At 73.1% G+C, this 54,288-nt stretch carries 57 protein-coding genes and 1 pseudogene (2 of these 58 only partly in view); 26 read left to right on the top strand and 32 right to left on the bottom strand.

Features of this window, described 5'->3' with window-relative positions; genetic code table 11:
• Together Q9250_RS04595 and Q9250_RS04600 are read right to left on the bottom strand one after the other, a co-directional pair.
• Positions 1 to 9, bottom strand: the start of a protein-coding gene (locus Q9250_RS04595) for an alpha/beta fold hydrolase (RefSeq protein WP_306233415.1). 768 nt of this gene lie to the left of the window's left edge; the window shows 9 of its 777 coding nt (coding positions 1–9); it begins with the start codon at positions 7 to 9; its stop codon lies off the left edge, out of view.
• 10 nt (positions 10 to 19) lie between these two features.
• Positions 20 to 439, bottom strand: coding sequence for a GNAT family N-acetyltransferase (locus tag Q9250_RS04600; RefSeq protein WP_306233416.1), 420 nt, complete (start codon positions 437 to 439; stop codon positions 20 to 22).
• 97 nt (positions 440 to 536) lie between these two features.
• Here Q9250_RS04600 and Q9250_RS04605 point away from each other — a divergent pair, with 97 nt between their 5' ends.
• The 5 genes from Q9250_RS04605 (at position 537) to Q9250_RS04625 (ending at position 4,627) form a co-directional block, all read left to right on the top strand.
• Entirely contained in the window at positions 537 to 1,016 is a 480-nt protein-coding gene (locus tag Q9250_RS04605; protein WP_306233417.1) for a pyridoxamine 5'-phosphate oxidase family protein, read from the top strand.
• Positions 1,017 to 1,024: 8 nt separating this feature from the next.
• On the top strand, positions 1,025 to 1,552 hold the full coding sequence (locus Q9250_RS04610) for an RES family NAD+ phosphorylase (RefSeq protein ID WP_306233418.1): 528 nt from the start codon (positions 1,025 to 1,027) through the stop codon (positions 1,550 to 1,552).
• Positions 1,545 to 2,069 carry a hypothetical protein gene (locus Q9250_RS04615; RefSeq protein ID WP_306233419.1) on the top strand — a complete coding sequence of 175 codons (525 nt, stop codon included), beginning with the start codon at positions 1,545 to 1,547 and terminating at the stop codon, positions 2,067 to 2,069. The genes Q9250_RS04610 and Q9250_RS04615 overlap by 8 nt, the downstream gene beginning before the upstream one ends.
• Positions 2,070 to 2,144: 75 nt before the next feature.
• Positions 2,145 to 2,945, top strand: a complete 801-nt coding sequence (locus Q9250_RS04620; protein ID WP_306233420.1) for a thioesterase family protein — start codon at positions 2,145 to 2,147, stop codon at positions 2,943 to 2,945.
• 149 nt (positions 2,946 to 3,094) lie between these two features.
• Complete coding sequence (locus Q9250_RS04625) at positions 3,095 to 4,627, top strand: alanine/glycine:cation symporter family protein (protein ID WP_479688793.1); 1,533 nt, start codon at positions 3,095 to 3,097, stop codon at positions 4,625 to 4,627.
• Between the two features lie 21 nt (positions 4,628 to 4,648).
• Here Q9250_RS04625 and Q9250_RS04630 read toward each other — a convergent pair whose 3' ends face one another.
• Both Q9250_RS04630 and Q9250_RS04635 read right to left on the bottom strand, forming a co-directional pair.
• Complete coding sequence (locus tag Q9250_RS04630; RefSeq protein WP_306233422.1) at positions 4,649 to 5,551, bottom strand: hypothetical protein; 903 nt, start codon at positions 5,549 to 5,551, stop codon at positions 4,649 to 4,651.
• Between the two features lie 90 nt (positions 5,552 to 5,641).
• Positions 5,642 to 6,304 carry a DsbA family protein gene (locus Q9250_RS04635; RefSeq protein ID WP_306233423.1) on the bottom strand — a complete coding sequence of 221 codons (663 nt, stop codon included), beginning with the start codon at positions 6,302 to 6,304 and terminating at the stop codon, positions 5,642 to 5,644.
• A gap of 74 nt (positions 6,305 to 6,378) precedes the next feature.
• On the opposite strand from Q9250_RS04635, the gene Q9250_RS04640 reads away from it, so the two are divergent.
• From Q9250_RS04640 to Q9250_RS04650, 3 genes are all read left to right on the top strand, one after another.
• On the top strand, positions 6,379 to 6,666 hold the full coding sequence (locus Q9250_RS04640) for a DUF1905 domain-containing protein (RefSeq protein ID WP_306233424.1): 288 nt from the start codon (positions 6,379 to 6,381) through the stop codon (positions 6,664 to 6,666).
• A 74-nt stretch (positions 6,667 to 6,740) separates the two neighbouring features.
• The gene (locus Q9250_RS04645; protein ID WP_306233425.1) at positions 6,741 to 7,658 is read left to right on the top strand and encodes an SGNH/GDSL hydrolase family protein; all 918 of its coding nucleotides are present in this window, start codon (positions 6,741 to 6,743) and stop codon (positions 7,656 to 7,658) included.
• Between the two features lie 70 nt (positions 7,659 to 7,728).
• Positions 7,729 to 9,480, top strand: coding sequence for an HNH endonuclease signature motif containing protein (locus Q9250_RS04650; RefSeq protein ID WP_306233426.1), 1,752 nt, complete (start codon positions 7,729 to 7,731; stop codon positions 9,478 to 9,480).
• A 240-nt stretch (positions 9,481 to 9,720) separates the two neighbouring features.
• On the opposite strand, the gene Q9250_RS04655 is transcribed toward Q9250_RS04650, so the two are convergent.
• From Q9250_RS04655 to Q9250_RS04665, 3 genes are read right to left on the bottom strand one after another with little or no spacing between them, the layout of a single operon-like run.
• Positions 9,721 to 10,566 (bottom strand): transglutaminase family protein, encoded by an 846-nt coding sequence (locus tag Q9250_RS04655; RefSeq protein WP_306233427.1) that lies wholly within the window; start codon positions 10,564 to 10,566, stop codon positions 9,721 to 9,723.
• Complete coding sequence (locus Q9250_RS04660; RefSeq protein WP_306233906.1) at positions 10,563 to 11,492, bottom strand: alpha-E domain-containing protein; 930 nt, start codon at positions 11,490 to 11,492, stop codon at positions 10,563 to 10,565. The genes Q9250_RS04655 and Q9250_RS04660 overlap by 4 nt, the downstream gene beginning before the upstream one ends.
• A complete protein-coding gene (locus Q9250_RS04665) occupies positions 11,492 to 13,207 on the bottom strand; it encodes a circularly permuted type 2 ATP-grasp protein (RefSeq protein WP_306233428.1) in 1,716 nt (571 codons plus the stop codon). Before Q9250_RS04665 ends, Q9250_RS04660 begins: the two co-directional genes overlap by 1 nt.
• Positions 13,208 to 13,343: 136 nt before the next feature.
• On the opposite strand from Q9250_RS04665, the gene Q9250_RS04670 reads away from it, so the two are divergent.
• Entirely contained in the window at positions 13,344 to 13,868 is a 525-nt protein-coding gene (locus tag Q9250_RS04670; RefSeq protein ID WP_306233429.1) for an adenine phosphoribosyltransferase, read from the top strand.
• A 16-nt stretch (positions 13,869 to 13,884) separates the two neighbouring features.
• Entirely contained in the window at positions 13,885 to 14,808 is a 924-nt protein-coding gene (locus tag Q9250_RS04675; protein ID WP_306233430.1) for a ribokinase, read from the top strand.
• A gap of 6 nt (positions 14,809 to 14,814) precedes the next feature.
• Here the strand turns inward: Q9250_RS04675 and Q9250_RS04680 are convergent, their stop codons facing one another.
• A complete protein-coding gene (locus Q9250_RS04680) occupies positions 14,815 to 16,404 on the bottom strand; it encodes a stealth family protein (protein ID WP_306233908.1) in 1,590 nt (529 codons plus the stop codon).
• 285 nt (positions 16,405 to 16,689) lie between these two features.
• Between Q9250_RS04680 and Q9250_RS04685 the strand changes: the two genes are divergently transcribed.
• On the top strand, positions 16,690 to 17,589 hold the full coding sequence (locus tag Q9250_RS04685) for a metallophosphoesterase (RefSeq protein ID WP_306233431.1): 900 nt from the start codon (positions 16,690 to 16,692) through the stop codon (positions 17,587 to 17,589).
• A 58-nt stretch (positions 17,590 to 17,647) separates the two neighbouring features.
• On the opposite strand, the gene Q9250_RS04690 is transcribed toward Q9250_RS04685, so the two are convergent.
• Both Q9250_RS04690 and Q9250_RS04695 read right to left on the bottom strand, forming a co-directional pair.
• A complete protein-coding gene (locus Q9250_RS04690; protein WP_306233432.1) occupies positions 17,648 to 18,487 on the bottom strand; it encodes a hypothetical protein in 840 nt (279 codons plus the stop codon).
• Between the two features lie 113 nt (positions 18,488 to 18,600).
• Positions 18,601 to 19,047 (bottom strand): SRPBCC family protein, encoded by a 447-nt coding sequence (locus tag Q9250_RS04695; protein ID WP_306233433.1) that lies wholly within the window; start codon positions 19,045 to 19,047, stop codon positions 18,601 to 18,603.
• 106 nt (positions 19,048 to 19,153) lie between these two features.
• On the opposite strand from Q9250_RS04695, the gene Q9250_RS04700 reads away from it, so the two are divergent.
• Positions 19,154 to 19,654: a VOC family protein gene (locus Q9250_RS04700; protein ID WP_306233434.1), complete on the top strand. Its 501-nt coding sequence runs from the start codon at positions 19,154 to 19,156 to the stop codon at positions 19,652 to 19,654.
• A 50-nt stretch (positions 19,655 to 19,704) separates the two neighbouring features.
• Here Q9250_RS04700 and rocD read toward each other — a convergent pair whose 3' ends face one another.
• A complete protein-coding gene (gene rocD / locus Q9250_RS04705) occupies positions 19,705 to 20,934 on the bottom strand; it encodes an ornithine--oxo-acid transaminase (protein ID WP_422665090.1) in 1,230 nt (409 codons plus the stop codon).
• An 80-nt stretch (positions 20,935 to 21,014) separates the two neighbouring features.
• Positions 21,015 to 21,860 (bottom strand): dimethylargininase, encoded by an 846-nt coding sequence (gene ddaH, locus Q9250_RS04710; RefSeq protein ID WP_422665077.1) that lies wholly within the window; start codon positions 21,858 to 21,860, stop codon positions 21,015 to 21,017.
• Positions 21,861 to 21,951: 91 nt separating this feature from the next.
• On the opposite strand from ddaH, the gene Q9250_RS04715 reads away from it, so the two are divergent.
• Entirely contained in the window at positions 21,952 to 22,389 is a 438-nt protein-coding gene (locus tag Q9250_RS04715; protein ID WP_306233436.1) for an Lrp/AsnC family transcriptional regulator, read from the top strand.
• A 55-nt stretch (positions 22,390 to 22,444) separates the two neighbouring features.
• On the opposite strand, the gene Q9250_RS04720 is transcribed toward Q9250_RS04715, so the two are convergent.
• The 6 genes from Q9250_RS04720 to Q9250_RS04745 all read right to left on the bottom strand — a co-directional run bounded on the left by Q9250_RS04720 (position 22,445) and on the right by Q9250_RS04745 (position 26,080).
• Positions 22,445 to 23,041 carry a hypothetical protein gene (locus Q9250_RS04720; RefSeq protein ID WP_306233437.1) on the bottom strand — a complete coding sequence of 199 codons (597 nt, stop codon included), beginning with the start codon at positions 23,039 to 23,041 and terminating at the stop codon, positions 22,445 to 22,447.
• Positions 23,032 to 23,637 carry a hypothetical protein gene (locus Q9250_RS04725; RefSeq protein ID WP_306233438.1) on the bottom strand — a complete coding sequence of 202 codons (606 nt, stop codon included), beginning with the start codon at positions 23,635 to 23,637 and terminating at the stop codon, positions 23,032 to 23,034. The genes Q9250_RS04720 and Q9250_RS04725 overlap by 10 nt, the downstream gene beginning before the upstream one ends.
• Entirely contained in the window at positions 23,634 to 24,098 is a 465-nt protein-coding gene (locus Q9250_RS04730) for a hypothetical protein (protein WP_306233439.1), read from the bottom strand. Before Q9250_RS04730 ends, Q9250_RS04725 begins: the two co-directional genes overlap by 4 nt.
• The gene (locus Q9250_RS04735) at positions 24,095 to 25,408 is read right to left on the bottom strand and encodes a hypothetical protein (RefSeq protein WP_306233440.1); all 1,314 of its coding nucleotides are present in this window, start codon (positions 25,406 to 25,408) and stop codon (positions 24,095 to 24,097) included. Before Q9250_RS04735 ends, Q9250_RS04730 begins: the two co-directional genes overlap by 4 nt.
• Before the next feature lie 4 nt (positions 25,409 to 25,412).
• Complete coding sequence (locus Q9250_RS04740) at positions 25,413 to 25,718, bottom strand: hypothetical protein (RefSeq protein ID WP_306233441.1); 306 nt, start codon at positions 25,716 to 25,718, stop codon at positions 25,413 to 25,415.
• Positions 25,719 to 25,792: 74 nt separating this feature from the next.
• On the bottom strand, positions 25,793 to 26,080 hold the full coding sequence (locus tag Q9250_RS04745; RefSeq protein WP_306232994.1) for a WXG100 family type VII secretion target: 288 nt from the start codon (positions 26,078 to 26,080) through the stop codon (positions 25,793 to 25,795).
• 121 nt (positions 26,081 to 26,201) lie between these two features.
• Between Q9250_RS04745 and Q9250_RS04750 the strand changes: the two genes are divergently transcribed.
• A complete protein-coding gene (locus tag Q9250_RS04750; RefSeq protein WP_306233442.1) occupies positions 26,202 to 26,699 on the top strand; it encodes a DUF2087 domain-containing protein in 498 nt (165 codons plus the stop codon).
• A 37-nt stretch (positions 26,700 to 26,736) separates the two neighbouring features.
• Entirely contained in the window at positions 26,737 to 27,552 is an 816-nt protein-coding gene (locus Q9250_RS04755; RefSeq protein ID WP_306233443.1) for an NUDIX hydrolase, read from the top strand.
• 149 nt (positions 27,553 to 27,701) lie between these two features.
• Here the strand turns inward: Q9250_RS04755 and Q9250_RS04760 are convergent, their stop codons facing one another.
• From Q9250_RS04760 to Q9250_RS04770, 3 genes are all read right to left on the bottom strand, one after another.
• Positions 27,702 to 28,388 (bottom strand): hypothetical protein, encoded by a 687-nt coding sequence (locus tag Q9250_RS04760; protein ID WP_306233444.1) that lies wholly within the window; start codon positions 28,386 to 28,388, stop codon positions 27,702 to 27,704.
• Positions 28,389 to 28,506: 118 nt separating this feature from the next.
• Entirely contained in the window at positions 28,507 to 29,823 is a 1,317-nt protein-coding gene (locus tag Q9250_RS04765; RefSeq protein ID WP_306233445.1) for an FAD-dependent monooxygenase, read from the bottom strand.
• A gap of 47 nt (positions 29,824 to 29,870) precedes the next feature.
• Positions 29,871 to 30,221, bottom strand: a complete 351-nt coding sequence (locus Q9250_RS04770; protein ID WP_306233446.1) for a nucleoside triphosphate pyrophosphohydrolase family protein — start codon at positions 30,219 to 30,221, stop codon at positions 29,871 to 29,873.
• Positions 30,222 to 30,258: 37 nt separating this feature from the next.
• Here Q9250_RS04770 and Q9250_RS04775 point away from each other — a divergent pair, with 37 nt between their 5' ends.
• Together Q9250_RS04775 and Q9250_RS04780 are read left to right on the top strand one after the other, a co-directional pair.
• Positions 30,259 to 30,756 carry a beta-class carbonic anhydrase gene (locus Q9250_RS04775; RefSeq protein WP_306233447.1) on the top strand — a complete coding sequence of 166 codons (498 nt, stop codon included), beginning with the start codon at positions 30,259 to 30,261 and terminating at the stop codon, positions 30,754 to 30,756.
• A gap of 36 nt (positions 30,757 to 30,792) precedes the next feature.
• On the top strand, positions 30,793 to 31,980 hold the full coding sequence (locus Q9250_RS04780) for a MalY/PatB family protein (RefSeq protein WP_306233448.1): 1,188 nt from the start codon (positions 30,793 to 30,795) through the stop codon (positions 31,978 to 31,980).
• 12 nt (positions 31,981 to 31,992) lie between these two features.
• On the opposite strand, the gene Q9250_RS04785 is transcribed toward Q9250_RS04780, so the two are convergent.
• Positions 31,993 to 32,940: a nucleoside hydrolase gene (locus Q9250_RS04785; protein WP_306233449.1), complete on the bottom strand. Its 948-nt coding sequence runs from the start codon at positions 32,938 to 32,940 to the stop codon at positions 31,993 to 31,995.
• 78 nt (positions 32,941 to 33,018) lie between these two features.
• On the opposite strand from Q9250_RS04785, the gene Q9250_RS04790 reads away from it, so the two are divergent.
• Positions 33,019 to 33,720 carry a GNAT family N-acetyltransferase gene (locus Q9250_RS04790; RefSeq protein ID WP_306233450.1) on the top strand — a complete coding sequence of 234 codons (702 nt, stop codon included), beginning with the start codon at positions 33,019 to 33,021 and terminating at the stop codon, positions 33,718 to 33,720.
• A 79-nt stretch (positions 33,721 to 33,799) separates the two neighbouring features.
• Here the strand turns inward: Q9250_RS04790 and Q9250_RS04795 are convergent, their stop codons facing one another.
• Together Q9250_RS04795 and Q9250_RS04800 are read right to left on the bottom strand one after the other, a co-directional pair.
• Complete coding sequence (locus tag Q9250_RS04795; RefSeq protein ID WP_306233451.1) at positions 33,800 to 34,168, bottom strand: VOC family protein; 369 nt, start codon at positions 34,166 to 34,168, stop codon at positions 33,800 to 33,802.
• Positions 34,169 to 34,244: 76 nt separating this feature from the next.
• Complete coding sequence (locus Q9250_RS04800; RefSeq protein ID WP_422665091.1) at positions 34,245 to 35,072, bottom strand: CPBP family glutamic-type intramembrane protease; 828 nt, start codon at positions 35,070 to 35,072, stop codon at positions 34,245 to 34,247.
• A gap of 188 nt (positions 35,073 to 35,260) precedes the next feature.
• Between Q9250_RS04800 and Q9250_RS04805 the strand changes: the two genes are divergently transcribed.
• Together Q9250_RS04805 and Q9250_RS04810 are read left to right on the top strand one after the other, a co-directional pair.
• Entirely contained in the window at positions 35,261 to 36,157 is an 897-nt protein-coding gene (locus Q9250_RS04805) for an ABC transporter ATP-binding protein (RefSeq protein WP_306233453.1), read from the top strand.
• Complete coding sequence (locus Q9250_RS04810) at positions 36,154 to 37,461, top strand: FtsX-like permease family protein (RefSeq protein WP_306233454.1); 1,308 nt, start codon at positions 36,154 to 36,156, stop codon at positions 37,459 to 37,461. The genes Q9250_RS04805 and Q9250_RS04810 overlap by 4 nt, the downstream gene beginning before the upstream one ends.
• A gap of 28 nt (positions 37,462 to 37,489) precedes the next feature.
• On the opposite strand, the gene fgd is transcribed toward Q9250_RS04810, so the two are convergent.
• Positions 37,490 to 38,482: a glucose-6-phosphate dehydrogenase (coenzyme-F420) gene (fgd, locus tag Q9250_RS04815; RefSeq protein WP_306233455.1), complete on the bottom strand. Its 993-nt coding sequence runs from the start codon at positions 38,480 to 38,482 to the stop codon at positions 37,490 to 37,492.
• A gap of 48 nt (positions 38,483 to 38,530) precedes the next feature.
• Positions 38,531 to 42,085: a bifunctional proline dehydrogenase/L-glutamate gamma-semialdehyde dehydrogenase gene (locus tag Q9250_RS04820; RefSeq protein ID WP_422665092.1), complete on the bottom strand. Its 3,555-nt coding sequence runs from the start codon at positions 42,083 to 42,085 to the stop codon at positions 38,531 to 38,533.
• 1,570 nt (positions 42,086 to 43,655) lie between these two features.
• Here Q9250_RS04820 and Q9250_RS04825 point away from each other — a divergent pair.
• Entirely contained in the window at positions 43,656 to 45,248 is a 1,593-nt protein-coding gene (locus tag Q9250_RS04825) for a phytoene desaturase family protein (RefSeq protein ID WP_306233458.1), read from the top strand.
• A gap of 89 nt (positions 45,249 to 45,337) precedes the next feature.
• Positions 45,338 to 45,514 (top strand): annotated as a pseudogene (locus Q9250_RS14170) (carboxymuconolactone decarboxylase family protein); the annotation flags it as partial.
• Between the two features lie 79 nt (positions 45,515 to 45,593).
• Here Q9250_RS14170 and Q9250_RS04830 read toward each other — a convergent pair.
• A complete protein-coding gene (locus tag Q9250_RS04830) occupies positions 45,594 to 46,163 on the bottom strand; it encodes a thioesterase family protein (RefSeq protein ID WP_306233911.1) in 570 nt (189 codons plus the stop codon).
• A 64-nt stretch (positions 46,164 to 46,227) separates the two neighbouring features.
• Here Q9250_RS04830 and trhO point away from each other — a divergent pair, with 64 nt between their 5' ends.
• Both trhO and Q9250_RS04840 read left to right on the top strand, forming a co-directional pair.
• Positions 46,228 to 47,097: an oxygen-dependent tRNA uridine(34) hydroxylase TrhO gene (gene trhO, locus Q9250_RS04835; RefSeq protein WP_306233459.1), complete on the top strand. Its 870-nt coding sequence runs from the start codon at positions 46,228 to 46,230 to the stop codon at positions 47,095 to 47,097.
• Between the two features lie 41 nt (positions 47,098 to 47,138).
• A complete protein-coding gene (locus tag Q9250_RS04840) occupies positions 47,139 to 47,639 on the top strand; it encodes a GNAT family N-acetyltransferase (protein WP_306233460.1) in 501 nt (166 codons plus the stop codon).
• 22 nt (positions 47,640 to 47,661) lie between these two features.
• Here the strand turns inward: Q9250_RS04840 and Q9250_RS04845 are convergent, their stop codons facing one another.
• The 5 genes from Q9250_RS04845 to yczE form a co-directional block, all read right to left on the bottom strand.
• Positions 47,662 to 48,057 (bottom strand): PPOX class F420-dependent oxidoreductase, encoded by a 396-nt coding sequence (locus Q9250_RS04845; RefSeq protein ID WP_306233461.1) that lies wholly within the window; start codon positions 48,055 to 48,057, stop codon positions 47,662 to 47,664.
• Positions 48,058 to 48,069: 12 nt separating this feature from the next.
• Positions 48,070 to 48,828, bottom strand: coding sequence for a histidine phosphatase family protein (locus Q9250_RS04850; protein ID WP_306233462.1), 759 nt, complete (start codon positions 48,826 to 48,828; stop codon positions 48,070 to 48,072).
• Entirely contained in the window at positions 48,825 to 50,852 is a 2,028-nt protein-coding gene (locus Q9250_RS04855) for a bifunctional copper resistance protein CopD/cytochrome c oxidase assembly protein (RefSeq protein WP_306233463.1), read from the bottom strand. The genes Q9250_RS04850 and Q9250_RS04855 overlap by 4 nt, the downstream gene beginning before the upstream one ends.
• Before the next feature lie 143 nt (positions 50,853 to 50,995).
• On the bottom strand, positions 50,996 to 51,280 hold the full coding sequence (locus Q9250_RS04860; RefSeq protein ID WP_306233464.1) for an HU family DNA-binding protein: 285 nt from the start codon (positions 51,278 to 51,280) through the stop codon (positions 50,996 to 50,998).
• A gap of 194 nt (positions 51,281 to 51,474) precedes the next feature.
• A complete protein-coding gene (gene yczE / locus Q9250_RS04865; RefSeq protein ID WP_306233465.1) occupies positions 51,475 to 52,182 on the bottom strand; it encodes a membrane protein YczE in 708 nt (235 codons plus the stop codon).
• A 95-nt stretch (positions 52,183 to 52,277) separates the two neighbouring features.
• Between yczE and yczR the strand changes: the two genes are divergently transcribed.
• Both yczR and Q9250_RS04875 read left to right on the top strand, forming a co-directional pair.
• Positions 52,278 to 53,693, top strand: a complete 1,416-nt coding sequence (gene yczR / locus Q9250_RS04870; protein ID WP_306233466.1) for a MocR-like transcription factor YczR — start codon at positions 52,278 to 52,280, stop codon at positions 53,691 to 53,693.
• A gap of 59 nt (positions 53,694 to 53,752) precedes the next feature.
• A protein-coding gene (locus Q9250_RS04875; RefSeq protein ID WP_306233467.1) for a TIGR03885 family FMN-dependent LLM class oxidoreductase crosses the window boundary here: on the top strand, positions 53,753 to 54,288 show its 5' portion. 439 nt of this gene lie beyond the right edge of the window; the window shows 536 of its 975 coding nt (coding positions 1–536); it begins with the start codon at positions 53,753 to 53,755; the stop codon falls past the right edge of the window.

Raw genomic sequence — 54,288 nt, forward strand, 5'->3', positions numbered from 1 at the left:
GTGACTCACGGGTGCCGCGTCACTGGCGCCCGGCCTCGAGGTCGAGCGTCATCCCGAGCGGGTCGCCATCGGCGGCCGCGAAGCCGAGCTGCTCGTACACGCCCACCGCCTCGGGGCTCGCGAAGAGGCCCACGACGGCCTCGGCCGGCGCCTGCGCGCGCACCCAGGCGAGCAGCCGTTCGACGATCTGCGAGGCGATGCCCTGCTCGCTCGCCTCGGGACGCACCATCACGTCCTGCACGTAGAAGTAGCGCACGCCGTCGCCGACGAGCCTCCCCACGCCCACGGCACGACCGTCGTCGAGGGCGACCACGCCGTGCAGCGAGCGCACGAGCGAGGCGGCGATGGTGTCCCAGTCGAAGTGGTCGCCCCATCCCACCGACGCCGCCACGGCGCGCTGCTCGTCACGGGTGGGCACGCGCTCCTCGAAGGTCAGCATGCGCAGACTCTAACGACCGGCCGCTGGGACGCCGGCGAGCGGCACGCGCCTCACCTCGCCCAGGATGCGCACAGGCCGCGCTGGCACCGTCTCGGGCATGACCTACGACCAGCAGCTGCAGACCGTCACCGACATCATGCGCTCGACTTCGATCGCATCGCTCGCCTACATCTCGGTCGAGGGCGATCTCGTCTCGACCCCGATGGGCACGCAGGACTTCACCGAGCCGGGCACCGTCTGGTTCATCTCCCAGCGCGGCACCGACAAGGCGATCGCGCTCGAGCGCGACGCGCGCGTCAACGTGCACTACGCCGGCAAGGAGGGGTGGGTGTCGCTCGCCGGCACCGCGCGCTTCAGCGACGACCGGGCGAAGCTGCGCGAGCTGTGGGATGCCTCGGCCGACGCCTTCATGGAGGGCGGCGTCGACGACCCGGGCACGGGCCTCATCGAGGTGACCGCGACCTCCGCCGAGTACTGGGACTCCCCCGGCAAGGTCGCGATGGCGGTGCAGTTCGTCAAGGGGCTGGTGAGCGACGAGGAGACCGACCTCGGCGACAGCGGCGTCGTGGCGCTCTGATCCCCCACATGGCGGGCGAGCCGCAGGTCATGAAGCTCGACCGACTGACGTCGCGGGTGGTCGGCCGCTGCTTCCGAGCGGTCGACCCCGCGCACCGGGCGACGGCGCTCGAGGGCTCGCGCACGGCCGGCCGCTACTCTCGCGCGGGCGCGCCGACGCTCTACCTCAGCTCGTCGCCCGAGGGCGTCGCCGCGGCCATGATCGCCCACACCGATGCGCGCAGGGCCGCGCTCGACGTCGTCGAGGTCGACGTGGATGCGCACGGCATCGTCGACCTCCGGGATCGCGCGGCGCTCGAGGCCGTCGGCATCGATGCGGATGACGCGGCAGCGCCCTGGCAGGAGGCGGTCGCGGCGGGCGCCGAGCCGCCCTCGTGGCGGGTGCGCGACCGGCTCGTCGCACTCGGCGCGCACGGGCTGATCGATCCCTCGCGCAAGCGCCCGGGGCTCTGGCACCTGACCCTGTTCCGCTGGAACGCGCCCGGCGCGCCGCGCGCCGAGCTGGTGGGCGGCGCGCTGGTTGGCGGCGATGGCTGACGGCGCCGCAGACGCCGCGGCCGTCGAGCACGCCCGTGCGCTGCTGGCGGCGACCGCCGAGCGCCTCGCCGCCGCAGGCGCGCGCGACGAGGCGCTCGCCCGGTACGAGGAGCCGAAGGCGCTGCTCGGAGTCGTGCCGCGACGGCCGACGATGCGCGCGCTGGGGCGTGCATGGCGGATGGGCGCCCTGCTGCTGGCGCGCGACGGCTCGGTCTGGCAGACGGGAGTGTCGACCCGCGTCACCGAGCCCGGCCGCCCGCAGCACCACACCGCATCAGTCGAGGAGCGTCGTGCATATCGCGCGGCCGCCATCCAGGGCGGCTTCCCGATGGGCGAGACCGTCAACCACGCCATCGTGCCGATCGCGATCGACGAGGCGCTCGTGGGCGGGCCCGGCCCGCTCTTCGTGCGCGACGGCGCGGCCTGGGTGCGCTGGGGCTCCGACGCGCCGGTGCCGCTCGAGCGCTACCTCGACGACCTCGCCGACCTGCTGCTGCATCCGCCGCAGGGCGCGTAGCGCCCAGCCGGCGCCACCGCGCGACCTCGCGCGTCGAGGGCGCCCGAGCGCCGTCTGCGGCACTACGGTCGACGCATGCGTGCCTCCGACCCCACCGCCTACTTCGTCGCGCTCGGCGACGGCCGCTATCGACCGACCGAGCTCGCCAGCGGCGCCTGGCAGCCGGGCGAGCTGCACTTCGCGCCGCTCGGCGGACTGCTGACGCACGCGATCGAGGCGCACCGCGAGGCCGCAGGCGGCGCGCCGCTGCTGCTCAGCCGGCAGTCGTTCGACATCCTCGGCTTCCTGGCGCTCGCCGAGATCGCGGTGCGGGTCGAGACCCGCCGCCCGGGCCGCACCATCGAGCTCACCGAGGCCACCGCATCCATCGCCGGTCGCGACGTCGCGGTCGCCCGCGCGTGGCACAGCGTCGCGGTCGACACGGCGGCGGTCGCCGGCGGCGCCGATGCGGCGCTGCCCCACCCCGAGACGCTGCCGGCCGCCGAGTTCGGGCTCGGCTGGAGCGGCGGCTACGTGCAGTCGGTCGAGATGCGCGCGGCCGGGCCGAGCGAGCCGGGCCGCAACCGCGTCTGGCAGCGCACGACGCACGCGCTCGTCGAGGGCGAGCCCGCGGGCGCGCTCGCGCGCTGGATCGGGCTCATCGACGGCGCCAACGGCATCGCCGTGCGCGAGCGGCCCGACGAGTGGATGTTCCCGAACCTCGACCTCACGATCCACCTGCACCGGCAGCCGGTCGGCGAATGGGTCGGCTACGACACCACCGTCTCGTTCGGGCCGTCCGGGCAGGGCATCACGAGCACGCGGCTGCACGACGTGCAGGGCCATGTCGGCGAGGCGGCGCAGACCCTCACGGTGCGGCCGAGCCCGACGCGCTGAGCGCGATCCATCACGCCGACGATCGTGCCATGCGCGCGAGCAGGTAATCTGACACCCTGCCGCGCGCCGTCCCCTCCATGGGGGCGCGTCCGCGGCGGACGAGGACCGATCGACGACGACCCCGACGCGCAACCGGAGAGACCTTGGACCTGACGCCCCTGAACGACGTGCTCGATGCCATCAGCGGCGTGATCTGGGGGCCGTGGCTGCTGATCCCGCTGCTGGTCGGCACCGGCCTGTATCTCACGATCCGGCTCGGCGGGCTGCAGTTCCTGAAGCTCGGCGCCGGCCTGCGCCTCGGGCTCGGCAAGGATCGCGACCAGGGCGCCGAGGGCGACATCTCGCAGTTCCAGGCGCTCACCACCGCGCTCGCCGCGACCGTCGGCACCGGCAACATCGTCGGCGTCGCGACCGCCATCGGCATCGGCGGGCCCGGCGCGCTGTTCTGGATGTGGGTGACGGGCCTCGTGGGCATGGCCTCGAAGTACTCCGAGGCGTTCCTGGCCGTGCGCTTCCGCACCACCGACGAGGCCGGCGAGAAGTCGGGCGGCCCGCAGATCTACCTGCAGCGCGGCATCAAGGGTCCGCTCGGCAAGGGCCTCGCGCTCGCCTTCGCGGTCTTCACCGTGATCGCGTGCTTCGGCATCGGCAACATGACGCAGGGCAACTCGATCGCCTCGAACGTCGAGCACAGCTGGGGTGTGCCCACCTGGGTGACCGGCATCATCCTCACCGTCCTCACGCTCGTCGTGCTGGTCGGCGGCATCAAGTCGATCGGCAAGGTCACGGCCGGCTTCGTGCCGATCATGATCGTCTTCTACGTGCTGGCAGGGCTCTTCATCCTGGGCGCGAACGTCGGCGAGCTGCCGGCCGCGCTCGCGCAGATCTTCACCCAGGCGTTCACCGGCACCGCCGCGGTCGGCGGCTTCGCCGGCTCGGTGCTCATCATCGCAGTGCAGATGGGCGTCGCCCGCGGCCTGTTCTCGAACGAGTCCGGGCTCGGCTCCGCGGCGATCGCGGCCGCCGCCGCCAAGACGACGCACCCCGTGCGCCAGGGCCTCGTGTCGATGACGCAGACGTTCATCGACACGCTCATCGTCGTCAGCATCACCGGGCTCACGATCGTGGTCACCGGCGTCTGGGACGACGTCGACGCCGAGACCGGCGAGCAGATCAGCCCGGCGCTGATGACCGGCGAGGCCTTCTCCAACGGCCTCCCCGGCGAGTGGGGCCACTGGGTCGTCACCCTCGGGCTGCTGATGTTCGCCTTCTCGACGATCCTCGGCTGGTCGTACTACGGCGAGCGCAACGTCGAGCGCCTGTTCGGCCGGCGCCTGGTGATGCCGTTCCGGGTGCTGTTCGCGCTCGTCGTCTACGTCGGCTGCACCATCTCGCTCGACACGGTGTGGAAGTTCTCCGACATCGCGAACGGCCTGATGGCGCTGCCCAACCTCATCGGCCTCCTGCTGCTGTCGGGGCTGGTGGCGCGCGAGACGCGGCACTACCTCAAGCACGACCCGAAGCTCGAGGCGACCCGCGACGAGGTCGAGGCGTTCATGGCCGACCAACCCGGCTGGGCCGACTGGAAGGCCGGCGACGAGATCGGCACCTCGCGCATCGACCTGACGGCGGTGCAGCAGCGGCGCGACCCGGCCGTGGCCGACGAGGCGTCGCGCAGCTAGTTGTTCTTCTGCGCAGCGCCGCTACGGCAGCGCAGCGCAGCGCGCCACCGCCCAGTCGAGCAGCGCCTTCCGCTGCGCCTCGGGGCTCGGCAGCAGCAGGTCGACGCGCTCGCCGCCCTGCGTGGCGCGCACGCGGAAGATGGTGCCCTGCTTGTCCTCCGCGACCGCGTGCAGGTCGCAGCGCCCGGGGGTGAGCGGCACGTCGACCACGGTCGCGGGCGTTCCGGTCGCGATCGCGAGGCCGACCGGCAGGGCCTCGATGCGGGCGGCGGATGCGTCCAGCGGCGCGAGCAGGACGGTCGCCGCGACCTCGTCGATCGTGCCCACCGCCGCGCCGCCGCCGGCCACCGGCGACACCCGCAGGCGCAGGATCGCCGGACCCGACCCATCCGCCGGGATCTCGGGATCGAGCCACTCGACCGCCGCCACCTCGCTCGCGAAGGCGCGCAGGTCGCACACCGCGTCGTCGAGCGCGTCGAGCTGGCCGAACGGGTCGGCGGGCACGCCCTCGACCCGCGTGCCGTCGGCGAGCTCGAGCGTCGCGAGGTGCTCGAGCGGCGCGGCGTCGCAGGTGGGCTCGGGCAGCTGCAGCTGCAGGTTGCGCCGGGCGCCGGGCGGGATGCGGGCCTCGTCGACGCGCTCCATCGGCGCGCTCCAGCGGCTCGACGCGTAGGCCGCGCGCTCGATGACCAGCTCGTCGTCGCCCTCGTTGGTGACGCGCAGCTCGACCATGGCGCCGGCGACGTCGCCGCGCAGCTGCACGAGCTCGAGCAGCACGCCGGCGTCGGCGGCGGTCGTGGCCGTCGCAGGCGTGGGCGTCGCCGAGGTCGTGTCAGCGCCAGGCTCCGACCCCGCGCAGCCGCTCAGCAGCCCGATCGCGCACGCCGCGATCGCCGCCCTGCCGCCGCCTCGTCGCCACCGCACGGCGTCATCCTGCCACGCGGTGCCCGCCCGCCGGCGAAGCCGCTGCTCGCCCGCCGGCGACGCCGCTGCCCGGCACCGGCGAAGCGCGGGCTACTCCCCCAGCGCCGCCTGGATCGCCGTCTCGACGTCGTCGAAGTCCTCGAGATCGACCTGCTCGCCGTCGACGTAGAACGTGGGCGTCGACTGCACGCCGAGCGCGATGCCGGCGTTCGCGTCGAACGCGACCCGGTCGAGCGTGTCGGGGTCGGCGACGGCGGCGTCGAACGCGGCCATGTCGAGCCCGAGCTCCTCGGCGTAGCCGCGGAACGTCGCGGTGGCGTCGCTGCCCCTCCACTCCTGCTGGCGGTCGAAGAGCATCGTGTGCATCTCGGCGAACGCGTCCTGCTGGGCCGCGGCCTCGGCTGCGACGGCGGCAGGCAGGGCGTTCGAGTGGCTGGGGAGCGGGAAGTAGCGCACCGCGAAGGTGACCTGTGCCCCGTAGCGGTCGACGAGGTCCTCGACGACCGGCTGGAACGAGCCGCAGCCCGGGCACTCGTAGTCGAAGAACTCGACGACGACCGGGGCGTCGGGCCCCGCGTCGGTGAGCAGGTGCGTCGTCTCGTCGACTAGCTCGGGGGCGGCAGCACCGCTGGCCGCGGGGGCCTGAGCGGCGGGCGCCGACTCCCACGGACGCACGACGAGCAGCGCCACCGCGACGATCAGGACGAGGGCGCCGACGACGGTCGCGATGGAGACTGCAGCGCTTCGGTTCACGCCTCCAGGTTACCGCCATGACGCCCATTACCCCTCCCGTGAGCGTGCGCGGGCGCGGGAGTAGCGTCTCGACCATGGAGCTCGCGTTCACGGCCGTCACCGTCGAGTGGCGCGGCCCGGCGCCCTACGTCTTCGCGCCCGTGCCGCCCGACGAGGCCGAGATCATCCGCGACTGCGCGCGCGAGCTGACCTACGGCTGGGGCGTCATCCCCGTGACTGCCACCATCGGGGGCACCGACTTCACCACCTCCCTGTTCCCCCGCGACGGCGGCTACCTGCTGCCCGTCAAGGTGGCGGTGCAGCGCGCCGAGGGCGTGGGCATCGGCGACGCGGTCGAGGTGCGGATGCGGCTGGGCCGGTAGGCGGGCGGGCCCGGGTTCGCGAGTCAGCGGCTCCGGGTAGCATCGGGGCCCACGCGAACGCGAAGGGGGCCGCCATGGAGCTCGCCGCACGACTCGGTGCCGGATTCGGTGCCGCCGCTGCTGATGTCGGCCGCCGCACGGAGCGCGCCATCCACCGGCTCGCGAGGCCCACCGCCTACGCGCTCGCGCCGGTGCTGCTGCGCCAGGCGCGCCGCGCCCAGGAGTCGCTGATCGGGCTGCCGGAGCCGCGCGACGAGCGGCACGGTCAGGTCGGCGAGCAGCACGACGGCGAGCCGCTGCGGCTGCTGCTCGTGGGCGACTCGACCGCGACGGGCGTCGGCGCCGAGCGGCTCGAGGAGGCCCTGGCCGTGCAGACGGCGCTGCTGCTGGCCGGGCGGCGCCAGCGGCCGGTCGCCTGGCGCATCATCGGTCAGGAGGGCTCCAACGCGGCCGACGTGCTGCGCCGCGACCTGCCGCAGGTCGACGGCCCCGACCGCGATGCGATCGTGCTCCTCGTGGGCGCGAACGACGCGATGCAGCTGGTGTCGCGGCGCGCGTTCGCACGCTCGGTCGGACTGCTGGTCGACGGCCTCGCCGAGCACCTCGCGCCGGGCGGCGTGATCGCGGTCGCCGGCGCTCCGCAGATCGACACCTTCGCCTGGCTGCCGCAGCCGATGCGATCGCTGCTGGGCGGCCACGCCCGCAGCCTCGACGACGCGCTGCAGCGCATCGCCGCCGCCGACCCGCGTGTGATCCACCTGCCCACGCCGGCGATCCTCGAGCCCGCGTGGCACGCATCCGACGGCTTCCACCCCTCTGCCGCGGGCTACGCCATGTGGGCGCAGCTCATCGCGCCGCAGCTCGACGCGGCGCTCGCCGAGCGGCGCGACCGGGCCTGGGCGGGCTCAGCGCCCGCCGCGGCCGGCGACGCGCCGCACGCGGCCACACGGCCGACGAGCGTTACCAGTATCAACGTGGGTGGCCCCACCTAGGTTGGTCGCAACAGCGACAGACCATGTGGGTGGCCCCACCTAGGTTGGTCGCAACGTGAAGGAGTCGACGATGACGATGGTGCAGCAGGCAGCGACAGCGGTCGAAGCCGCGCGCGCCGTGCTCGCCGATCTCGATTCGCTCTCGCGTGCACCGCTCGACGAGGTGGTCGACCTGCTCTCGCAGACGGCTGCGCTCGCACGCATCGTCGAAGCCCAGCAGGTGCGGCTCGCGGGAGAGATCGCCGAACGGTCCCGCGTGCCCGACGACACCTCGATCTGCCGTCGGCTCGGGCATCGCAGCCCGAAGGAAGCGGTGGCGTCGGCGTTCGGCATCCGGGCGCGCGAGGCTTCGAGCCTGCTCACGCTCGCTGCTGCCACGCGGCCGGCGATGGGCATCACCGGCGCCGACATCCCGATCAGGTACCCGCAGGTCGCGGCGGCGCTCGACGCGGGCGACATCTCATTCGCGCAGGCGCAGGCGATCGTCGAGCAGCTGGAGCCGGCCGCTCCGCGCGCCGAGGTCGAGCAGCTCGCGTGGGCCGAGACGCAGCTGGTCGCCGCCGCCACCGACCCGGAGGCACCGCTGGTGCCCGAGCTGCTGGTCACCCAGGCGCGCGTCTACGTCGCCGTCCTCGACCCCGACGGGGTGCTGCCCAACGCCGAGCGGCAGCGCGCCATGCGAAGCCTGCGCTTGTCGCAGCGACCTGACGGGGTCTGGTGCATGACGATGCTGAGCCCGCCCGAAGACGGCTCTGCCCTCAAGGCGCTCCTCGACTCCTACACGAGCCCGCGGGTGAAGGTGGCGTTCCGCGATGCCGATGCCGATGCCGATGCCGCTGGCGCCGGCGACGCTGGCCTCGACGGCGACGCGGGTCGCCAGGTCGACCCCGATGGCATGCCCAGCGCAGACGGCATCGGCATCGTCGACGACCGCACGCCCGAGCAGAAGCGGCACGACGTGCTGGTCGCACTGGTGCGGGCGCACGCCGCCTCCGGCGATGCGCCGGTCGCCGGAGGCGAGCCGCCGGTGCTCGTGTTCACCGGCACCATCGAGGCGTACGACGCATACCGCCGCGGCATCGACTCGCCCGATCGCGCCCTGACCATCGAGCACACCGGCAACATCGTGCCCATCGAGACGGTCGACAGGCTCGCGTGCGATGCGAGCATCCACCACGCGATCGTCAACGGCGCCGGGCACGTGCTCTCGCTCGGCAGCGCCGAGCGCCTGTTCAACCGCGCGCAGCGACGAGCGCTCGCGGCTCGCGACAAGGGCTGCCGGGTGCCGGGCTGCGGCATGCCCGTCGCCTGGTGCGAAGCCCACCACGTCGTGCCCTGGCAGCTCGGTGGCCCCACCGACGTCGACAACGGCATCCTGCTCTGCAACTACCACCACCACGAGGTGCACGCCGGTCGGCTCACGATCGAGCGAGCCGGGCCCGAGGTGGGCCGCTGGCGGGTCGTGCCCGCGTTGCGCCCTGCAGACCGATTCGGACGCAACCGCCGGCTCGCCACGGCGCTCCCGGGCGGTGATGCGCTGGTCGACAGCCGCGGCGCTCACGTCCGTGCCGCCGACGCGGGGCCGGCGCTGGCCGTGCTGCTGCCTGATCCGCCCTCGACGAGCACCGGAGCATCCAGCCAAGCGCACCCAAGGCCCGCATCGGCGACGCCCGCGGCGCCTGCGACTCGGCCGCCTCGGCGCGGCGCCAGAACGGTCGAAGCGCGCCTCAGGCACCGGCTTCGTTCGCGCAGGCGAGCGCCCGCGCTGCCGATCGCCGCGCTCGACCTCGGTCGACCGGCCCACATCGTGATGCGCACCTGACGAGCCAGTGCCCGAACCCAGTGCCCGGGCCGCACTCGAGCTCGGCATGCCGCCGCGCCGGACCGTTTCGATTCGGCCAGACCGACGCGCACCTGTACCAGTCCGGCGGCCGCGCAGAAGTACCAGTTCGGCGGCCGCATACCCGAACCCGCTCGGCCGCCGCGCACCCGAACCCGCTCGGCCGCCCACGCCCGAACCCGCTCGGCCGCCGCGCACCCGAACCCGCGCGACCGACGCGCGTCAGCTCTCCTTCGTGATCTCCACGCTCACGAACAGCTGGCTCTTGCCCGCACCCGCATACACACCGCGCAGCGGGGGCACGTCGTTGTAGTCGCGGCCGAGGCCCACCTTCACGTGCCGCTCACCGATGTCGATGAGGTTGGTGGGATCCCACGCGTTCCACTCCCCGGTGAACCACTCGACCCACGCGTGCGACTCACCGCGGATCGTCTCGCCGATCGCCGGGTTCGGACGCGGGTGCAGATATCCCGACACGTAGCGAGCGGGGATGCCGACCGACCGCAGCGCACCGATCGTGATGTGCGCGATGTCCTGGCACACGCCCTTGCGGTTCTGCCACGCCTCCGAAGCGAGGGTGTGGACGTGCGTGACGCCCGACATGTACTCCATCTGCTCGCCCACCATGCGGGCGATGGCGGCCGCGGCGGTGCCCGGCGTCTCCGACGCATCCGCGATCTCGCGCGACGCCGCGATGAGGTCGTCCGTGGGCCGGGTGCGCAGCGTCTGGCCCAGCTGCTCGACGTACTGCGTCGCCCGCGCCGAGACCTTCTCGAGCTGCTCCCAGCCGAGGTCATGGCCACCCGTCAGCCGCGGCCGCACCTCGACGAGGCTCGTCGCCGTCAACTGCAGCTCGGTGTGCGGCGCGAGCACGTCGAACGAGACGACCTTGGTACCCCAGTAGTCCTCGTAGGTGTTGATCGAGGTGTTGGGGCGGATGTCGAGGTTGGAGTAGATGACGAACTGGCCGTCGCTCGTCGACGGCAGCATGCGCGACTCGTTGTACGAGGCGACGGCCGGCTGCTCGTAGCGGTAGCCGGTCGTGTGGCGGATGCGGATGCGGCTCACGATGCCTCCCTCGTCCAAGCGGGCATGTTGTGGGTCGGGAAGTAGCGCTCCCGCACGGCGTTCGACACCGCCGTCGTGGTCGTCTGCACCTTGTCCATGACGGTCGGCAGGTTCTCGATGATCTCCTGGATGGGCGTGAACTCGAGCTCCGCGCGGATCTGCCCCAGCATCCGCTGTGCCGGGTCGATGTAGCCGACTCGATCGTGGCGCGGCTCGATGTCGTGCAGGCAGTCCTCGGCGCCACGGATCGAGAAGAGCACGGACCGCGGGAAGAGCCGGTCGAGCAGCAGGAACTCCGCCGCATTGGTGCTCGACGGCACGCCGCGGTAGGTGCGGAGGTAGGCCTCGTAGGCGCCGACCGAGCGGAGGATCGTCGTCCACGACGGGCCGCTCGCCTCGGTGAGCGCCCGAGTCGCGAGCAGGCGCGCGACCATGTCGGCGCGCTCGATGTTGCGACCCAGGTTCAGGAAGCTCCAGGCGTCGTCACGGCTCGACGTGGTGTCTGCCATGCCGCCCGCGAGCGCCGCGCGCTCACGCACCCAGCCGAACATCGCGTGCACCTGCTCGGTGTTCACGCGCCGCGGCATGTTGGCGTAGGTGGCGTTCAGCACCTCCCACAGCTCGGTCGAGATGATCTCGCGCGCACGGCGGGCGTTCTCGCGAGCCGCGTTCACCGAGTAGGCGATCGACGCCGGCTGCGTGCGGTCGGTCGCGAGCGTGTTGACGACGTCGACGCGCGTGAGCTTGCGCTCCGGCGGGGCGTCGTTGCCCATGACGCCCAGCAGGGCGCGGCAGGCGGTGTCCTCGTCGACCGCGACGTCCTCGAGCAGCAACTGCAGGTAGACGTCGAGGATGCGAGCGGTGCCGTCGGCCCGCTCGATGTAGCGGCCGATCCAGAACAGGCTCTCGGCGATGCGGCTGAGCATCATCGGGGGTCACTTCCCATCTCGTCGCTGCGGCGCGGTCTCGAGACGCCGCCTTCGGCGACCGGTCGACCGGCCGGTGGTGCTGCGGCAGCCTGCTGCTGCTGCTCCTCCTGGCGCGACTTCGAGCTGCGCGGCGAATCCTGCGGCGACTGATCCTGAGGATGCTCGTGGCCGTTGACGACCGCGATGGGTCTCGTGAGCGGCTCCCCCGAGGCGCCGAACTCGGCGTCGTGGTCGATCTGCGGCAGCGGGTCACGGGCGCCGGCCAGCACCCAGGTGTCCTTCGAGCCGCCGCCCTGCGACGAGTTGACGACCAGCTGGCCCTCGGGCAGCGCGACGCGGGTGAGGCCGCCCGGCAGCACCCAGACGTCCTTGCCGTCGTTCACGGCGAAGGGCCGCAGGTCGACGTGGCGCGGGCGCATGCCGTCCTCGACGAGCGTCGGGATGGTCGACAGCTGCACCACCGGCTGCGCGATCCAGCCCCGCGGGTCGTCGAGCAGCCGCTGCTTGAGCGCCTCGAGCTCCTCGGGCGTCGCGTCGGGGCCGACTACGAGGCCCTTGCCGCCCGAGCCGTCGACGGGCTTCACGACCAGCTCGTGCAGCCGGTCGATGACGTCGTCGAGCACACCGGGCTCCTCGAGCCGCCAGGTGTCGACGTTCTTGAGGATCGGCTCCTCCGACAGGTAGTAGCGGATCAGCTCGGGCACATACGTGTAGACGAGCTTGTCGTCGGCGATGCCGTTGCCGACCGCGTTCGCGATCGTCACGTTGCCGAGGCGCGCCGCGAGCATCAGGCCCGGGCTGCCGAGCATCGAGTCGGCACGGAACTGCAGCGGGTCGAGGTAGTCGTCGTCGACGCGGCGGTAGATCACATCGACGCGCGCGGGGCCCTCGGTTGTGCGCATGTAGACGCGGCCGCCGCTCGTGAACAGGTCGCGCCCCTCGACGAGCTCGACGCCCATGAGCCGCGCGAGCAGCGTGTGCTCGAAGTAGGCGGAGTTGTAGACGCCGGGCGTCAGCACCACCACGCGCGGGTCGTCGACGCCGGCGGGGGCGGCAGCGCGCAGCGCGTGCAGCAGCTTGTCGCAGTAGTCGCCGACGGGGCGCACCCGCATGGTCGAGAACATCTCCGGCAGCGTCTGCGCGATGACGCGACGGTTCGAGATCACGTAGCTGACGCCCGAGGGCACCCGCACGTTGTCCTCGAGCACGCGCCACTCGCCCTCCTGATCGCGGATCAGGTCGATGCCCGACACGTGGATGCGCACCCCGTTCGCGCCGGTGATGCCGGCCGCCTGGCGGTGGAAGTGGGTGGATGTGCTGATCAGCTTCGCGGGGATGATCCCGTCCTCGACGGCGCGCTGCGGGCCGTACATGTCGGCCAGGAACGCCTCGAGGGCGCGCACCCGCTGCTGGACGCCCGACTCGACGTGCCGCCAATCGGCCGCGGTGATGATGCGCGGGATCGCATCGAGCGGGAACGGCCGCTCCTCCCCCGCGAAGTCGAACGTGACGCCCTGCGCGAGGTACGAGGTGGCGAGCGCGTCGGCGCGAGCCCGCAGGTCGTCCTTCGACAGCTCGGTGAGGGCGTCGTACAGCGGCTTGTACGGGCCGCGCGCCTCGCCCCGCTGCTCGAACATCTCGTCCCAGGGCGTGCCTTCACGCCGACGGGGGTTCGCGAAGGGCTTGTCGTAGTCGTCGAAGAGATCGCCCATGGGGGCGAGCCTAGTGGCCGGTCGTTTCGGGTAGATCACGGCCGGCTGATGCACGTGTCGGTGTCGTGAAGCCGGCCGCCGCGGTCCTGCCCCGCAGACCCGGGGCGCATCGGCGGCCCCTCGGTAGGCTGGTCGGATGCCGACGCCCAGCCCCGCCGAGCTCGCGCGCGCCGAGGCGCGCATCGCGCTCACCCCCGACTTCCCGCAGCCCGGCATCCTCTTCCGCGACATCGCGCCGCTGCTCACCGACGCGGATGCGCTGCGGGTCGTCACCGAGGCGCTGGCCGCCCCGTTCGCGGGCGCCTTCGACCTCGTCGCGGGCGTCGAGGCGCGCGGGTTCCTGCTCGCCGGCACCGTCGCGGCGACGTGCGGCACCGGACTCCTGCCCATCCGCAAGGCGGGCAAGACACCGCGACCCACCGCATCCGTCGACTACGCCCTCGAGTACGGCACCGCCACCATCGAGGCCTCCGGCGACCTGACCGGCCGTCGCGTGCTGCTCGTCGACGACGTGCTCGCCACCGGCGGCACGCTGCGTGCCGCGGCCGAGCTGATCGAGCAGTTGGGCGGCACCGTGACCGGCGTCGCCGTCGTGCTCGAGCTGGCCGCGCTCGGCGGTCGAGGCATCGTGCCGTCGACCCACGCGGTCTTCACCGCCTGACGGCTAGCCTCGACCCATGCCAGAGCCCCGCACCGACGTGCTCATCGTCGGCTCGATCAACGTCGACGTCACCGCCTTCGCCGGCCGCCCGCCGCAGCCCGGCGAGACCATCTCTGGCGACGCGTTCGCCGTGCAGCTGGGCGGCAAGGGCGCCAACCAGGCCGTCGCCGCGGGCAGGGCGGGCGCCGTGACCCACATGGTCGGATGCGTCGGAGACGACGCGTTCGCCGACCTCGCGACCTCGTCGCTCGAGGCCGCAGGCGTGCGGCTCCAGCACGTGCGCACCGTGCCCGGCCACACGGGCATCGCCCACATCCGCGTCTACGAGCACGGCGACAACGACATCGTCGTCGTGCCGCACGCCAACGCAGCCCTCACCACCGAGCAGCTCGAGCAGGCCTTCGCCGCGCTCGCCGGCACCGCACGGGTGATGCTCACCCAGCTCGAGACGCCCTTCGCGATCACGCTCGCCGCCGCCCGCCTCGCCCACGACGCGGGCATCACCGTGATCCTCGACCCGGCACCGGCGGTGCCGCTCGACGACGCGATCTGGCCCTTCGTCGACATCGTCAAGCCCAACGAGACCGAGGCCAGCCTGCTCACCGGCATCGCCGTCGACTCCCGCGAGCGCGCGATCGAGGCGGGCCGCTGGTTCCTCGCCAAGGGAGCGCGCGCCGCGCTCATCACCATGGGCGGCGCCGGCAGCGTGCTCGTCACGTCGCAGTCGGTCACCGACCACGAGGCGATGCGCGTCGAGGTGGTCGACACGACCGCCGCGGGCGACGCCTTCGCCGGCCACCTCGCCGCAGCCCTCGCCGCAGATCTCCCGCTCGAGCAGGCGATCCGGCGAGCCGCGGCGGCGGGCGCCATCGCCGTCACGAGGCGCGGCAGCTCCGAGAGCATCCCGACCGCCGCAGCGGTCGACGCGCTGCTCGGCTGAGCGACCTCAGCGCAACAGCGCCTGCGCCTCGGGGCCTTCGCCCAGTCCGCGGCTCTCGGCGCGCACCGCCGCCTGCCGCTCCCACGGCGCCGGGATCGGGAAGTACGCCTCCAGGAACTCCCGCACCGCGCGCGTGCGCTCCTCGGTCGAGATCTCGGGGTGCGAGCCGTCGTTGAGGCAGAACATGTCCTGGTTGCGCTTGCGCAGCAGCCGATCCATCGCCGGCAGCGCCTTCCGCAGCGTCGTCTCGATGTACTGCACCTTCGCCATGCGCTGCCGCACCGCCCGGCCCGTCATCAACGCGTAGTAGTGGTACAGCGAGTTCGTCACCGAGATGTCGGTCGCCGAGCGGAACCGGCTGGCCGCCGTGCGCCGGAAGTCCTCGGGGAACTCCGCCTCGAGCTCGGCCATCACGCTGCGCCGCATCGGCGCCGCGCAGTGCTCGAGGTGCCGCGTCGTGATCGCGCCGAAGCGCTCCCGCAGCAGCCGCCGGTTGGTGCGCGCCGCGTTGTCGTGGCCCGAGCGCTTCTCGTGCGTCTCGCCCAGGCCGATGCGCGTCGTGGCCTCGACGAACTTGGTGATCCCGCCCGGTGAGAAGAACACATCCGGCTTCAGCGGCCTGCCGAAGAACATGTCGTCGTTCGAGTAGAGGAAGTGCTCGCTCAGCCCCTCGATGTGGTGCAGCTGCGCCTCGACCGCGTGCGAGTTGTGGGTCGGCAGCACCGACGGGTCGGCGAACATCGCCTCCGCCGGCACGATCGTCACCTGCGGATGGTCGGCGAGCCACTCCGGCGCGGGCGAATCGGTGGCGATGAAGATGCGGCGCACCCAGGGCGCATGCATGTGCACCGAGCGCAGCGCGTACTTCAGTTCGTCGATCTGCCGGTACCGCGCCTCGGAGTCGTCGCCCTCGCCGACCACGTAGGCCTGCATGCGCTTGGCGCGCTCGCGCTGGAAGTCGTCGCTCGAGCCGTCGACCCACGAGAACACCATGTCGATGTCGAACGAGATGTCGCTCGCCAGCGGCGCCCACATGTCGAGGATCGTCGGCCACTCGCGCCCGAAGCGGTGCACGCTGTCGTCGATCGCCTCGTGCCGCGGCATCGTCGTGCGCATCAGCGCGTTCGGCAGCGGCGCCGTGATCGTCTGCTCGCCGAAGCGCCACAGCTCGAGCTGCACGGCGGTCTGCCGTCCGTACCGCAGCCGGCCGGCCGGCTCGACGCGCGGCCGGTAGATGCGCATCGCAGTCGCCTTGCGGTGGCCCGCGAGCTTCCCGTCGGCGAGCAGCGCCTCGCGGCGTGCCGCCTTCTCGGGCGCGATCGCCTCGGCGTAGAACGGCTCGTCGGCGAAGGCCGTCGCGAGCGCCGCCGCGAGCTGCTTGCGGCGGGCGCTGTCGACCACGACGATCGGCCGCCCGTCGTCGTCGCGCACCAGCAGGCACGGGATCTCGGCGGCGTCGAGCGCGTCGCGCAGCGCCAGCAGGTCCTCGATCATCGACTCGCGCGGCGTCATGTGGCCGCTGAGCAGCGCGTAGCGGCCCTTCTGCATGACGATGTCGTCGCGCTCGAAGCGATCGAAGCGTCCGCCGGACTGCATGAGCACCGGCTCCGGCGCATCCGAGACGCGGATGCGGGAGACCGGCCGCGCGGGCGCGAAGGCGCTGTCGTGGTGGTCGACGTTCCGCTGCTGGTCTTCCGTCACTTCGTGGGCCGCTCCTGCCTCGGGGTACGTCCCATGGTACGACCGGAACGCCGTTCGCCGAATCCGGGCTTCGCGTTCCGTACACGCCGAGTTCACGCGCCGTTCGCCTGCATTCGCTGGACTAGCCTCCGAGCAGAGCTCGACGCTGCGCCCGACCCGACCCCTGGGATTGGAAGATCCGTGACCAGCCGCACGCCAGAACATCCTCGGCCCGACCACTTCCTGCTCCACATCTCCGACACCCACCTGCTCGCCGGCGGCGGCCGCCTGTACGACCGCGTCGCCAGCGAGGAGCACCTGCGCCGGCTCTTCGACGAGTTCGAGGCATCGGGCGCCCGTCCCGACGCGATCGTCTTCACCGGCGACCTCGCCGATCTCGGTGAGGCGGATGCGTACCGTCGCCTCCGCGCGATCGTCGAGCCGATCGCGCTCGACCTGGGCGCCGAGCTCGTGTGGGTGATGGGCAACCACGACGAGCGCCGCGCGTTCCGCACCGAGCTGCTCGACCAGCCGGCCTCCGACGCGCCGATCGACGCGGTCACCTGGGTCGGCGGCCTGCGCATCGTGACGCTCGACTCCACCGTGCCCGGCCTGCACCACGGGGAGGTGTCGCGCGCGCAGCTCGCGTGGCTGCGCGACGTGCTCGCCGAGCCCGCGCCGCACGGCACGATCCTCGCGATGCACCACCCGCCCGTGCCGAGCGTGCTCGACCTGGCCGTCAGCGTCGAGCTGCGCGACCAGGTGCACCTCGCCGAGGCCCTCGTGGGCACCGATGTGCGCTCGATCCTGGCCGGCCACCTGCACTACTCGTCGTCCGCCACGTTCGCGGGCATCCCCGTGTCGGTCGCGTCGGCCACCTGCTACACGCAGGATCTCAACGTGCCGGTCGGCGGCACGCGCGGCCGCGACGGCGCCCGCGCCTTCAACCTGGTGCACGTCTACCCGTCGACCGTGCTGCACTCGGTGGTGCCGCTGGGCGCGTTCCCGCACCTCGACTGGATCGACGCCGACGAGTCGGCGCGCCGGCTCGAGCTGGCGGGCCTGCGGCTCGCGCCGCGCTCGCCCCTCGTCATCGCCTGAGCGGCGGCCAGGGCGGCGGCCAGCGCGGCGGCCCGCGCGGCCGCGAGGGCGCCCGCTCCTAGACCAGCCGCGCCTCGATCGTCACGTCGTCGGTGACGTGCACCTGCACGTCGGCGACGCTGATGCCCTCGGGCAGCTCGGACGCGAGGTCGATGCGGCGGCCCTCGTACTTCGTGATCCTGCCGCGCACCGCGCCGAGCATCGCCGCGACCAGCGGGTTGCCGCTGTCGAGCTGGATGTTCGAGAGCGTCACGCCCATCAGCTCGTCGATGGCGGCGTTGGCCGACCCGTGCACGCTCGCGCCCAGCAGCCCCTTGCGCAGCTTCGCGTCGACCGTGACCGTCAGCTCGTGCGAGCCGATCGCCTGCACGTCGAGCACGAGCTTCGACACGGTGATGCCGTGGTCGAGCAGCGCCGACTCGGCCAGGCCCAGCACCGCCTTGCCGAGCTGCTCCTTCGGCACCGACACGGTCGCGTGGCCGTGCAGCGGGTGCTCGGCGCTGGGGCGCGCCAGCTCGACCGCCAGCTCGCCGTGGTCGGTCTCGATCCAGGTGAACGGCACGTCGGTGAGCGTCGCGTCGAGGGTGACCTCGGCGCCGGAGATGTGCATGGGGTTCGCCTGCACGCGCAGGTCGCGCAGCTCGGCGTCCTCCCACGTCACCGACGCGCCCTGCGGCTCGAGCCGCGCGCGATCGCGGTCGTGCTCGCCCGCGAGCATGAAGTCGGTGAGGTCGAGGTGGAGCCGCGAGATGTCGGCGCCGTCGAGCTCTGCGTCGATGCGAGAGGTGCACGCGATGCCGGCGGGCTCAGCGGCGATCACCACGGTGCGGATGCGCTTCGCGAGCTGGGTGCCGTCGGTCGGCCTGGGGGCGTGCCCGAGGAGGATGCTTTCAGCCACCCCGCGACCATACTCCCGTTCTGCGCTGCCCGCTCACAGGGCCTCGCGCGGAGCGCTCGGATCGGCGCTGGATCGCCGGCGCGACCCCTGTCGGCAGCGCTGTGCGGCGCTCGTCAGCGCCGTTCGCAGCGCCGCTGCATGCCCGTCGCCGCCTCGCGCATGACGGCCGCGTGCTGCCGCGCGAGCGGCGCGTGCAGCAGGGCGCTCGCGGCGCGCAGCAGCGGTGCGCGCACGTCGACCTCCTGCGTGAAGTCGACCCGGGTGCCGTCTCCGGCGGGGCGCACGCGCCACGCGCACCACCCCTCCAGGTCGCCCGCGATCGCGGCCCGCAGCTCGCCCGGCCCGCGCGACGCCTCTGCGATCGTGATGCGGATGCGGTACCCGAGCGGAGCGCGCACCACCATCCGCGCCTCGCGATCGCCGGGCACCGCCCGCCCGCCGATCACGCGGACGCTCGGCCACCACGCCCCGTAGCCGGGCACGTCCTCGAGGAGCGCGAGCACCGCATCCGCCCCCGCATCGACGACCCACGAGTGGTCGAAGCGGAAGCGGGTGCGCATGCAGCCATCATGCCGCGGCGCTGTGCCGGGCCGGCGCGGGCGAGCCCTGGCGCCAGCGCGTCGGCGGGCGTAGGTTCGCGCCAGGACCACGAGCGAGGGAGTCGTCGTGAGCAATCTGGTGGTGCACTTCGAGATCCACGGCAGCGAGCCGCAGCGGCTGATCGACTTCTACGGCGCGCTGCTCGGCTGGCGGTTCGCGCAGTACGGCGACACGCCCTACTGGACCATCGACACCGGGCACGGCTCGATCGGCATGCAGAGCGCCGGCATGGGCATCAACGGCGGGCTGGCGCAGCGCGAGGGGCCGGCGCCCGCGGAGGGCGCGCCGATCAGCGGCGCCAACGTCGTCGTCGGCGTGGCCGACGCCGACGACTGCTTCGCCAAGGCGCTCGAGCTCGGCGGCGCTGCGGCGGTCGAGCCGGAGGACATGGCGGGCATCGGCCGGGTCGGCTACCTGCGCGACCCCGACGGCAACGTCTTCGGCATCATCTCGGAGCGGCTCTCGGACGGCACCTCGGTGCTCACCATGGCGGAGGACGACCTGGAGGCGCCGATGCACGGCGAGACGACGGCGCTCGACGCGATGACGATCACGCCGGAGCCGTAGCCGCAGCCGCGGCCGAAGCCAGAGCCGCAGCCGCGGCCCAGCGGCCCGCGCTACGCGCCGACAGCCGCGCGGAACTCGCGGATGAGCATCTCGAGGTCGGCCTCGTCGATCACGATCGGCGGCGCCAGCCGCACGGTCTGGCCGTGCGTGTCCTTCGCCAGGATCCCGCGCTCGAGCAGCCGCAGGCACACGTCGCGCGCGCTGCCGACGGCCGGATCGATGTCGATGCCGGCCCACAGCCCCGCCCCGCGCACCGCGGTGACCCCGTGACCGATCAGCTCGCCGAGGCCCGCCTGCAGGCGCTCGCCCAGATCGCGGGCGCGAGCCTGCATCGCACCCTCGGAGAGCATCCGCACCACCTCGAGGCCCACGGCCGCCGCCAGCGGGTTGCCGCCGAACGTGGAGCCGTGCGAGCCGGGCGTCAGCACGCCCAGCACGTCGCTGTTCGCGACCACCGCCGACACCGGCACGACGCCGCCCCCGAGCGCCTTGCCCAGCAGGTAGACGTCGGGCACGACGCCCTCGTTGTCGCACTGGAAGGTCGCGCCGGTGCGGCCGAGTCCCGACTGGATCTCGTCGGCGATGAAGAGCACCCGCTCGCGCGAGGTGATCTCGCGCACCCGCTGCAGGTAGCCGGCCGGCGGCACCTTGATGCCCGCCTCGCCCTGGATGGGCTCGAGCAGCACGGCGGCTGTGTTGGGCGTGATCGCCGCCTCGAGCGCCTCGGCGTCGCCGAAGGGCACCCGCACGAAGCCGGGCGTGAACGGCGCGTAGCCGCTGGTGGCATCCGGGTCGTCCGAGAACGACACGATCGTGGTCGTGCGGCCGTGGAAGTTGCCCTCCATGACGATGATCTCGGCCTGCCCGGCCGGCACGCCCTTCACCTCGTAGGCCCATCGGCGGGCGACCTTGATGCCCGACTCCACGGCCTCCGCGCCAGTGTTCATCGGCAGCACCATGTCCTTGCCGGCGAGCTTCGCGAGCGCCTCGACGAACGGGCCGAGGGCCGCGGAGTGGAAGGCGCGGCTCGTGAGCGTCACCCGGTCGAGCTGCGCGTGCGCGGCCGCGAGCAGCCGCGGGTTGCCGTGCCCGAAGTTCACAGCCGAGTAGGCGGCGAGGCAGTCGAGGTAGCGCCGGCCGTCGACGTCGGTCACCCACGCGCCCTCCGCGGTCTCGACCACCACGGGAAGCGGGTGGTAGTTGTGGGCGGCGTGCGCCTCGACCTGACCGATGGCGGCCTGCGTGGCCGGGCTGAGCGCATCCGTCGTCGTCTGGGTCATCTCGGCCTCCATGGTCGTGCTGTGCGCCGTCTCGTGCATCGCCGTCTCGTGCATCGCCGTCTCGTGCATCGCCGACCCGTTCATCGCCGCAGCTCCAGCGTGCAGCACTTGATGCCGCCGCCGCCGCGCAGCAGCTCGCTCAGGTCGAGGCCGACCGTCGCGTAGCCGCGCTCGGCGAGCGAGCGCTCGAAGCCCGCCGCGCGCTGCGCGATCAGCATGGTGGCGCCGTCGCCGAACGAGTTGAGGCCCAAGACGGATGCGTCCTGGTCGTCGACGATGACGGCGTCGGGGTAGCGGCGCTCGAGCTCCGCACGGCTGGCGTCGTCGAACGCCCCCGGCAGGTAGGCGATGTTGGCGTCGTCGAGGATCGCGATCGCCGTGTCGAGGTGGTAGAACGACGGGTCGACGAGCCGCAGGCTGACGACCTCGCGGTCGAAGATGCGGCGCAGCTCGTCGTGCGACTCGAGACTCGTGCGGAACCCGTGGCCCGCCAGGATCGCGCCGTTCGAGAGCAGGAAGTCGCCCTCGCCCTCGTTGACGTGCTCGGGCTCGTGCACCTCGAAGCCGTGCTCGCCGAACCAGCGCATGTAGGCGGGACCCTCGGGCACGCGCTCCTCGTAGGTGAACTTGGCGCCGTAGGCGTGCCCATCGAGCGTGAAGCCGCCGTTCGCCGCGTAGACCATGTCGTTGAGCCCGGCGATCGGGTCGATGAGCTGCACGTCGAAGCCCTGGGCCAGGTAGGCCTGGTGGAGCGTCTCCCACTGCTGCACGGCGAGGTCGGTGCTCGTCGGCAGGTCGGGGTTCATCCAGGGGTTGATGCGGTAGGTGACCGCGAAGTGGTCGGGACGGCACATCAGCACCGTCTTGGGGACGGCGGTGCGCGGCACGGGCGCGGACGCGCGGGTGTCGGTCATCTCAGGCTGCATGCTTCCAGGGTCGCAACGGATGCACGCAAGTGCCAGGGCGGGTGCGCATGTTTCTTGCGATCTGCAGGCAATCGGCTGTACTTTCGTGCATATGGATCGGATCGACCACGGCATCATCGATCAGTTGCGCCTGAACGCGCGCGCTGGCTACGCCGACATCGGCGCCGAGGTGGGCCTCTCCGCCTCCGCCGTGAAGCGGCGCATCGACCGGCTGGTCGCCGACGGCGTCATCCGCGGCTTCACGGTGCAGGTCGACCCGGCAGTCGAGGGCCTCGCCACCGAGGCCTACGTCGAGCTGTTCTGCCGCGGCACCGTCTCGCCCACCGACCTCAAGCGCATCCTCGCCGGCGTGCCCGAGATCGTCGAGGCCGGCACCGTCACCGGCGAGGCCGATGCGATCGTCATCATGCGGGCGCGCGACGTGATCGCCCTCGAGGAGGCGCTCGAGAAGGTGCGCGCCGCCGCCACCGTCGACCACACGCGCTCGGCGATCGTGCTCTCGAAGCTCATCACGCGCAACGCGGGGTAGCCAGCCGACCGGTGCTGCGAGGCGCCCGCTGCGTCGTCGCCGTCGAGGCGGGTGATCACGCTGCTCGCGGACCGAAGCGCACCGACTCGGCGAGCTCGACGGCCGGGTCGAACAGCCGGGCTGCGACGCGGATGTCCATGTCGAGGATCTCGATGACGACGATCGTGCCGTCGAGCTCGCCGAGCACCCGCAGCACCGCCGCCGCCGCGCCCTGCTCGTCGCCGGGGATGGGCCAGAGCGCGGCGGTGCGCACGAGCCGCGCGAAGACGGACGACGTCAGCTCCTCCGACCGCTGGAAGACGGCTCCCTCGTAGCCGTCGGTCGCCCACGACTCGATCTGCTCGGTCCAATCGGGCTCTGCAGGCTCGGCATAGGCGTGCACCACGCGCGAGACGTCGGGCTCGACCGGCAGATGCCAGAAGCGGGCGATGGCACCCGCGAGCGGCGGCGCGGTCGACGCGACGACGAGCGCCGTGTGCTCGAGATCCGCTCGCTGCAGCTCAGACAGCTGCCAGAAGGGCGCAAGATCGGCAACCACGCCCGCCGCCCACGCAGCCGGCGTCGCCCAGTCGGGAGCGGGGAACGCCATGGGCACCGGCACCCACCGGTCGACATCCGCCTCGAAGCGGGCCTCGCCGGGGTTCAGCTCCACCGGAACGTCTCCACGATCGCGTCGGCCAGCTCGACCATGGCCGACGTGACGGCCTCGGTCTCGTCGGTTCCCAGGTGCAGGATGCCCGCGGTGAGCAGGACCCCCGCGGACGGCTGCTCGCCGGGCTCTGGGTACACGTAGGAGACGGAGCGCGACCGCACGCCCTCGCCGGTGGTCGTGCTGTCACGCTCTCGCGCCCAGCGCAGCACGGAGCCGTGCGGCATGTCGATCCTCAGCACCTCCGCGCCCGCCCGGGCGCGGACGTCGCTCTCGAGCGACCGCCCCGCCGGAGCGCGCCAGCGCGATGCGACGATCGACATCGGCATGCCGGAGTCGGTGCTGGACTCCTCCCCGGGCAGGTACAGCGCGACGCCCCGCGAGCGCCGAAGGCCGTCGAACTGCTCGATCGCCTTCCGCCGCAGCGCCACGGCGAGGTCGGGCCGCCCTGCCGCCTTCGCGCGCGCCGCGACGTCGGCCAGCAGCGCTGCTTTGCCGCCGTCGTCGACCGCGAAGTGCCGCCAGCCCGGCGGGAAGGCGATGCGGAAGCCGCGCGGGCGGTCGCCCAGGAGCTCCTCGCGGAGCGACGGTGCGCTCACGAGACGGGCCCACGGCTGCGCGCCGTCAGCGCGATGCGAGCACCGAGGAGCACCACCGTGATCACCTGCGGGAGGGCCGCGATCCAGTGCGCTGCGAGCCCTTCCTCAGAGGCGTACGCGCCTGCCAGCAAGAACGGGAGGCCCACGAGCAGCAGGAGCGTGAGGATCAGCAGGTGCACGAGCACCGGCAGCTCGGCGTAGGCGCGGCGGCGACGCGACAGGGCGGCTGCAGCGACGACTGCCGCGACGCCCAGCGCGATGGTGACCCACGCGGGTATCGGCAGCACCGGCCACTCGAGCAGCGGCTCCCAGCGCGGCCATTCGGCGTGCTGGAACTTGCCTCCAGCGAGCAGCCCCATCAGGAAGACCCAGCCGAACTGCGCTGCCGCGAGCATGGTGATCAGCAGGAATGCGCGCTCCGGCCGCGAGCGAGGCACGACCGGCGTCGGTGCGATGCTCATAGCTGCGGCACGAGGTCGGGTGACGGCTGCCACCACGCGAGGGTCAGTCCCGCGCCCGTGCCGGCCGTGCCGACGCCCCAGGCGACACCGTTAGCGAGCTGCCCGGCGACCGACGGCGTGACCCTGCCGATCATGTCGTCGATGGAGGAGACGACCGACGGATGCTGCCCGAGGTTCGCGCGGGCCGTCTGCAGGAAGTGCAGCGAGCGTCCCGTGCCGGCGCCGCCGAACCGGATCGAGTCCATCATGGTCGAGGCGAGCCCCGAGGGGGCGAAGTGGCCGGGACGCGGCGTCGCAGCACGCGCCTGCGACCAGGCGCCCACGCGATTGCTGAGCGGCCGATGCCAGGTGAACGGGTTCAGCGTCGGCCCGCGCATGCCGCCCCGGATCGCCTCCCGGGCCACGGAGCGCGTCGAGCCGACCACCGCGCCGAAGCGCGGCGCGGTCTTGCTGACCACGCGCGCGATCGCCCCGCCGGCGCCGAGCGTCAGCACGGAGAAGATGGCGAGCCCCAGGTCGAGCAGGGTGGTCCTGCCGGTGCTGTACTGCGCGATCTTGCCGACGAGCATGACGAGCGAGCCGATGATCACGAGCGCCATGATGACGGCGGCGATCGGACCCGAGATGAACAGCGCGATCACCGCCAACCCGGCGACGACCCAGCCGAGGATGTCGAGGAAGTCCGCGAGCCCTTCCCAGAAGCCGTCGTCGTTGCCGGCGCGCTCGATGGCGCCGTCGATGCCCGAGACGGCATCGTCGTAGGCATCCGACCACGTCGAGAAGGTGGTCTCGAAGGTCTCCCAATGCCGGTCGCGCAGCTGCTTGGCGCTCGCCTCGGCCGCTTCTGCAGCGGCTGCCGCCGCAGCAGCCGCAGATCGCTGCGCGTCGGTCGGGTCGTCCTCCCACGCCCAGACCTGGTTGAGCGAGTCCTGGTTCCCCCGGGCATCCGCCGCCGCATCGATCGCATCGAGGTACTCGCGCTCGGCGGTCTCGACCGAAGCCCTGTTGTCCTCGATCCAGCGCTTCGCGGTGCTCAGCGCAGGGGCATAGGCAGCGAGCGTCTCGCCTGTGCCTCGGTAGCGGGTCGCTGCTCTGACGACCTCAGGCCTCGCCTTGCCTGCGAGCTCGGCGAGCGCATCCGTGCCCTTCGACCGATGCACGCTCGAGTCGGCGATCGCCTGCAGCTCCGCCTCGAGCACGTCGAGGTCTTCGGCCATCGCGATGAAGCTCGCCGCGTCCTCGGCGATCCTGCCCGGATTCCCCTCGAGCTCGCGCAGCTCATAGTTCCGGTTCGGCGAGCGGTAGGCCATCGGGTCAGCCCTCCCCGGCCGAGGCGTCGAGCTCGCTCGCGGTCTCGGCATCCCATCGATCCCACTCCGTGATGATCGTGTCGATCGCACCGTGGATCTCCTGGAGCATCTCGGCGAGGTCCCCGCGCCTGCCGTCCCAGTCCGACTCGAAGTCGCTCACCTTGCGCCGCAGCGCGTCGCGGTCATCGGGGTTCGCGACAGCGCGCTCGAGGTCGTTGTTGAACGAGCTCGCCGTCATGAAGCTGTCGACGGCGTCGCCGAGCGACGTGCGAGCGTTCGACAGCCGCTCGAGGTCGAGCATGATGTCCACGATGGTCCTCTCAGACAGATGATGGGCGCGGCAGAGGGCCGGCGAGCGCTGCGCTCACCGACCCTGCGGGATGCTCAGCTGCCGGCGAGCTGCTCGTCGAGCGACTGGATCGCCTGCATCATGCCGCGCAGCGCCTCGCCCATGTCGGAGATGCCCTCGATGGCCTGCTCGAGGCCCGTCGTCAGCTCCTCGTAGCCCTCACCGAACTTGCCCGACGCGTGCTGCGTCTTGAAGTCCTCGCCCAGCAGGGTGTCGACCTGGCTCTTCAGGTCCTTCAGGACACCCGAGATGTCCTCCCTGCCCGTGTCGAGCTTGCCCGCGACGGACTCCATCTCTGCATACGATGCGCCGAAATCGCTCATGCGATGATCACTCCCTCAAGTGCTTGGTGCTGGCCCGGACCGGGCCGATGCATCCAACGTATGGTGCGCGGCCTGAGCGCGCGATGGGGAGAACTGCCCTGCCAGCAGGGAAGATGAGGGCATGACGGATGCGTGGCGGCCGATCGTCGCGACCCTCGCCGACGAGGCGCGGCGGCTCGCATGGGCGCGCGTCGTGACGGGTGCGGCCGACGGGTCCCCCGTCGCGCTCGCCGGCCTCACCACTCGCGAGCGCCGGGCGCTCGAGGCGCTGGAGCGCGCCGGCCTCGTCACGCTGCGGGGCGGGCTCGCGCTCCCCGCGGATCCCCTGACGCCGCTGCTCGGCCATCGCCCGGCAGCGTCCGGCATCGAGCGCTTCGTGCACCAGGGTCGGATCGCGGCCTGGCCGAAGCGACCCAGCGACCGCGCCGCGCTGCTCGCCTGGGCGGCGGAGCGTGCTGTCGCGCCGGGGGCCGCGGTCAGCGAGCGCGAGGTGACCGAGCGGCTCGCGGCGGTCGCCGACGATCCGGTCGGGCTGCGCCGCGACCTGGTCGACGCCGGGCTGCTCGAGCGGCAGCCCGACGGCAGCGCCTACCGCCTCGGGCAGCATCCGCGGGTCTGAGCGGGCGACGAGCGGCGCCGCCGCCTACCCTGGGGCCATGGGCATCATCACCGTCTCGGCGATCTGCTTCGAGCGCGAGGACGGCCGCGTCCTGACCGTGCGGAAGCGCGGCACCGACGCCTGGATGATGCCCGGCGGCAAGCCCGAGGGCGACGAGACCGCCGCCGAGTGCGCGGTGCGCGAGGTGCTCGAGGAGCTCGGGGTCGAGATCGGGCTCGACCGCATCGAGCACATGGGCGAGTTCGAGACCCGAGCCGCGAACGAGGCCGGCTTCGCGCTGCACGCGAGCGTGTTCCGCACGCGCGACGCGATCGACCCGAAGCCGCTCGCCGAGATCGAGGCGGTGCGCTGGATCGACCCGGCCGTCGGCATCGACGACGAGGCGGAGGCACCGCTCAATCGTGAGCTGGTCTTCCCGCTGCTCGTGGCAGAGCGCGCGGTGGAGCTCTCAGGGCGAAGGCCATTTCTGGCCTTCGCCGCGACCCCCGCGCCGAGCCCCGTCCCGGGGCGAGGGACCGGTGGAGCTCTCAGGGCGAAGGCCATTTCTGGCCTTCGCCGCGACCCCAGCGCCGAGCCCCGTCCCGGGGCGAGGGACCGGTGGAGCTCTCAGGGCGAAGGCCATTTCTGGCCTTCGCCGCGACCCCGGCGCCGAGCCCCGTCCCGGGGCGATCAAGGTCGAGCGGTAGCAACGCAGGTGCAGCTGGCACGGAGCCCTGGCACAGAGAGGGGGCCCGACCAGTGGTCAGGCCCCGCTCGGTGTTTCGGACGAGCCGGCGATGCCGACCCGTGCAATGCCCCGTCCCTGAGGCCACTTGCATTCCGACGCAGAAGCACCAGAACCCTGTCTCGTTAGCCCGATTCCCCTCGCGGGGCCCCAGCCGGGCTGTTCGCCAACGGTAACCCCGACGCCTATGGGTGGTCGATGGGGAGAACTACCCATGTCTGGGAATCAAGCCGGGCGTGTCGCCCGCAGCGCACCCTGTCGCCCGCCGCGCGACGCCGTCAGGCGGTCCCGGTCGGTGTCACCCGACGCGGCACGTAGCCACGCCACGTCTCGCGGTAGTGCCGGTACCCGACCCACATGCCGAGCAGGAACCAGACGATCCCGACGACGACGCCCGCCGCCACTGCCCAGCCGACCGCGCCGCTCGCCGACACGACCAGCGCCCCGACGAAGAAGCCGTAGACGCACGCGTTCACGACGAGGATGAGCAGCATCGAGCTGCCCACGAGGTGGCTGAAGCTGCTGCGCGTGCGCAGGAACGAGTACGTGCGGTCCATCCCGGCGAAGTCGTCGGTCGTCGCCGACAGGAAGAGCTCCTGCACCGCCGGGTCGAGGTCGACGTAGCCGCCACGCAGCCGGTTCATCGCGACGACGTACATCATGTCCTCCTCGCCGACGTTCATCACACGCATCTGCGTCATGAAGCCGACGACGGCGATGAAGGCGAGGATCCCCAGCATCGAGGGCGAGAACCAGCCGGAGTAGGCCGACGCCTGGCCCAGCAGCCCGATCGTCACGAGCCCGGCCGACACCAGCGTCAGGAAGATGGTGATGCGCGTCAGCACCTCGCTCTGCGCGGTGCCGCGGGCGGCCAGCAGCCCCCAGTGCTCGGTCGCGAGGATCTGCGCCCGTCGCGCCAGCGCCGCGTCCGACTCTGCAGGGCGGGGATCCGGGCCGTCGGCCATGGCTGATTGTCCACCCGCGGTGCACGGCGCCACCAGGGCCGACCTGCGCGTTCGGGCGCGCGCGACCCGACGCATCCGCCCCGACGCCCTACTTCTTGGCGCCCTACTGCTTGGCGCCCTACCGCTTGGCGCGAGGGCTGCGCCAGTGCAGCATCCAGTCGCCGGCGATCTCCGCGACGAGCGTCGGCAGCAGGTTGTAGAGGCCGTTGCGAGCGGCGACCAGCACCGAGCTGCGCGTCTCGGTCGTGGTGCGCGCCAGCCGGTGCGAGAGCTGCTTGAAGCGGTCGGTGCGGCGGATGCGCTCGCTGTCGTAGGCGCGCAGGGCCTGCTCGAGCGGGTGGTCCTGCAGGAGGATGCCGAGCGTCGCCGCATCCTCGAGGGTGAGGTTGCCGCCCTGGCCGAGCGTCGGCAGCATCGCGTGCGCCGCATCGCCGACCAGCACGACGCCGGGCCGGTGGAAGCTCTTGAGCGGCGTCGCCAGCCAGTGCAGGTCGCGACGCGTGATCGACGCCTGCGGAGTGGCGGCGATGTGATCGCGCACCTCGGGCGCCCACGTGTCGAAGCGGGTGCGAGCCGCCTCGAGCTCGTCCTTCGCGGTGCGACCCATCCGCGCGTGCGCCATGCCCCACCAGTAGATGCGGCCGCCGTCGATCGGCTCCATGCCGAACTCGGCGCCGCGGCCGACGTACTGCCGCACGCCCGCGGGCGAATCGGCCTCCGCCTGCAGCACGCCGTACCAGCAGGTGGCGCCCGAGTAGTCGGTGGCGGCCTTCGGCCACAGCGCCCGCCGGACGGCGGAGTCGATGCCGTCGGCGCCGACGACGAGGTCGGCCTCGATCGTCTCGAACCGGCTGTCGCGGTCGTCGCGCACGTGCTGCTTCGTGGCGCGCTTCTCGGCCTTCGGGTCGATCGGCTCATCGCCGGGCTCGAGCACCCGCTGGATGCGGCGGCCCAGCCTGATGCCGAGCGCGCGGTCGGCGCGCTGCTGCCGCTCGAGCCGTGCATCGCTCGAGTCGGCGTTCGCGGCGCCGTGCTCGATCGTCACGCTCGGGCGGCCGTGCTCACCATCGGTGACGCCCACGACGCGCATGCCCGTCTCGATCTCGCGCTCGCCGCGCAGGATCTCGTGCAGGCTCTCGCGGTGGATCGCGTGGATCGCGCTCGAGTCGGCGGTGAAGCCCGCCTGCAGCGTCGAGCCCTGGTCGGTGAAGACGCCCTCGGGCAGCGCCCGCACCGCTCGCTCGCGCACCGCATCCCCGAGCCCCAGCTCGTCGAGCGCCTCGAGGCCGTTGGTCGTGATGCTGATGCCGGCGCCCATCGCGCGCACCTTCGGCGCGGCCTCGAGCACGCGCACCTGCCAGCCGGCGTCCTCGAGCGCCCGCGCGGTGGCGAGCCCGGCGATGCCTGCACCGACGATGATGGCGGTCTGCGTCATGGCTCCGAGGCTAACGCCGGTCGCTGTGCGCCCGCACGGCGCGGCGCTCAGTCGTGGTGGGGAGCGTCGTCCTCGCCGGCCTTCTGCGACACCCGCCGATCCCACACCAGCCACTTGTCGTCGATGGCCTGCTCGATGTCGACCCCGGTGGCCTCCGCGAGCGCGAGGAGCATGCCCACCGCATCCGCCAGCTCGAGCGCGAAGCGGCGGTCGATCTCCTCGGGGCTGTGGCCCTTGTCGCGCTGCCGGCCGGTCTTGGCGAGCCACGCCTGCACGAGCTCGCCGACCTCCTCCTGCAGCTTCAGCACCAGCCAGTCGGCGTCGCGCTCGAAGCCGTACACGTCGGCGTAGCGGCGCGAGATCGCATCGATCTGCCGGGCGAGGGCGCGGAGCTCCATGCGGCCCATGCTCGCATGCGGGCGTAGATTCGAGCCTATGGATCAAGCGTTCAACGACCTGCTCGCCCACAACCGGGAGTTCGCCTCGAACTTCGACCTGCAGGGCTTCGACGGTGTGGCGAAGTCGGGCGTCGCGATGGTGACGTGCATGGATTCGCGCATCGATCCCCTCGGCATGATCGGGCTCGTGCCCGGTGACGCGAAGATCCTGCGGAATCCCGGCGGGCGGGCGACCGAGCGCACGCTCGTCGCGCTGGTGCTGGGCGTCAACCTGCTGAACGTCGACCGTGTGCTGCTCGTGCAGCACACCCGCTGCGCGATGGCCTCGAAGTCGGAGCGCGAGCTGCTCATCGACATCTCCCAGGCCGCGGGCGTCGACGCGTCGTGGCTCGACCTCGGCGCGATCGAGCATCAGCGGCTCTCGATCATCGAGGACGTGCACCGCGTGCGGTCGCACCCGCTCATCGGCGACCGCGCCCGCGTCGGCGGGTTCCTCTACGACGTCGACTCGGGACTGCTCGAGCAGGTCGCCTGAGGCATGATCGGGCCATGAACAGGGCATGATCGGGCCATGAGCGACAACCCCTTCGAGCGCGTGCCGCTGGCCGACCTGCGCGAGCGCACGAGCATCAAGTGGCGCTTCTTCGAGCCCGACGTGCTGCCGATGTGGGTCGCCGAGATGGATCTGCTGCCCGCCGAGGCCGTCACCCGCGCGGTGCACGACGCGATGCTCCGGGGCGACACGGGCTATCCGTCCGGCACCGGGTACGCGGATGCGTTCGCCCGCTTCGCGTCGGAGCGCTGGGGCGCCGAGGTGGCCGTGCCGCGCACCGCGCTCGTCAGCGACGTGATGATGGGCGCCTTCGAGCTGATCCGGCTGCTGACGCCGCCCGGCGGCTCGGTGATCGTGACGAGCCCGGTCTACCCGCCGTTCCACGCGTTCTCGAAGCACGCGGAGCGGCGCGTGGTCGAGGCGCCGCTGGGCGCCGACCTGCGGCTCGACCTCTCCGCGGTCGAGGAGGCGTGCGCCCGCGTCGGCGGCGGCGGCAGCGGCGGCCCGAACGCCGTGCTGCTGCTCTGCAACCCGCACAACCCGACGGGCACGGTGCACACGCGCGCCGAGCTCGAGGCGCTCGCCCAGGTCACCGCCCGCTACGGGGTGCGGGTGATCTCGGACGAGGTGCACGCGCCGCTCGTGCTCGACGCCGACTTCACCCCCTACTGGACGGTCGACCCGCGCGGCCTGTCGCTCACCAGCGCCTCGAAGGCGTTCAACCTGGCCGGCCTGCGCACGGCGCTGATCGTCGGCGGCGAGGAGACGGGCGAGGATCTCGCGCGCATCGCCGAGGTCGTCAGCCACGGCCCCTCGCACATCGCGTCGATCGCCCACATCGCCGCCTTCGACGACGGCCGCGAGTGGCTCGACGAGGTGCTGGACGGCCTGCGCGCGAACCGCGCGACCCTCGCGCGGGCGCTCGCCGAGCACGCGCCGACGATCCGCTGGCGACCCGGCGAGGCGACCTTCCTCGCCTGGCTCGACTGCCGCGGCACGCGCGTCGCCGAGCCCGGATCGCGCGCCGACCCCGGCTACATCGGCCTCTCGACCGGCCCCGCGAAGGCCTTCCTCGAGCGGGCGCGGGTCGGGCTCAGCGCCGGCGAGGCGTTCGGCACCGGCGGCGAGAACCACGTGCGCTGCAACCTCGGCACCCGGCCCGACGTCATCGAGGAGGCCGTGCGCCGCATGGGCGCGATCGCCTGACCTTCCGGCAGGTCAGTCGGCAGCGGCGAGCAGGTCGACCATGCGCTCCTCGAAGCCCGGCTCGACCTCCATCACCACCCGGTGGCGGGCGCCCTCGCGCTCGGGCCACTCGCCCCAGGCGCCCTCGAGCGTCGTGACGGTGCGGCCGCGCGCCTCGCCGTCGCTGCAGTCGACGTGCACGTCGACGATCGGCGAGAGCGTCGTCCTCACGAGCCCGGTCGCCACCGCGAGCGCCAGCGCGTCGTGGTTGCCGGAGGCGCGCTCGCCCGTGTACTGCTCGTAGTAGGCGAGGTAGAAGTCGAGGATCGCCGACGAGAAGCGCCCCACCGCTCCGCCGGCCGCCAGCCGCGCCCGGTGCGCATCGGTGATGAGCGACGTCATCGTGACGTCGAGGCCCACCATCGTCAGCTCCCACTCGGCGTCGAAGACGACCTGCGCGGCCTCGGGGTCGTGCCAGATGTTCGCCTCGGCCGTCTCGCTGACGTTGCCGGGCGCGAGCGCCGCACCGCCCATGATCGTCACCTGACGGATGCGCTGCGGCAGCGTCGGGTCGGCGTCCAGTGCGTCCGCGAGGTTGGTGAGCGGGCCGACGGCGACGATCTCGAGGCTCCCCGCGTGCTCGTGGCTGAGCCGCAGCATCATCTCGACCGCGGTCTCCGACTGGAGGGTCGGCACGTGTGCCGTGTCCGCGCATCCGCCGAGCCCGTCGTCGCCGTGCACCTGGGGCGAGAAGACCGCGACCTCGCCGTTGCGCGGACCTGCGGCCCCCACGGCGATCGGCACGTCGCCGTGACCCGCCAGCTGCAGCACCTCGGAGGTGTTGCGGGCGCCCTGCGCCACGTCGATGTTGCCCCACACGATCGTGCAGCCGACGAGGTCGATCTCGTTCGACAGCGCGGCGGTGAAGATGGCGAGGGCGTCGTCGATGCCCGTGTCGACGTCGAGCAGCACAGTGGTCACCGGTCGAGCCTACGCGGGCTCGAGCCGCACCGGGCGTGCCTCCCGCGGCCGACGGCGGCCGGGCGGACACTGGTGCGCATGATGCGGATCCCCGATGTGCCGCAGCGCGAGCGCGTGCAGCTGCGCGCTGCGTGGGCCGAGGCGCTGGGCGTGACCGCGACCGTCTTCGACGGCGAAGGGATCACCTGGGTCGCGCGCGACGACCTCGACGTCGCGCTGGTCGTCGAGCTGGGCGCGGCGATGGTGGTCGCCGCGCCGCGCGCGGTGCTGCCGGCGCTCGAGCACCAGCACCGCTTCACGCTGCGGGACGCCGACGCGATCGCCGCGCTGCTGCCGCGGTCGCGGGCGATCGGGTCGTCGCACCTGCTGTTCGCCACCGCGCGGCCCGCCGCGCCCTCGCACCCGGTGGTCGTCGGCGACGACCGCGACCTCGTGAAGGTGCGCGAGGCGGTGAGCCCCGCGGAGTGGGACGAGTCGGGCGTCGAGCCGATGGAGCGCCACTGGGCGGTGCGCGAAGGAGGCGAGCCGGTCGCGATCGCCGGCTACCAGCGCTGGCGCTCGACGATCGCGCACATCGGCGTGGTCGCGACGCCCCTGGCGCGCGGCCGCGGCTGCGCGGCGGCGGCGGCGACCGCGGCCGTGTGCGCGGCCATCGACGCGGGGCTCGTCGCCCAGTGGCGCTGCCGCATCGGCAACGCCGCCTCGCTGCGGCTCGCCGACCGGCTGGGCTTCACCCGCATCGGCGCGCAGTCGGCCGTCGCGCTCGCGCGGTGGAGCTGAAGGCAGAGGCCATTTCTGGCCTCTGCCGCGACCCCAGCGCCGACGCCCGTCCCGGGCGTCGGGCAGGCAGGCTGGCGCCTCAGCTGATGCAGAGGCAGAACGGGTGCCCGGCCGGGTCGAGGAAGACGCGGAACGTCTCGCCCGGCTGGTGCTCGTGCTGCGTCGCGCCCAGCGCGATCACCGCGGCGCCCGCCTCGTCGAGGTCGTCGACGATCACGTCGAGGTGCATCTGCTGCGGATGCTCCTGCGTCGGCCACGCCGGCGCCCGGTAGTCGTCGACCTGCTGGAAGCAGATCATCTGGCCGAAGTCGGCCTTGATCTCGAACCAGTCGCCGCTGTCGTCGGCGCCGGGCTGCACCGGCCAGTCGAGCAGGGCGCCGTAGAAGCGCGCCAGCCCGGCCGCGTCGGGGCAGTCGATGACCAGGGTGGGGAAGCTCGCGATCGCCATGCCGCGACGGTACGCGACGGCACCCGCGCGACGGAACCCCACGCATCCGCCCCTCGAGTGCGGCGCGGGCGCCGGCTCAGAACCCGGTGACGAGCGGGAAGATGGGCAGCGCCTGCTGGTGGTGCGCGTGCACGATCACCAGGAAGACCACCGCGTCGAACAGCAGGTGCACGGTGACGACGTAGAAGAGGTTCTTCGTCCAGGAGAAGATCGCGCCCTGCACCAGCGCGAACGGGATCGTCAGCAGCGGGCCCCACGACTGGTAGCCGAGCTCCCACAGGAACGAGACGAAGATCGCCGCCTGCAGCAGGTTGGCGACCCACGGGCGGAAGTGGCGCATGAGCAGCGTGTAGACGGTGCAGATGAAGAACAGCTCGTCCCACAGGCCCACCGCGTTGACGCCGAGGAACAGCCGGCCGATCATGTCCCAGTCCGCGACCGCGGGCCAGTTGCGGTAGACGCCCGAGGTGAGGAAGTAGAAGGGCAGGATCAGGTAGGCGGCGGCCACGACCACCACGAGGTAGATCCACATGCGGCGCGACCAGCGGCCGCCCTTCCACGGGAACCGCACCGCGTGGTCGCGGTAGATCCAGCGCGAGATCGCGTACGGGATCAGCACCGCGCCGCCCAGCGCGATCGTGAAGCGCAGGATGCCCGCGTTCGAGATGTCGGCGTGCAGCGAGATCATGCTGATCCAGGTGAGCGCGATCGCGATGATCGCGAGGTCCTGGCCGAGCTTGCGCGAGCGGCCCGCGCGGTCGGTGAGGATGCCGCCGATGACGCCCGCCACCATCGGCAGGTAGCCCCAGTCGGTCATCACCCAGAACTGCAGCACCGCGCCCAGCGAGACGAGCGCCGCCGGCACGATCGCGATCGGATGCGTCGCGGTGCCGTCGGCCGCGATGCCGCGGGCGCGGACCTGCTGCGCCCTCGCCAAGATCGTCACACGACCAGCCTAGAGAGGTCTGGCAGGGCATCCGCCGACCGACGGATGCATCGGCCGTCATCCGTGCGGATGATCCGTCTCCGACGGGGGTCGGAAGAACCGCCGGATCGGGCGCCGCGCGACTGCGGGAGTGGCTGGATGGAGGCATGCACACCAACAGGCTCGACGCCCAGCGCCTCACCCACACCTACGGCTCCGGCAGCACCGCGGCCCCCGCCCTCGCCGACGTCTCGCTGACGATCGGCGCCGACGGCCCCGAGGCCGTCGCGATCATGGGGCCGTCGGGCTCCGGCAAGTCGACGCTGCTGCACGTGCTCGCCGGCATCGTCGCGCCTACCGACGGCCGCGTCGTCTGGCGCGGGCAGGATCTCGCCACCATGGGCGACGCCCGGCGCACCCGGCTGCGCCGCAGCGACTTCGGCTTCGTCTTCCAGTCGGGGCAGCTGCTGCCCGAGCTGCCCGCGATCGAGAACGTCGCACTGCCGCTCATGCTCGGCGGCGGCTCGCGCTCGGCGGCCGAGGCGCAGGCCGGCGCCCTGCTGCACCGGCTCGGCCTCGACGGCATGCTCGCCCGCCGGCCGGGCGAGCTCTCGGGCGGCCAGGCGCAGCGCGTCGCCATCGCCCGCGCGCTCGTCGGCCAGCCCGGCCTCGTCTTCGCCGACGAGCCGACCGGCGCGCTCGACCGCGCCACCGGCGACGCGGTGATGGCGCTGCTGATCGGCGCCACCCTCGGCCACGGCGCCTCGCTCGTCGTCGTCACGCACGACGCGGAGATCGCCGCCCTGTGCTCGCGCGTCGTGCGCCTGCAGGACGGCCGGATCGTGAGCGACGAGCGGGCAGCCCCGGAGCCCCCTGCGCAGGCCCCGCACCCGCTCGCGCCCGCGCCCGCGCCCGACGGGCACCCGCACGGTCGGCCGGGCACCGCATCCGCCCCCGCACCGCTGCCCGCGCACCCGTCGTACGGCGCGGCCCGCAGCGAGGCGGCCGTGCCGAACCCCATCGCCCACCGCGAGCAGCAGGCCTGGATCGAGGCGTCGCGATGAGCGCCCTGCGACTGTGGCTGCGGCTCGCCCGCGCCACCGGCCCCCGCGCGACCGACGTGCTCAGCGCGACCGCGTTCGCGTTCGCGACCGCGGCGCTGCTCGCGGTGCTCGGCGGCGTCAACGCCTTCCGGTTGCGGCTCGAGGGGGGCGTGGTCAACGAGAGCACCGGCACCTTCGTGCTGACCCTCGCCTTCGTGGCCGCCGCGCTGCTGCTGCCCGCCGTGTGGACGCTCGCGCAGGCCGCCGTGCGGCTCGCGATCGCCCGCCGCGACGATCGGCTCGCGGCGCTGCGGCTGGCCGGCGCCACCCGCGGCCAGGTGACCGGCTTGGCCGTGCTCGACGCGGTCGCGCAGGCGCTCGCCGGCGTCGTCGTGGGTGCCGCGCTGGCGCTGGCGGTGATCCCGCTGATCGCCCAGATCGAGTTCCAGGGGATCCCCTTCACCACCGCCGAGCTGCTGCCGCCGCTGTGGGTGTGGGCCGCAGCCGCGGGTGCCGTCGTCGTGATCGCGCTCGGCGCCGCCCTCGCATCGCTGCAGCGCGTGCACGTCACGCCGCTCGGCGTCGCGCAGCGCGTGAGCGCCAAGCGGCTGTCGCTCTGGCGCATCGCCGTCTTCGGCGTCGCCGCGCTGGTCTACGTGCTGGTCGTCGTGCTCGACGTGATCCCGGCCGAGACCAGCATCTCGATCGCGCTCGTCTCGGTGGTCGTGCTCGCCTACGCGTTCATCGGGCCGCTGGTGATCCAGGGGATCGCCTGGCTGGTCGCCAAGGGCGCCCGGAGCGCGGCCACGCTGCTCGCCGCCCGACGCGTCGTCGACGACCCGCGCGGCGCGTTCAACATCGTCGGCGCGATGGCGATCGCCGTGATGGCGGGCGGGTTCGCCTCGCTCGCGCCCGCGACGGTCGGCGGTGGCGACCAGATGAGCGACGACATGGCCACCGGTGCCGTGCTGACCATCGCCATCGCCGGCGTGCTGGGCGCCGTGCTCGCGGGCATCGCCCAGTCGGCCAAGGTGCTCGACCAGCGTCGCGAGCACCGGGCCATGCACCGCATGGGCGTCGAGCTGCCGGTGATGCGCGCGGCCATCGTGCGCCAGGTGGCGCTGCCGCTCGTGGTGGGCGTCGGCGGGGCCGCAGCGGCCGCGCTGCTGCTGATCCTGCCGCTGATCGCGCTCTGGATCGCCACGCCCGGCTCGATCATCGCCTGGGCGCTCACCGCCGTCGGCGCCGTGGCGGTCACGCTCGGCGCCACCTCGGCCGCGCTGCCGCTCGTGCGGCGGGTCGCGACGGCGTCGGCGCCCGCCTGACCCTGCCCGGCCGGCCTGCTGGCGCGCCTCAGCGGGCCGGCAGCAGCGGCACCACGTCCTCGGAGAACTGCTCCAGGAAGCGACGCTGGTCGCCGCCCGGCCCGTGGAACACCAGGTGCGTGAATCCCAGGTCGATGTAGTGGGCGATCGCGCCTGCGACCTGGGACGCATCCGCCCCCACGATCCAGCGCTTCGCGACCTGCTCGATGGGCAGCTCGTCGGCGAGGCGCTGCATCTCGATCGGGTCGTGCACCGCGTGCTTCTGCTCCTGCGACAGCGACAGCGCCGCCCAGAAGCGGGTGTTCTCGAGCGCGAGGTCGGCGTCGCGGTCGTACGAGACCTTGATCTCGATCATGCGGTCGACCTCTGCCGAGTCGCGCCCGGCCTTCGCCAGCCCCTCCTCGAGGCTCGCCACGATCGTGTCGCGGTAGTACTCGTCGCCCTTGCCCGAGGTGCAGATGTGGCCGTCGGCGAAGCGGGCCGCGTAGCGGGTCGTGGCGGGCCCGCCGCCGGCGACGGAGATGGGGATGGGCCGCTCGGGCCGGTCGTAGATCGTCGCCCCGTGCGTGCGGTAGAAGTCGCCCTCGAACTCGACGCGGTCCCCGCGCCACAGCTGCTTGATCAGCCGCACTGCCTCGCGCAGGCGCGCGAACCGCTCCTGCAGCTCGGGGTACTCGACGCCGATGATCTGCTCGTTGAGCGCCTCGCCCGTGCCGATGCCCAGGATCAGCCGCCCCGGGTGCACCTGCCCGAGCGTCGCGAACTGCTGCGCCACGACCGCCGGCTGGTAGCGCAGGGTCGGCGTGAGCACGGAGGTGCCGAGCGTGATCGACGAGGTGCGCTCGAGCGCCATGCCGAGCCAGGCGACCGCGTTCGGCGCGTGGCCGCCCTCGTGCCGCCACGGCTGCAGGTGGTCGCTGATGAACGCGCTGTCGAGGCCCACCCGCTCGGCGAGCTGCACGAGCTCGAGCAGCTCCGCCGGGGCGAACTGCTCGGCGCTGGCCTTGTATCCGTACCGCATGGCGCCCAGTCAAGCATCCCCCCGGCCGCTGCGCCGATCCGGCGGCGCCTATACGGGCAGCTCGAGCATCGCCCGGTCGGGGTGGCCGAAGCGGTGCGCGGTGATCGAGACGGACTGCTCGCGCAGGAACGGCAGCAGCTCGATGCGGCCCTCGGTCGTGACCGCTCCGTCGTAGACGGCGACGGCCGCGTTGCCCGCGAGCGCCCCGCGCAGCCGCGCGTCGGTGCCGACGAGGCGGATGCGTCGCACCGGCTCGGTCTCGTGCACGATGCCGAGCGCATCCTCGTCGCGCACCGGCAGCAGCGCCTCGCCGCTCTGGATGCGGCGGTGGAACTGCGCGTCGGTCTCCTCGACGACCTCGTCGATGCGCAGCTGCGGGATCGCCTGCCGCGACAGCCGCACGACGCCCGCGGGCACCTCGACCGCGCTGGAGATGCGCACCGCCGAACGGCTGCGCGCAGCTGCGGCGAGCAGCCGCACCAGGTCGACGACCGTGCCGTCGTCGGCGACGCGGATCAGCACCTCGGCGGGCCGGTAGCGGAAGACGTTGCGCTCGGCGGCGAGCGGCGGCACGGCGAGGCCCGAGACGTCCTTCGACACCCCGAACTCCTCCTCCCACCAGCGCGGGTCGCTGTTCGCCCCCGTGCGCACGCGGTCGAAGGCGAGGAAGTCGAGCGACGGCTGCGCGGCCTCGATGACCGCCGTCACCCGCGGGTCGAGCCCGTGCAGTCGCACCGACTCGCGCGGTCCTCGCTCGATCGGCTCCCAGTCGACGAGCGCCACCAGGGCGTTGGGGCCGCCGGCCTTCGCGCCCGGGCCGACCTGCGAGCGCTTCCAGCCCCCGATCGGCTGGCGGCGCACCACGGCGCCGGTGATGCCGCGGTTCACGAAGAGGCTGCCCGCCTGCACCTCGTCGAGCCAGTGCTCTACCTCGTCGGGGTCGAGGGAGTGGATGCCCGCCGTGAGCCCGAGGTCGGTGGCGTTCTGCACCTCGATCGCCTCCTCGAGGGTGTCGACCTCGATGAGCGAGAGGTGCGGGCCGAAGAGCTCGGTCAGGTGCGTCGCGGTGCCCGGGAGGACGGCGTCGCGGATGCCGGGCGACCAGAGCCGACCCGACGCATCCAGCGCCTTGGGCTCGAGCAGCCACTCCTCGCCGTCCTCGAGCGTGGTGAGGGCGCGCAGCAGCGCGCCGCGCGCCGGCTCGATGAGCGGGCCGATGTGCGTGCGGGCGTCGAGCGGCGAACCGACCCGCAGCGAGCTCGCCGCGTCGGCCAGCTGCCGGCGGAAGCGCTCGGAGTCGCCGACCGTGCCCACGAGGATCGCCACCGATGCGGCCGAGCACTGCTGCCCCGCGTGCAGGAACGCGCTGCGCACGATGTCGGCTGCGGCGAGCTCGAGGTCGGCGGAGGGCGTGACGACGATCGCGTTCTTGCCGCCCGTCCCGCCCAGCAGCGGCAGATCGTCGCGCCAGGTGCTGAACATCTCGGCCGTCTCGCTCGAGCCCGTGAGGATCACCCTGCCGACGGCGGGGTGGGCGATCAGCTGCTGCGCGACCGGCCCCTCGTCGACGTCGCAGAGCACGAGCACGTCGCGCGGCACGCCCGCCTCCCACAGCGCCTCGCACAGCACGGCGGCCGAGCGGCGCGCCCGCGGTGCGGGCTTCAGGATCACGGCCGAGCCGGTCGCGAGCGCCGCGGTGACGCCGCTGCAGGCGATGGCGACGGGGGCGCTCCAGGGCGGCGCGACCACGGTCAGGTGCACCGGTCGCGGGGTGGCGTCGGGCACCTGCTCGAGCAGGATCGCCTGATCGGCGTGGAGCCGGGCGAAGTCGATCGCCTGCGACACCTCGCCGTCGCCCTCGGCGAGCGTCATGCCGGTCTCGGCCAGCATGATCTCGACCAGCCGGCCGCGGTAGACGCCGAGCGCCTCGGCGGCATCGCGCAGCACCGAGGCCCGGTGCTCGGCACCCAGCTCGGCCCACGGAGCGCCGGCCTGGGCCGCGCGGTCGATGCGGCGCTCGAGGGTCGGCCAGTCGTCGATGCGGTTCATCTCGAGCGTGCGCAGCCCCAGCTGCGTCGCGGCGGCGCGCTGCACGATCTGGCGCGCCCAGTCGCGGTTGGCGGGCAGCGACGGGTCGGTGTCGGGCTCGTCGGCGAAGCCGGTCGGATGCGTCACGGAGTCGGCGAGGTCGCCCAGCCGGTTCTGGGTGCGGTTCGGGCGCTGCTCGCCGGCGGCGTCCTCCTCGGCGAGCCGCGCGATCGACGCCAGGAAGCGGTCGCGCTCCCGCTGGAACACGGCCGGGTCGGCCATGTCGGACAGGCTCGACATGAAGTTCTCGCCGGCCGCGTTCTCCTCGAGCCGGCGGATCAGGTAGCCGACCGCGGCGTCGAACTGGTCGGGCTTCACGACCGGCGCGGCGAGCACCAGGTGGGGGAAGACCTCGCGCACGGCGTCGCGGTGCTCGGCGGCCATGCCCAGCAGCATCTCGGCGTCGACCCGCTGGTGGGTGCCGTGGTCGCGAGCGAGCTCGGCGGCGTAGGCGAGGTCGAAGAGGTTGTGGCTGGCGACGCCCAGCCGCACGGCGAAGGCGTTCTCGGGCAGCAGCGCCTCGCGCAGCACGCGCTTGAAGCTGGCGTCGCTCGACGCCTTCGAGGCGGCGGTGGCGAGCGGCCAGCCGTGGATGGCCGCGTCGACCCGCTCCATCGCCAGGTTCGCGCCCTTCATGAGTCGCACCTTGATGCCGGCGCCGCCTTCGGCGCGGCGGTCCTTCGCGAACGCGGCCAGGCGGCGGTAGGCGGCGAGGGCGTCGGGCAGGTAGGCCTGCAGCGCGATGCCCGCCTCGAGCTTCGCGAGCTCGGGGCGCACGAGCAGGCGCTCGAAGACCGCGATGGTCAGGTCGAGGTGGCGGTACTCCTCCGTGTCGAGGGTGATGAGCTTCGGCGGGTTCGACTCCGCCGCGAGCCGGTAGAGCGGCAGCAGCCGGTCGACGACCTGGTCGACCGTCTCGTCGAAGGCCCACAGCTGCAGCTGCGGCGCGATCGACGACACCGTGATCGAGACGGAGCCGACGTCGTCGCGCTTGAGCAGCGCCACGATGCCCTCGAGGCGGCTGGCGGCCTCCTCGTCGCCGAGCACGGCCTCGCCGAGCAGGGTGAGGTCGACGCGCGTGCCGTCCTCGCGCAGCCTGGCGAGCGGCTTCGCGAGGCGGTTGGGCGACGCGTCGATGACGAGGTGGCCGAACATGTCGCGCATGGCGCGCTTCACGACCGGGATCACGAGCTTCGGCGCCACGAGGCCGAGGCCGCCGCCCGCGCTGAGGCCGAGCTTCAGGTACCAGTCGAGGAAGCCGGGCATCTCGCGGCTGAGCGTCTCGACGTTGCGCGCGCTGACCTTGGGATCCTCGGGCCGGATCACCTTGTCGACGAAGCCGACGGCGAAGTCGAGCCCCCTCGGATCCTGCAGCAGCCCGGCGAGCCGCTCGGCCGATTTCTCCTGCTTCGCCTCGCTCGGGCGGGCGAGCCAGCTGCGCACCCGCTCGATGGCGGCGAGGGCGTGCGGGTCGTCGGTGTCGGGCTCGGTGAGCACGACGGGCGCGACGGGCACCGGTGCGGCCGCTTCGGCCGCGACCGCGATCGGGTTGGGCACCGCCGTGGCGGTCGGGGCGGCGGATGCGCTGGGTCGCTCGGGCGCATCGGGCACGGCCGGCGCGGCCGGGGCGGCGGGCGCCGACGCGGTCGGCGCTGCCGGCGCGGGCGGTGCGCCGGGGGCAGGGGGTGCACCCGGAGCCGGCGGTGCGCCCGGAGCAGGCGGTGCGCCCGGAGCAGGCGTCTCGGGCATGCGCCACGGCTCGGGCGTTCTGGCGGGCAGCCAGTCGGGTGCGGGGGCCGGCGCCGGTGTCGGTGCGGGAGCCGGCTGGGGACGCGGCTCGGGCTCGGGCACCGGCCGCGGGTCGGGACGCGGCTCTGGCTCAGGCATCGGCCGGGGGTCAGGCCTCGGCTCGGGTGTCGGCTCGGGCTCGGGAGCCGGCGGCAGCTGCGGCGGCTCCGGCGCGGGCGGCGCCTCGGGCTCCGGCGCGGGCGGCGCCTCGGGCTCCGGCTGCGGTGCGCGCTCGGGCACCGCAGGCAGCGGGGCGTCCGGCTCGGGCGCGGCAGCGGCCGGCGCGTCCAAGCGTGCCTGCCGGGCTCGACGCTCCTCCTCGGCACGGGCGGCGACACGGGCCGAGACGGCGGCGGCGAGCCCGCCGATGCGCGGCTGATCCTGCTCAGGCAGCAGCGGCTCGACGGCGGGCGCNAGCGGGGCGTCCGGCTCGGGCGCGGCAGCGGCCGGCGCGTCCAAGCGTGCCTGCCGGGCTCGACGCTCCTCCTCGGCACGGGCGGCGACACGGGCCGAGACGGCGGCGGCGAGCCCGCCGATGCGCGGCTGATCCTGCTCAGGCAGCAGCGGCTCGACGGCGGGCGCGGGCTGCGCGCGATCGGCCTCGGCGGCATCCGTGGCGGCGTCGACGTCGTGCTCGTCGAGCACCTCCGGCTCGACCTCCGGCACCACCGCGAACGGGTCGCCCTGCGGTCGAGCCAGGAACGGATCGTCGGCCGGCTCTTCGGCATCGACCGGCTCGGGCTCGGGCGCGACCCGCGGCTCGGGCGCGACCTCCCGCGCCGGCACATCCGCCGGCACGGCACGGTGCGCCGCCGCGGCCGCGGCGAGCTCCGCCTGCAGCTCAGCGACGTCGAGCTGCACGGTCGGCACCTCGGCGATCTCCTGCGTCAGCGACCAGCCCGCCGCCGACGGCTCGTCGGCCGACCGGGCGACCGGCGGCAGCTCGACGGGCACGTACGGGTTGATCGCGGCCGCGAACGTGGCGTCGTCGACCTCGAAGGCGGGGCCGCTGTCGAGCGTCGCGACCAGCCGGGCGACCGGCTCGTCGTCGTCATCGGCGACCTGCTCGTCGACGATCTCGACCTGCTCCTCATCGACCTCGGCGAGCGGCGTCGCCGGTGCGCGATCGGCGTCGGCTCGCTGGATGCCCTCGGCGATCAGGGCGTCGAAGTCGTCTTCCCTGGACAGCTCGGTCATGCCGCATATCGTATGGGGAGGAGCCCTGACGCCCCTTCGCCACCACCGCGACCCGGCCTCTGGACCCGTCGCAACGCATCCCTCGTCGAGGAGGAACCGCATGCCGCACGTCGCCATCATCGGCGGGGGCCACAACGGGCTCACCGCCGCCGCGTACCTCGCCCGCGCGGGCGTGACCGTCACCGTGCTCGAACGGCTGCCGCACGTCGGCGGCGCGGCGGTCTCGGCGCAGGCCTTCGACGGGCTCGACGCGCGGCTGTCGCGCTACAGCTATCTGGTGAGCCTGCTGCCCGAGCAGATCATCCGCGACCTGGGGCTCGACGTGCGGCTCGCGCGCCGCCGCTACTCGTCGTACACGCCCGAGCCCGGCACCGATCGCGGGCTGCTCGTCGACGCGGGCGACGAGGCCGCGACGCGGGCGTCGTTCGCCGCCATCGGCGCCGCAGACGACGCGGATGGGTTCGGTCGCTTCTACGACCGCACCTCGCGTCTCGCCGCGGCCCTCTTCCCGACCCTCACCCAGCCCCTGCCCACACGGGAGGCCGCCCGCGAGGCCGCGGGAGCCGCATCCGCCTGGTCCGAGATCGTCGACGCCCCCATCGCCGAAGCGATCGAGGCGGCCGTGCAGCACGACCTGGTGCGCGGCGTCATCGCCACCGATGCGCTGATCGGCACCTTCGCGTCGCTCGACGACCCCGGGCTCGAGCAGAACCGCTGCCTGCTCTACCACGTGATCGGCGGCGGCACCGGCGACTGGGACGTGCCGATCGGCGGCATGGGGCACGTCTCGGGCCAGCTCGAGCTGGCGGCGCGGCAGGCGGGCGCGACGATCCTCACCGGCGTCACCGTCACCGCCGTCACGCCCGACGGCGAGGTCACCTGGGAGGAGCGCGTCGGCGGCCTGCCGACCGGCTCACCGGGGGTCGCGATCGGCACCGAGCTGACCGCGCAGTTCGACCTGGTGCTCTCGGCGGTCGCGCCGCACGTGCTGTCGGCACTCCTCGGCGACGCCGGCGCGGCAGCGACGCGCCCGGAGGGGGCGCAGGTGAAGGTCAACATGCTGCTGTCGCGGCTGCCCCGGCTGCGCGAGCCGATCGCGCCCGAGGCCGCCTTCGGCGGCACCTTCCACATCAACGAGGGCTACCGGCAGCTGCAGACGGCCCACGCGCAGGCGGCGGGCGGCGCGATCCCGGCGCCGCTGCCGTGCGAGATCTACTGCCACTCGCTCACCGACCCGACGATCCTCGGCGACGACCTGCGCGCATCCGGCGCCCAGACCCTCACCGTCTTCGGGCTGCACGTTCCCGACCGCCTGCTGACGCCCGAGAACAACGAGGGGATGCGCGTGGCGCTCGAGCAGGCCGTGGTCGCCTCGCTCGACTCGGTGCTCGCCGAGCCGATCAGGCCGCTGCTGCTCGAGGGCGCTCACGGGCCGGCGATCGAGACGAGGACGACCCTCGACATCGAGGAGGCGCTGGCGATGCCGGGCGGCAACATCTTCCACGGGCCGCTCTCATGGCCGTGGCTCGAGACAGAGCCGGCCGGGCCCGCCGAGGCGTGGGGCGTCGAGACGGCGCACCCGCGGATCCTGGTGGCGGGCGCCGGAGCGCGCCGCGGCGGCGCCGTGTCGGGCCTCGGCGGGCACAACGCGGCGCACGCGGCGCTCGAGCTGCTGGCCGACCGCCTGCGCTGAGATCTCAACGTGCCAGGCGTCTGTTCGGCGCATGGTGTGCGCCGAACCGACACCTGGCACGTTGAGTTCGCGTCTAGGCGACGCGCGTCGCCCTCACGACGCAGTGCGTCTCCTACATCGAGGCGCACACCGGAGCGGCGAAGCAGGAGGGTGCCACCGAGAGCGAGATCGCGGAGACCGTCTTCACCACCGCAGCGCTGCGTGCCGGCGGCGGCATGGCGCACGGCATGATGGCGCTGAAGTTCTTCAACCGCGAAGACGACTGACCGAACGGCGGACGGACCCTGTGGAGCTGAGCGCGACACAGGGTCCGTCCGCCGTTCCGCTGTCCTGCTGTCGCGCGGCTCAGCGCGGCGTGCGGCCGCCCCACGACGACGGCGCCGGCTGCCGGTTGGAGGGCAGCCGGTTCATCTCGGCCCAGTCGTGCACGCGCTGGTCGAGCTCGGGCAGCTCGACGTGGATGCCGGCCGCCTCGAGCACCTCGCGCACGCGAGCGATCGTCGCCGTGCCGACGCCCTTCTCGATGAAGCGGGCCTGCACGACACCGCGGGCGCAGACCTCGCCGTCGACCACGAAGCGCTGCTGCAGGTAGATCGCCCGCTCGTCGGCGCCGATCGCGGCCGTCTCGATCTCGAAGCGCTGCCAGAGGTCGAGGCTGCGGCGGTAGACCATCGTCGACTGCCCGATGACCGCGTAGAAGCCCGCCTTCGCGAGCGCGTCGGCCATCCCGGAGCGCACCGTCAGGTCGACGCGCGCGAGATCCATGTACGACAGGTAGCGGCCGTTGTTCATGTGGCCGAGCAGGTCGATGTCGGTCGGCCACACCCGGAACGGCGTCCGCGCGACCCCGCCGACCTCGAGCGCCGGGCGCCCCCTGCTCTTCACGGTCATCGCCAGCAGCCACTGCATCCACATGTTCACGGTCACCGATCCTGCCCGAGTGGTGCGACGCATCCGCACCGTTTGGGAGAATCGTCCAATGCACAAGGTGCTGCTCTACTACCGCTTCACGCCGATCGCCGACCCCGAGGCGGTGCGGCTGTGGCAGCACGCCCTCGCGTCGTCGCTCGGGCTCACGGGGCGCATCCTGATCTCTGCGCACGGCATCAACGGCACCGTCGGCGGTCCGATGGATGCGTGCAAGCGGTACGCGCGCGCCACCCGGGAGTACTCGGGGTTCACGGGCATGGACATCAAGTGGTCGACCGGCACCGGCGACGACTTCCCGAAGCTGACCGTGAAGGTGCGCGACGAGATCGTCACCTTCGGCGCCCCCGACGAGCTCGCGGTCGACGCGGACGGCGTGGTCGGCGGTGGCCGGCACTTGAAGCCGGGCGAGCTGCACGCGCTCGTCGCGGAGCGCGACGACGTGGTGCTCTTCGACGGCCGCAACCGCTTCGAGGCCGACATCGGCCGCTTCAAGGGCGCGATCGTGCCCGACGTCGACACCACCCGCGACTTCGTCGAGCTGCTCGACTCGGGCGCCTACGACCACCTCAAGGACAAGCCCGTCGTCACCTACTGCACCGGCGGCGTGCGCTGCGAGGTGCTGTCGTCGCTCATGGTGCAGCGCGGCTTCGAGGAGGTCTACCAGCTCGACGGCGGCATCGTCCGGTACGGCGAGACCTTCGGCAACACCGGCCTCTGGGAGGGCTCGCTCTACGTGTTCGACCAACGGCAGACGGTCGGCTTCGGCGACCCCGCCGACGTCGCGGTGCTCGGCACGTGCACGCGCTGCGGCACCGCGACGGGCGGCATGGGCAACTGCGCGCTCTGGTCGTGCCGCAAGCAGGTGACCACCTGCGAGGCCTGCGAGCCCGCCTGCGCCGTGCACGCATCCGCCGTCTGAGGCACGGCAGGCGGCCCCTCGCGGACGGCTACGCTGACGGCATGGGCGACGGGGCGAGATATCGAGGGGCGATCCTCATCAGGAGCGCGACGAGGGCCGACGCCGAGGCGCTGCTGCCGCTGCTCGCCGCGCACCGCAGCGTCGACGAGGAGGACGAGAAGGTCGACCGCTACCGCGAGCGCCTCGTCGCGCTGGTCGAGAACCCGGCGCACCACATCGTCGTCGCCGAGCTCGACGGCCGCGTGATCGGCTACGCCGCCGCCCAGGACTACGGCCCGGCGCCGCAGCGCGACTGGTCGATCGCGCGCATGCACGACCTGTGGGTGTCTCCGGATGCGCGGGGCCACGGAGCGGGCACGGCACTGTTCGAGGCGGTGCGCGAGTGGGCCGAGGAGCACACCCGCGTGCGGGTGCTCGAGTGGCAGTCGCTCGAGGTCGCGAAGGAGTTCTACGCGAAGCTCGGGCTCTCGGGCGAGCGGGTCGACGAGGCCGACCCGCGCGAGCTGTACGAGATCGAGGTGCACCTGCCCTCGAGGGGATAGCTGCCGTGCCGCGGCAGGTGCCTCAGGCCACCCGGCCGCTGACCCTGTCGATCGCCATCCGCAGGATGATGCGGTCCGCCGCGTCGGCCGGCGGCTGCTCGGACGGGTTGCCGTAGCGGTTCTGCAGCTCGACGTAGAAGGCGCCCGTCGGGTCGTCGACGACGCCCGCCAGGTGCCCGCGCAGCTCGACGTAGAGGTAGGGCTTGGCCGGGTCGACCATCGACAGGCTCATCGTCGGGTTCGCCTGCAGGTTCTTGATCTTCTGCCGCTTCGACGTGTGGGTGAAGTGCACCTCGTCGCCGACCGCCTTGAACCACATCGGGTTCGACTGCACGCTGCCGTCGGGGCGCACCGTCGCGAGGTGCGCGAAGAGCGGGGCGTCGGTGAGGTAGCGGTAGCGCTCGGGGATGGAAGCCATGCCGTCAGCCTCTCACGCGGCGTCGGCGACCTCGCCCAGGCCGTCGAGCCGCCACACCGTGGTGCGGGCCGGGAGCGAGACCGTCGTCACCGAGCAGTTGGGCAGGATCACGTCGGGCGTCACCTCGGGCACCAGCTGGCGCAGCAGCGAGGTGATGAAGCCGCCGTGCGAGACGATCAGCACGTGCAGCGGCCCGTCGCCGGGCAGCGCGCCCGCGGCGCTCACCACGTGCTCGAGCGCGGCGTCGGCGCGCATCACCGTCGCGGCGGCCTGCTCGGCCTGGCCGGAGTCGTCGAGCTGGGCGATCGTGTCGAACAGCCCGCGCCAGCCGACCTGCTCGGCGATCGTGCGCAGGGCGCTCAGCTCGCGGTCGACCTCGAAGCCGTGCTCGACGATCACCTCGCTCCAGACGTCTGCCGCGGGCCGCTCCTCGTGGCGGCCGAAGTTCCACTCGCGCAGCAGCTCGGTGAACTCGGTCGGCGGCTGCGGGTCGAGCGCGGCGAGGATGCCCTCGGCCGTCGTGCGCGTGCGGGGCAGGTCGGAGGAGAACGCCAGGTCGAAGCGCTCCCGCGAGAGCCGGCGGGCGACGTCGGCGATCTGGGTGCGCCCGTGCTCGGTGATCGGGGAGTCGGACCACCCCTGCATCAGGTGGTTGCGGTTGTGCTCGGTCTCGGCGTGCCGCACGATGCGCAGCGTGAGCGCGCGCCCCCGCGCGAACGCGGCGAGCTCCTCGGGCAGGCGCTGCCCTGCCTCGTGGTGCCCGTCGTTCATCGGTTCCTCATCCGCTCGAGCATGTCGTTGTAGGCGTTGAGCTCGGCGTCGCCGTCGCGCGCCGCGGCGCGATCGGTGCGCACCTGCTCCTTCTTGTCGCTGCGCGACCAGAGCACCACGGTGATGATCGCCAGGATCACGGTCGGGATCTCACCGACCGACCACGCGATGCCGCCACCGACCTGCTGGTCCTCGAGCGCGTCGACGCCGTTGCCCATCGCGCCGAACCAGTCGGCCAGCAGCAGCGACTCCCCCGTCATCAGCGTCAGCCCGAAGAAGGCATGGAACACCATCGAGCCGAGCAGCAGCACCAGCCGCAGCGCGAAGGGCGGTCGCGCGGGGCCCGGGTCGATGCCGATGATGGCCTGCACGAAGAGGTAGCCCGAGCCGGCGAAGTGCACGACCATCCAGATGTGCCCGAGGTGCTCGTTCATCGACCACTCGAAGATGGGCGTGTAGTAGAACACCCACAGGCTGACGACGAAGATCAGCGCCGCGACGACGGGGTGGCCGACGACCTGCATGTACTTCGAGTGCACGATCGCCATCAGCCACTCGCGGCCGCCCATGGTGCCGTCCCGGCGCTTGGCGATCGCCCGCATCGCGAGCGTGATCGGCGCGCCGGGCACGAGCAGCACCGCGACACCCATGCCCAGCAGCATGTGCACGAGCATGTGCAGCGAGAACTGGAACTCCTGGTAGAGGTTCAGCGCACCGTTCGTGCACCACCACAGCAGCGCCACACCGCCCAGCCACGACACCGTGCGCAGCACCGGCCAGTGGTCGCCGCGGCGCGCGAGCCGCACCGCGCCCGCCACGTAGAAGAACGCGAGCATCGCGCACACGACCGTCCAGAGCGGGTCGATCGCCCACTCCGTGAACAGGCGGCTCAGGTCGAACGGCGGCGGCAGGGGCCGCCCCGTCAGGATCTCGGCCGGCGTCGCCTCGGCGCCGGGCTGCTGCTCGGGCACCGGCGTCGGCGTGCGCGCGAGTCCCGCGGCCACGCCTGCCGTGACGCCCATCACGGCCAGCTCGAGCGCGAGGATCGTCGCGACCGCCCGGCCGCCCACCCGCTCGCCGAGCGTCTTCGCGGGGCGCAGGATCCGCATCCGCTGCCATGCGCCGAAGGCGCCCAGCACCACCAGCAGCACCGTCTTGGCGATCACCAGCACGCCGTAGTCGCTCGTCAGGTCGGTGCCCATGCGCACCCACGCCGACATGACGCCCGTGAACGCGACCACCACGAAGCTCAGCATCGCGAGCGTCGAGTAGCGCAGCAGCACATCGCTCGAGCTCGCATCCGGGCGCAGCCCCGCTGTGGCCGGTACGTCTGTGCCGGATGCGTTCGGGGCGGATGCGTCGGCAGAGACCGCGGCGTCGCGGGAGCGGGCGAGCAGGCCGACGTGGAAGATGCCGCCCAGCCAGATCGACACGAACACCAGGTGCAGCAGCAGCGCCGAGACCGCCAGCGTGTGGGTGTCGGTGCCGCCCGCATGCCCTCCCGACGCGATCAGCCAGAACGGCACCGCCCAGGCGACGACCGTGAAGGCCGTCGCGGTCGCGCTGCGCGCGACCAGCAGGATCACGGTCAGCACCGCCAGCGACAGCAGGGTGCCGAGGTAGAGGCGCCCCGGCTCGGTGTCGGTGAAGTAGAGCTGCAGCAGCGCGCCGAAGTCGTTCGTGGCCGAGACGGGCGTGGTGATGAGCGTGCGGAAGCCGCCGAAGGCGAGGAACGCCTGGGCGACGCTCGCGAGACCGGTGGCGATGGCCGCCCGGTCGAGCGTGCGGTGCCAGTCGCGGCTGTGGGGTGCGAGCGCGAAGCAGGCGAGCACCAGGCCGCCGAACGCGGCTCCGATGGCCAGGTTGCGCACCATGCTGGCGATCGGCATGCCCCAGCGCACCGCCGCGCCCGGATCCTCGATCGCGGGCGCGAGGGCGCCGCCGCCGAACTCGAGCGCTGCCCACATCGCCACCAGGCCCGCGAGCAGCGCGAGCGCTGGCGCGAGGAGACGGAGGCGCAGCACCGTCTCAGGGTAGTCGCTCGGCCTATGAGGTCGACCCGGCGACGCCCGCCGGATGGCGGCGGACGACCCCGCCGGATGGCGGCGGACGACGAGAGGGGCCCCGCCGGATGGCGGAGCCCCTCTCGCTGCTGTGCGGTGCGGTCCTACTTGACGGCTGCCTTGAGCTTCGAGCCAGCGGTCAGCTTGACGCGGTGGCCGGCAGCGATCTTGATCTCCTCGCCGGTCTGCGGGTTGCGGCCCGTGCGGGCAGCGGTCTCGGTGCGCTCGGCGCTGAAGAAGCCGGGGATCGAGACCTTGTCGCCAGCCTTGACGGCGTTCGAGACCTCGTCGAACAGCGCGTCGAGCACTGCCGTGACCTTGGCCTGCGAGAGGTCGGTGGACGCAGCGATCTTCGATGCGAGGGTGGTCTTGTTGATGGTCTCAGCCATGGTGTCCTCCTGGATGGTGGCATGTCCGTCCCGCCGGGGGCGGGCATCCGCCGGGGCCCATTCGGGCTCCGACCACGTCCGAACGTAGCCCCGGGGCCCTGGATCTCGACGCAGAACACCCCGACACGCCGCGTTTTCCGCGACTTTTCGCGGTTCGCGAACAGGTTCGGGGTACAGATGCGGCGGTTTCGGCGCTATCGGCCGGCGCTGGCCGCCAGCCGCCGGGCACGCAGCTCGCTGGCCCTCGCCGCCCTCCGGCGCTCGAAGAAGGGCAGGAAGAGGCCGATCAGGGGCCCCACGCCGAAGGCGAAGATCACCGTGCCCACGCCGACCGGGCCGCCGAGCAGCCAGCCGATCAGCAGCGCCGTGCCCTCGATCAGCGTGCGCACGATCCAGATGGGCCAGCCGGTGATGCGCACCAGCCCGGTCATGAGCCCGTCGCGAGGGCCGGGGCCGAGCTGCGGGGCGATGTAGATGCCGGTCGCGAGGGCGAGCAGTGCGATGCTGCCGGCGAGCATCAGCGCCTGCGCCCACAGCTCGGTCGGTGCCGGGATGAGCAGCAGGCCGAGGTCGGCGGCCGGCCCCACGAGCAGGCCGTTGAGCAGCGTGCCGATGCCGGGGCGCTGCCGCAGCGGGATCCACAGCAGCAGCACGATCCCGGACACCACGACCGTGGCGGTGCCGTAGCTCATCGGCAGGTGGTTGGCGATGCCGAGCGAGAAGACGTCCCACGGGCCGACGCCGAGCGCCGCGCGGATCAGCAGCGCCAGCGAGATCCCGTAGAGGAAGAGCCCGAGCAGCAGCTGCGCGACCCGCCAGGCCGTGTCGCGAGGGCCGAGCGAGTCGATGGGCAGCAGCAGGCTGCGGATGCGGGGGGCGGGTCGTGCGGGTCGTTCGCTCACTGGTCGATTCCATCGCACCGGCCATGCCGCCCGCGCGGTCCACTCGCCAGCAAGTGGCTCGGTGCGAGCAGTCCATTCGACGGCAGAATGGCCGCATGGCATCCCGGCTCGGCACCCAGCTCGGCGAGTGGCGCGCGACGACCGCGGTTGCGCAGTCGCTCGCCGACCGCATCCGCATGCTGCTGCTCGACGGCCGCATCACGGTCGGCGAGCGGCTCCCGAGCGAGCGGGCGCTCGCCGCCGAGCTCGGCCGCTCGCGCGCCACCATCGCCCGCGCCTACGAGCTGCTCGAGGCCGGCGGCTACGCCGACCGGGTGCACGGCTCCGGCACCCGCGCCGCCCTGCCGGCCCAGCGCATCCACCGCCCCTCCCCCGCCGGCGATGACGTGATCGACTTCACGATCGCCTCGGTCGGCTCGACCCCGGGCCTGCACGCCGCGACCGTGCGCGCCCTCGACCGGGTGGCGGGGCTGCTCGGCACGCCCGGCTACTCGCTCGACGGGCTGCCCGAGCTGCGCGAGCGCATCGCCGCCCGCTACACCGCGCGCGGGCTGCCCACCGATCCGGCGCAGATCGTCGTCACGAGCGGTGCGATGCACGCGCTCACCGTCGTGCTCGCGGCGTTCGGCGCCCGCGGCCGTGCCGCGATGGTCGAGCAGCCCTCCTTCCCGCACGCCCTCGATGCGCTGCGCCGCACCGGCCACCGGCTGGTGCCCACCCCCGTGACGGTCACCGGCGACGGCGGCGGCTGGGACGCATCCCACCTGGTCGACACCCTGCGCACCCAGCGGCCGGCGCTCGCCTACCTGATCGTCGACTTCCACAACCCCACGGGCGCGACGATGCCCGAGCTCGAGCGCGCCAGGCTCGCCGCGGTCGCACGCACGACCGGCACGCTGCTCGTCATCGACGAGACCTGCGCCGAGCTCGACATCGACCGCGGCTGGACACCGCGGCCCTTCGCGGCGCACGGCCCGGCCATCCTCATCGGCTCGATGTCGAAGATCGCCTGGGGCGGCATGCGGATCGGCTGGATCCGCGCGAGCCTGCCGCAGGTGCGGCAGCTGCTCGACGCGCGCCCGTCGATCGACCTCGGCACGCCGCTGCTCGAGCAGTGCATCGCGATCGAGCTGCTCGACGACATGGATGCGCTGCTCGCGCGGGCGCGCACCCGCCTGTCGGCGGGGCGGTCGGCCGTGGCCGCGGGCCTGGCCGCGCACCTGCCGGAGGTCGCGATGCCCGAGGTGCCGGGCGGGCTGTCGGCCTGGCTCGACCTGGGCGGCACCTCGTCGACGTCGCTCTCGCTGGCGGCCCGCGACCGCGGGCTGCTGCTGCCGCCCGGCCCGCGCTTCTCGCCGTCGGGCGTGCTCGACCGGTTCGCGCGCATCCCGATCACCTGGGAGCCGGAGGTCACCGCCCTCGCGTGCGCGCGGCTCGGCGACGCCTGGCGTGCCGTGCGCTCGGGCGAGCGTCCGGACTCGACGCGACTGGCGGCATCCGCCGTCGTGTGACGGCTCGCGGTCACGATCGCCCTTGACGCGGCGAGGCGAACCGCGATTGCGTGGAGCGCATGACCGTCATCGGCTTCCACGCCTCCCATGAGCAGCTGCCGCCGAGCGCGCTGCTGACCGCAGTGCAGCGCGCCGAGCAGGCGGGCTTCGACGCGGCGATGTGCTCCGACCACCTCGCCCCGTGGAGCCGCAGGCAGGGGCACAGCGGCTACGCGTGGTCGTGGCTGGCCGCGGCGCTCGCCACCACCTCGCTGCGGCTCGGCGTCGTCACGGCGCCCGGCCAGCGCTACCACCCCGTGATCGCCGCGCAGAAGGTCGCGACCCTGGGCGAGATGTTCCCTGGCCGCTTCTGGGCGGCGCTCGGCTCGGGCGAGGCGATGAACGAGCACGTCACGGGCGACGGCTGGCCCGCGAAGCCCGAGCGCGAGCAGCGGCTCGTCGAGACCGCCGACGTGATGCGCCGGCTGCTCGCGGGCGAGGAGGTCACGCACGACGGGCTCGTCTCGGTGCATCGCGCGCGCGTGTGGTCGCTGCCGGCCGAGGCGCCGCCGCTGCTCGCCGCGGCCGTCACCGCCGCGTCGGCGGCGCGGCACGC

It is taken from the genome of Agrococcus beijingensis, assembly GCF_030758955.1.
In the GTDB taxonomy this organism is placed as follows: domain Bacteria; phylum Actinomycetota; class Actinomycetes; order Actinomycetales; family Microbacteriaceae; genus Agrococcus; species Agrococcus beijingensis.

Bases quoted from the DNA above. Each gene is read 5' to 3' on its own strand.
- Q9250_RS04600 (WP_306233416.1), bottom strand. From the start codon at position 439: ATGCTGACCTTCGAGGAGCGCGTGCCCACCCGTGACGAGCAGCGCGCC.
- Q9250_RS04605 (WP_306233417.1), top strand. From the start codon at position 537: ATGACCTACGACCAGCAGCTGCAGACCGTCACCGACATCATGCGCTCG.
- Q9250_RS04610 (WP_306233418.1), top strand. From the start codon at position 1,025: ATGGCGGGCGAGCCGCAGGTCATGAAGCTCGACCGACTGACGTCGCGG.
- Q9250_RS04615 (WP_306233419.1), top strand. From the start codon at position 1,545: ATGGCTGACGGCGCCGCAGACGCCGCGGCCGTCGAGCACGCCCGTGCG.
- Q9250_RS04620 (WP_306233420.1), top strand. From the start codon at position 2,145: ATGCGTGCCTCCGACCCCACCGCCTACTTCGTCGCGCTCGGCGACGGC.
- Q9250_RS04640 (WP_306233424.1), top strand. From the start codon at position 6,379: ATGGAGCTCGCGTTCACGGCCGTCACCGTCGAGTGGCGCGGCCCGGCG.
- Q9250_RS04645 (WP_306233425.1), top strand. From the start codon at position 6,741: ATGGAGCTCGCCGCACGACTCGGTGCCGGATTCGGTGCCGCCGCTGCT.
- Q9250_RS04650 (WP_306233426.1), top strand. From the start codon at position 7,729: ATGACGATGGTGCAGCAGGCAGCGACAGCGGTCGAAGCCGCGCGCGCC.
- Q9250_RS04660 (WP_306233906.1), bottom strand. From the start codon at position 11,492: ATGCTCAGCCGCATCGCCGAGAGCCTGTTCTGGATCGGCCGCTACATC.
- Q9250_RS04665 (WP_306233428.1), bottom strand. From the start codon at position 13,207: ATGGGCGATCTCTTCGACGACTACGACAAGCCCTTCGCGAACCCCCGT.
- Q9250_RS04670 (WP_306233429.1), top strand. From the start codon at position 13,344: ATGCCGACGCCCAGCCCCGCCGAGCTCGCGCGCGCCGAGGCGCGCATC.
- Q9250_RS04675 (WP_306233430.1), top strand. From the start codon at position 13,885: ATGCCAGAGCCCCGCACCGACGTGCTCATCGTCGGCTCGATCAACGTC.
- Q9250_RS04680 (WP_306233908.1), bottom strand. From the start codon at position 16,404: ATGCAGTCCGGCGGACGCTTCGATCGCTTCGAGCGCGACGACATCGTC.
- Q9250_RS04695 (WP_306233433.1), bottom strand. From the start codon at position 19,047: ATGCGCACCCGCTTCCGCTTCGACCACTCGTGGGTCGTCGATGCGGGG.
- rocD (WP_422665090.1), bottom strand. From the start codon at position 20,934: ATGACCCAGACGACGACGGATGCGCTCAGCCCGGCCACGCAGGCCGCC.
- ddaH (WP_422665077.1), bottom strand. From the start codon at position 21,860: ATGCAGCCTGAGATGACCGACACCCGCGCGTCCGCGCCCGTGCCGCGC.
- Q9250_RS04715 (WP_306233436.1), top strand. From the start codon at position 21,952: ATGGATCGGATCGACCACGGCATCATCGATCAGTTGCGCCTGAACGCG.
- Q9250_RS04730 (WP_306233439.1), bottom strand. From the start codon at position 24,098: ATGAGCATCGCACCGACGCCGGTCGTGCCTCGCTCGCGGCCGGAGCGC.
- Q9250_RS04735 (WP_306233440.1), bottom strand. From the start codon at position 25,408: ATGGCCTACCGCTCGCCGAACCGGAACTATGAGCTGCGCGAGCTCGAG.
- Q9250_RS04745 (WP_306232994.1), bottom strand. From the start codon at position 26,080: ATGAGCGATTTCGGCGCATCGTATGCAGAGATGGAGTCCGTCGCGGGC.
- Q9250_RS04750 (WP_306233442.1), top strand. From the start codon at position 26,202: ATGACGGATGCGTGGCGGCCGATCGTCGCGACCCTCGCCGACGAGGCG.
- Q9250_RS04755 (WP_306233443.1), top strand. From the start codon at position 26,737: ATGGGCATCATCACCGTCTCGGCGATCTGCTTCGAGCGCGAGGACGGC.
- Q9250_RS04760 (WP_306233444.1), bottom strand. From the start codon at position 28,388: ATGGCCGACGGCCCGGATCCCCGCCCTGCAGAGTCGGACGCGGCGCTG.
- Q9250_RS04765 (WP_306233445.1), bottom strand. From the start codon at position 29,823: ATGACGCAGACCGCCATCATCGTCGGTGCAGGCATCGCCGGGCTCGCC.
- Q9250_RS04770 (WP_306233446.1), bottom strand. From the start codon at position 30,221: ATGGAGCTCCGCGCCCTCGCCCGGCAGATCGATGCGATCTCGCGCCGC.
- Q9250_RS04775 (WP_306233447.1), top strand. From the start codon at position 30,259: ATGGATCAAGCGTTCAACGACCTGCTCGCCCACAACCGGGAGTTCGCC.
- Q9250_RS04780 (WP_306233448.1), top strand. From the start codon at position 30,793: ATGAGCGACAACCCCTTCGAGCGCGTGCCGCTGGCCGACCTGCGCGAG.
- Q9250_RS04790 (WP_306233450.1), top strand. From the start codon at position 33,019: ATGATGCGGATCCCCGATGTGCCGCAGCGCGAGCGCGTGCAGCTGCGC.
- Q9250_RS04795 (WP_306233451.1), bottom strand. From the start codon at position 34,168: ATGGCGATCGCGAGCTTCCCCACCCTGGTCATCGACTGCCCCGACGCG.
- Q9250_RS04805 (WP_306233453.1), top strand. From the start codon at position 35,261: ATGCACACCAACAGGCTCGACGCCCAGCGCCTCACCCACACCTACGGC.
- Q9250_RS04810 (WP_306233454.1), top strand. From the start codon at position 36,154: ATGAGCGCCCTGCGACTGTGGCTGCGGCTCGCCCGCGCCACCGGCCCC.
- fgd (WP_306233455.1), bottom strand. From the start codon at position 38,482: ATGCGGTACGGATACAAGGCCAGCGCCGAGCAGTTCGCCCCGGCGGAG.
- Q9250_RS04825 (WP_306233458.1), top strand. From the start codon at position 43,656: ATGCCGCACGTCGCCATCATCGGCGGGGGCCACAACGGGCTCACCGCC.
- Q9250_RS04830 (WP_306233911.1), bottom strand. From the start codon at position 46,163: ATGTGGATGCAGTGGCTGCTGGCGATGACCGTGAAGAGCAGGGGGCGC.
- trhO (WP_306233459.1), top strand. From the start codon at position 46,228: ATGCACAAGGTGCTGCTCTACTACCGCTTCACGCCGATCGCCGACCCC.
- Q9250_RS04840 (WP_306233460.1), top strand. From the start codon at position 47,139: ATGGGCGACGGGGCGAGATATCGAGGGGCGATCCTCATCAGGAGCGCG.
- Q9250_RS04845 (WP_306233461.1), bottom strand. From the start codon at position 48,057: ATGGCTTCCATCCCCGAGCGCTACCGCTACCTCACCGACGCCCCGCTC.
- Q9250_RS04850 (WP_306233462.1), bottom strand. From the start codon at position 48,828: ATGAACGACGGGCACCACGAGGCAGGGCAGCGCCTGCCCGAGGAGCTC.
- Q9250_RS04860 (WP_306233464.1), bottom strand. From the start codon at position 51,280: ATGGCTGAGACCATCAACAAGACCACCCTCGCATCGAAGATCGCTGCG.
- yczR (WP_306233466.1), top strand. From the start codon at position 52,278: ATGGCATCCCGGCTCGGCACCCAGCTCGGCGAGTGGCGCGCGACGACC.